The sequence below is a fragment of the Myroides sp. A21 genome (assembly GCF_000807225.1).
Taxonomy (GTDB): domain Bacteria; phylum Bacteroidota; class Bacteroidia; order Flavobacteriales; family Flavobacteriaceae; genus Flavobacterium; species Flavobacterium odoratimimum.
The window spans coordinates 593,186-649,481 of record NZ_CP010327.1; the positions used below are offsets into that span (position 1 = coordinate 593,186).

Annotated in this window: 68 protein-coding genes (1 of these 68 only partly in view); 10 read left to right on the plus strand and 58 right to left on the minus strand. The window is 35.2% G+C overall.

The window, feature by feature from the left end:
* The 38 genes from MYRA21_RS02765 to rpsL all read right to left on the minus strand — a co-directional run.
* Positions 1–1,293: the 5' portion of a TonB-dependent siderophore receptor gene (locus MYRA21_RS02765; protein ID WP_016650416.1), read on the minus strand. The gene continues 831 nt to the left of window position 1, outside the view; 1,293 of the gene's 2,124 nt are visible here — the first part of the coding sequence; its start codon is at positions 1,291–1,293; its stop codon lies beyond the left edge, outside the window.
* A gap of 144 nt (positions 1,294–1,437) precedes the next feature.
* A complete protein-coding gene (ctlX, locus tag MYRA21_RS02770; protein WP_006259465.1) occupies positions 1,438–2,376 on the minus strand; it encodes a citrulline utilization hydrolase CtlX in 939 nt (312 codons plus the stop codon).
* 10 nt (positions 2,377–2,386) lie between these two features.
* The gene (locus MYRA21_RS02775) at positions 2,387–3,301 is read right to left on the minus strand and encodes a dimethylarginine dimethylaminohydrolase family protein (RefSeq protein WP_006259466.1); all 915 of its coding nucleotides are present in this window, start codon (positions 3,299–3,301) and stop codon (positions 2,387–2,389) included.
* A 108-nt stretch (positions 3,302–3,409) separates the two neighbouring features.
* On the minus strand, positions 3,410–4,696 hold the full coding sequence (locus MYRA21_RS02780) for a citrate synthase (RefSeq protein ID WP_006259467.1): 1,287 nt from the start codon (positions 4,694–4,696) through the stop codon (positions 3,410–3,412).
* A gap of 339 nt (positions 4,697–5,035) precedes the next feature.
* On the minus strand, positions 5,036–6,328 hold the full coding sequence (eno, locus tag MYRA21_RS02785) for a phosphopyruvate hydratase (protein WP_039328484.1): 1,293 nt from the start codon (positions 6,326–6,328) through the stop codon (positions 5,036–5,038).
* A gap of 96 nt (positions 6,329–6,424) precedes the next feature.
* Positions 6,425–7,549, minus strand: coding sequence for a glutamine-hydrolyzing carbamoyl-phosphate synthase small subunit (carA, locus tag MYRA21_RS02790; protein ID WP_006259469.1), 1,125 nt, complete (start codon positions 7,547–7,549; stop codon positions 6,425–6,427).
* 105 nt (positions 7,550–7,654) lie between these two features.
* Positions 7,655–8,131, minus strand: a complete 477-nt coding sequence (rplQ, locus tag MYRA21_RS02795; protein WP_006259470.1) for a 50S ribosomal protein L17 — start codon at positions 8,129–8,131, stop codon at positions 7,655–7,657.
* A 32-nt stretch (positions 8,132–8,163) separates the two neighbouring features.
* The gene (locus MYRA21_RS02800; protein ID WP_006259471.1) at positions 8,164–9,156 is read right to left on the minus strand and encodes a DNA-directed RNA polymerase subunit alpha; all 993 of its coding nucleotides are present in this window, start codon (positions 9,154–9,156) and stop codon (positions 8,164–8,166) included.
* A 25-nt stretch (positions 9,157–9,181) separates the two neighbouring features.
* Positions 9,182–9,787, minus strand: a complete 606-nt coding sequence (rpsD, locus tag MYRA21_RS02805; protein ID WP_006259472.1) for a 30S ribosomal protein S4 — start codon at positions 9,785–9,787, stop codon at positions 9,182–9,184.
* Positions 9,788–9,876: 89 nt separating this feature from the next.
* On the minus strand, positions 9,877–10,260 hold the full coding sequence (gene rpsK / locus MYRA21_RS02810) for a 30S ribosomal protein S11 (protein ID WP_006259473.1): 384 nt from the start codon (positions 10,258–10,260) through the stop codon (positions 9,877–9,879).
* Between the two features lie 11 nt (positions 10,261–10,271).
* Positions 10,272–10,646: a 30S ribosomal protein S13 gene (rpsM, locus tag MYRA21_RS02815; protein WP_006259474.1), complete on the minus strand. Its 375-nt coding sequence runs from the start codon at positions 10,644–10,646 to the stop codon at positions 10,272–10,274.
* A gap of 2 nt (positions 10,647–10,648) precedes the next feature.
* Positions 10,649–10,765 (minus strand): type B 50S ribosomal protein L36, encoded by a 117-nt coding sequence (gene ykgO / locus MYRA21_RS18725; RefSeq protein ID WP_002987490.1) that lies wholly within the window; start codon positions 10,763–10,765, stop codon positions 10,649–10,651.
* Between the two features lie 13 nt (positions 10,766–10,778).
* Positions 10,779–10,994: a translation initiation factor IF-1 gene (gene infA, locus MYRA21_RS02820; RefSeq protein ID WP_002987492.1), complete on the minus strand. Its 216-nt coding sequence runs from the start codon at positions 10,992–10,994 to the stop codon at positions 10,779–10,781.
* Positions 10,995–10,999: 5 nt separating this feature from the next.
* Positions 11,000–12,346, minus strand: coding sequence for a preprotein translocase subunit SecY (secY, locus tag MYRA21_RS02825; RefSeq protein ID WP_006259476.1), 1,347 nt, complete (start codon positions 12,344–12,346; stop codon positions 11,000–11,002).
* Between the two features lie 16 nt (positions 12,347–12,362).
* Positions 12,363–12,815 carry a 50S ribosomal protein L15 gene (gene rplO / locus MYRA21_RS02830; protein WP_006259477.1) on the minus strand — a complete coding sequence of 151 codons (453 nt, stop codon included), beginning with the start codon at positions 12,813–12,815 and terminating at the stop codon, positions 12,363–12,365.
* An 11-nt stretch (positions 12,816–12,826) separates the two neighbouring features.
* Positions 12,827–13,009, minus strand: coding sequence for a 50S ribosomal protein L30 (rpmD, locus tag MYRA21_RS02835; protein WP_006259478.1), 183 nt, complete (start codon positions 13,007–13,009; stop codon positions 12,827–12,829).
* Positions 13,010–13,021: 12 nt separating this feature from the next.
* A complete protein-coding gene (gene rpsE, locus MYRA21_RS02840) occupies positions 13,022–13,546 on the minus strand; it encodes a 30S ribosomal protein S5 (RefSeq protein WP_006259479.1) in 525 nt (174 codons plus the stop codon).
* Between the two features lie 6 nt (positions 13,547–13,552).
* Positions 13,553–13,903 (minus strand): 50S ribosomal protein L18, encoded by a 351-nt coding sequence (gene rplR / locus MYRA21_RS02845; protein ID WP_006259480.1) that lies wholly within the window; start codon positions 13,901–13,903, stop codon positions 13,553–13,555.
* 11 nt (positions 13,904–13,914) lie between these two features.
* The gene (rplF, locus tag MYRA21_RS02850; protein ID WP_006259481.1) at positions 13,915–14,457 is read right to left on the minus strand and encodes a 50S ribosomal protein L6; all 543 of its coding nucleotides are present in this window, start codon (positions 14,455–14,457) and stop codon (positions 13,915–13,917) included.
* A gap of 17 nt (positions 14,458–14,474) precedes the next feature.
* The gene (rpsH, locus tag MYRA21_RS02855; protein WP_006259482.1) at positions 14,475–14,873 is read right to left on the minus strand and encodes a 30S ribosomal protein S8; all 399 of its coding nucleotides are present in this window, start codon (positions 14,871–14,873) and stop codon (positions 14,475–14,477) included.
* Between the two features lie 21 nt (positions 14,874–14,894).
* Positions 14,895–15,164, minus strand: coding sequence for a 30S ribosomal protein S14 (gene rpsN, locus MYRA21_RS02860; protein WP_006259483.1), 270 nt, complete (start codon positions 15,162–15,164; stop codon positions 14,895–14,897).
* 2 nt (positions 15,165–15,166) lie between these two features.
* Positions 15,167–15,718, minus strand: coding sequence for a 50S ribosomal protein L5 (gene rplE, locus MYRA21_RS02865; RefSeq protein WP_006259484.1), 552 nt, complete (start codon positions 15,716–15,718; stop codon positions 15,167–15,169).
* Between the two features lie 2 nt (positions 15,719–15,720).
* A complete protein-coding gene (rplX, locus tag MYRA21_RS02870; RefSeq protein WP_006259485.1) occupies positions 15,721–16,038 on the minus strand; it encodes a 50S ribosomal protein L24 in 318 nt (105 codons plus the stop codon).
* A 12-nt stretch (positions 16,039–16,050) separates the two neighbouring features.
* Positions 16,051–16,419: a 50S ribosomal protein L14 gene (rplN, locus tag MYRA21_RS02875; protein ID WP_006259486.1), complete on the minus strand. Its 369-nt coding sequence runs from the start codon at positions 16,417–16,419 to the stop codon at positions 16,051–16,053.
* A gap of 2 nt (positions 16,420–16,421) precedes the next feature.
* Positions 16,422–16,679, minus strand: coding sequence for a 30S ribosomal protein S17 (gene rpsQ / locus MYRA21_RS02880; protein ID WP_006259487.1), 258 nt, complete (start codon positions 16,677–16,679; stop codon positions 16,422–16,424).
* 17 nt (positions 16,680–16,696) lie between these two features.
* Positions 16,697–16,888 (minus strand): 50S ribosomal protein L29, encoded by a 192-nt coding sequence (gene rpmC, locus MYRA21_RS02885; protein ID WP_006259488.1) that lies wholly within the window; start codon positions 16,886–16,888, stop codon positions 16,697–16,699.
* Positions 16,889–16,901: 13 nt separating this feature from the next.
* A complete protein-coding gene (gene rplP / locus MYRA21_RS02890) occupies positions 16,902–17,321 on the minus strand; it encodes a 50S ribosomal protein L16 (protein WP_006259489.1) in 420 nt (139 codons plus the stop codon).
* A gap of 18 nt (positions 17,322–17,339) precedes the next feature.
* On the minus strand, positions 17,340–18,059 hold the full coding sequence (gene rpsC, locus MYRA21_RS02895; protein ID WP_006259490.1) for a 30S ribosomal protein S3: 720 nt from the start codon (positions 18,057–18,059) through the stop codon (positions 17,340–17,342).
* An 8-nt stretch (positions 18,060–18,067) separates the two neighbouring features.
* Positions 18,068–18,478, minus strand: coding sequence for a 50S ribosomal protein L22 (rplV, locus tag MYRA21_RS02900; RefSeq protein WP_006259491.1), 411 nt, complete (start codon positions 18,476–18,478; stop codon positions 18,068–18,070).
* A gap of 9 nt (positions 18,479–18,487) precedes the next feature.
* Positions 18,488–18,766, minus strand: a complete 279-nt coding sequence (gene rpsS, locus MYRA21_RS02905; protein WP_006259492.1) for a 30S ribosomal protein S19 — start codon at positions 18,764–18,766, stop codon at positions 18,488–18,490.
* Between the two features lie 11 nt (positions 18,767–18,777).
* On the minus strand, positions 18,778–19,602 hold the full coding sequence (rplB, locus tag MYRA21_RS02910) for a 50S ribosomal protein L2 (RefSeq protein WP_006259493.1): 825 nt from the start codon (positions 19,600–19,602) through the stop codon (positions 18,778–18,780).
* Between the two features lie 6 nt (positions 19,603–19,608).
* A complete protein-coding gene (gene rplW, locus MYRA21_RS02915) occupies positions 19,609–19,899 on the minus strand; it encodes a 50S ribosomal protein L23 (RefSeq protein ID WP_006259494.1) in 291 nt (96 codons plus the stop codon).
* Between the two features lie 7 nt (positions 19,900–19,906).
* Complete coding sequence (gene rplD, locus MYRA21_RS02920; RefSeq protein WP_006259495.1) at positions 19,907–20,536, minus strand: 50S ribosomal protein L4; 630 nt, start codon at positions 20,534–20,536, stop codon at positions 19,907–19,909.
* Complete coding sequence (gene rplC, locus MYRA21_RS02925; RefSeq protein WP_006259496.1) at positions 20,536–21,153, minus strand: 50S ribosomal protein L3; 618 nt, start codon at positions 21,151–21,153, stop codon at positions 20,536–20,538. Before rplC ends, rplD begins: the two co-directional genes overlap by 1 nt.
* Positions 21,154–21,265: 112 nt before the next feature.
* On the minus strand, positions 21,266–21,571 hold the full coding sequence (rpsJ, locus tag MYRA21_RS02930) for a 30S ribosomal protein S10 (protein ID WP_006259497.1): 306 nt from the start codon (positions 21,569–21,571) through the stop codon (positions 21,266–21,268).
* Positions 21,572–21,583: 12 nt separating this feature from the next.
* Entirely contained in the window at positions 21,584–23,719 is a 2,136-nt protein-coding gene (fusA, locus tag MYRA21_RS02935) for an elongation factor G (protein WP_006259498.1), read from the minus strand.
* Between the two features lie 21 nt (positions 23,720–23,740).
* On the minus strand, positions 23,741–24,217 hold the full coding sequence (rpsG, locus tag MYRA21_RS02940) for a 30S ribosomal protein S7 (protein WP_006259499.1): 477 nt from the start codon (positions 24,215–24,217) through the stop codon (positions 23,741–23,743).
* Between the two features lie 25 nt (positions 24,218–24,242).
* Positions 24,243–24,623 (minus strand): 30S ribosomal protein S12, encoded by a 381-nt coding sequence (gene rpsL / locus MYRA21_RS02945; RefSeq protein WP_002987523.1) that lies wholly within the window; start codon positions 24,621–24,623, stop codon positions 24,243–24,245.
* Positions 24,624–25,084: 461 nt separating this feature from the next.
* On the opposite strand from rpsL, the gene rlmB reads away from it, so the two are divergent.
* Complete coding sequence (rlmB, locus tag MYRA21_RS02950) at positions 25,085–25,819, plus strand: 23S rRNA (guanosine(2251)-2'-O)-methyltransferase RlmB (protein WP_006259500.1); 735 nt, start codon at positions 25,085–25,087, stop codon at positions 25,817–25,819.
* 3 nt (positions 25,820–25,822) lie between these two features.
* The gene (locus MYRA21_RS02955) at positions 25,823–26,869 is read left to right on the plus strand and encodes a hypothetical protein (RefSeq protein ID WP_006264736.1); all 1,047 of its coding nucleotides are present in this window, start codon (positions 25,823–25,825) and stop codon (positions 26,867–26,869) included.
* A 22-nt stretch (positions 26,870–26,891) separates the two neighbouring features.
* Here MYRA21_RS02955 and MYRA21_RS02960 read toward each other — a convergent pair whose 3' ends face one another.
* Positions 26,892–27,635, minus strand: a complete 744-nt coding sequence (locus tag MYRA21_RS02960; protein ID WP_006259502.1) for a rhomboid family intramembrane serine protease — start codon at positions 27,633–27,635, stop codon at positions 26,892–26,894.
* Positions 27,636–28,372: 737 nt separating this feature from the next.
* On the opposite strand from MYRA21_RS02960, the gene MYRA21_RS02965 reads away from it, so the two are divergent.
* Positions 28,373–29,650 (plus strand): replication-associated recombination protein A, encoded by a 1,278-nt coding sequence (locus MYRA21_RS02965; protein WP_006262072.1) that lies wholly within the window; start codon positions 28,373–28,375, stop codon positions 29,648–29,650.
* A 14-nt stretch (positions 29,651–29,664) separates the two neighbouring features.
* Here MYRA21_RS02965 and MYRA21_RS02970 read toward each other — a convergent pair whose 3' ends face one another.
* The 3 genes from MYRA21_RS02970 to murC form a co-directional block, all read right to left on the minus strand.
* On the minus strand, positions 29,665–30,363 hold the full coding sequence (locus MYRA21_RS02970) for a YjjG family noncanonical pyrimidine nucleotidase (RefSeq protein WP_006259505.1): 699 nt from the start codon (positions 30,361–30,363) through the stop codon (positions 29,665–29,667).
* Positions 30,364–30,418: 55 nt separating this feature from the next.
* Complete coding sequence (gene radC / locus MYRA21_RS02975) at positions 30,419–31,111, minus strand: DNA repair protein RadC (protein ID WP_006259506.1); 693 nt, start codon at positions 31,109–31,111, stop codon at positions 30,419–30,421.
* Between the two features lie 165 nt (positions 31,112–31,276).
* A complete protein-coding gene (gene murC, locus MYRA21_RS02980) occupies positions 31,277–32,638 on the minus strand; it encodes a UDP-N-acetylmuramate--L-alanine ligase (RefSeq protein WP_006259507.1) in 1,362 nt (453 codons plus the stop codon).
* 106 nt (positions 32,639–32,744) lie between these two features.
* On the opposite strand from murC, the gene MYRA21_RS19250 reads away from it, so the two are divergent.
* Positions 32,745–33,044 carry a hypothetical protein gene (locus MYRA21_RS19250; RefSeq protein ID WP_073145607.1) on the plus strand — a complete coding sequence of 100 codons (300 nt, stop codon included), beginning with the start codon at positions 32,745–32,747 and terminating at the stop codon, positions 33,042–33,044.
* Between the two features lie 49 nt (positions 33,045–33,093).
* Here MYRA21_RS19250 and MYRA21_RS02985 read toward each other — a convergent pair whose 3' ends face one another.
* The 13 genes from MYRA21_RS02985 to hpt form a co-directional block, all read right to left on the minus strand.
* On the minus strand, positions 33,094–35,415 hold the full coding sequence (locus tag MYRA21_RS02985; RefSeq protein WP_006259508.1) for a hypothetical protein: 2,322 nt from the start codon (positions 35,413–35,415) through the stop codon (positions 33,094–33,096).
* Positions 35,375–36,379 carry a hypothetical protein gene (locus MYRA21_RS02990; RefSeq protein ID WP_006259509.1) on the minus strand — a complete coding sequence of 335 codons (1,005 nt, stop codon included), beginning with the start codon at positions 36,377–36,379 and terminating at the stop codon, positions 35,375–35,377. The genes MYRA21_RS02985 and MYRA21_RS02990 overlap by 41 nt, the downstream gene beginning before the upstream one ends.
* A gap of 85 nt (positions 36,380–36,464) precedes the next feature.
* A complete protein-coding gene (locus MYRA21_RS02995) occupies positions 36,465–38,618 on the minus strand; it encodes a S46 family peptidase (RefSeq protein ID WP_006259510.1) in 2,154 nt (717 codons plus the stop codon).
* 65 nt (positions 38,619–38,683) lie between these two features.
* Entirely contained in the window at positions 38,684–39,085 is a 402-nt protein-coding gene (gene mnhG / locus MYRA21_RS03000; protein WP_006259511.1) for a monovalent cation/H(+) antiporter subunit G, read from the minus strand.
* On the minus strand, positions 39,078–39,353 hold the full coding sequence (locus MYRA21_RS03005) for a cation:proton antiporter (RefSeq protein WP_006259512.1): 276 nt from the start codon (positions 39,351–39,353) through the stop codon (positions 39,078–39,080). The genes mnhG and MYRA21_RS03005 overlap by 8 nt, the downstream gene beginning before the upstream one ends.
* Positions 39,350–39,832, minus strand: coding sequence for a Na+/H+ antiporter subunit E (locus MYRA21_RS03010; RefSeq protein WP_006259513.1), 483 nt, complete (start codon positions 39,830–39,832; stop codon positions 39,350–39,352). Before MYRA21_RS03010 ends, MYRA21_RS03005 begins: the two co-directional genes overlap by 4 nt.
* Before the next feature lie 7 nt (positions 39,833–39,839).
* Positions 39,840–41,351: a proton-conducting transporter membrane subunit gene (locus MYRA21_RS03015; protein WP_039328494.1), complete on the minus strand. Its 1,512-nt coding sequence runs from the start codon at positions 41,349–41,351 to the stop codon at positions 39,840–39,842.
* Entirely contained in the window at positions 41,348–41,701 is a 354-nt protein-coding gene (locus MYRA21_RS03020; protein WP_006259515.1) for a Na+/H+ antiporter subunit C, read from the minus strand. Before MYRA21_RS03020 ends, MYRA21_RS03015 begins: the two co-directional genes overlap by 4 nt.
* An 11-nt stretch (positions 41,702–41,712) precedes the next feature.
* A complete protein-coding gene (locus tag MYRA21_RS03025) occupies positions 41,713–42,156 on the minus strand; it encodes a Na+/H+ antiporter subunit B (RefSeq protein WP_006259516.1) in 444 nt (147 codons plus the stop codon).
* The gene (mbhE, locus tag MYRA21_RS03030) at positions 42,146–44,452 is read right to left on the minus strand and encodes a hydrogen gas-evolving membrane-bound hydrogenase subunit E (RefSeq protein WP_006259517.1); all 2,307 of its coding nucleotides are present in this window, start codon (positions 44,450–44,452) and stop codon (positions 42,146–42,148) included. The genes MYRA21_RS03025 and mbhE overlap by 11 nt, the downstream gene beginning before the upstream one ends.
* A 163-nt stretch (positions 44,453–44,615) precedes the next feature.
* Complete coding sequence (gene obgE / locus MYRA21_RS03035; RefSeq protein ID WP_006259518.1) at positions 44,616–45,617, minus strand: GTPase ObgE; 1,002 nt, start codon at positions 45,615–45,617, stop codon at positions 44,616–44,618.
* Positions 45,618–45,705: 88 nt separating this feature from the next.
* Positions 45,706–46,281 carry an adenylate kinase gene (locus MYRA21_RS19255; RefSeq protein WP_006259519.1) on the minus strand — a complete coding sequence of 192 codons (576 nt, stop codon included), beginning with the start codon at positions 46,279–46,281 and terminating at the stop codon, positions 45,706–45,708.
* Positions 46,282–46,311: 30 nt separating this feature from the next.
* Positions 46,312–46,845: a hypoxanthine phosphoribosyltransferase gene (gene hpt, locus MYRA21_RS19260; protein WP_006259520.1), complete on the minus strand. Its 534-nt coding sequence runs from the start codon at positions 46,843–46,845 to the stop codon at positions 46,312–46,314.
* Between the two features lie 1,022 nt (positions 46,846–47,867).
* Here hpt and MYRA21_RS03055 point away from each other — a divergent pair.
* The 3 genes from MYRA21_RS03055 (at position 47,868) to MYRA21_RS03065 (ending at position 50,050) form a co-directional block, all read left to right on the plus strand.
* Entirely contained in the window at positions 47,868–49,022 is a 1,155-nt protein-coding gene (locus MYRA21_RS03055) for a 5-(carboxyamino)imidazole ribonucleotide synthase (protein WP_039328496.1), read from the plus strand.
* A 5-nt stretch (positions 49,023–49,027) separates the two neighbouring features.
* Positions 49,028–49,513: a 5-(carboxyamino)imidazole ribonucleotide mutase gene (purE, locus tag MYRA21_RS03060; protein ID WP_006264727.1), complete on the plus strand. Its 486-nt coding sequence runs from the start codon at positions 49,028–49,030 to the stop codon at positions 49,511–49,513.
* Between the two features lie 162 nt (positions 49,514–49,675).
* On the plus strand, positions 49,676–50,050 hold the full coding sequence (locus MYRA21_RS03065; RefSeq protein ID WP_039328498.1) for a four helix bundle protein: 375 nt from the start codon (positions 49,676–49,678) through the stop codon (positions 50,048–50,050).
* A gap of 27 nt (positions 50,051–50,077) precedes the next feature.
* On the opposite strand, the gene MYRA21_RS03070 is transcribed toward MYRA21_RS03065, so the two are convergent.
* Positions 50,078–51,142: a hydroxylase gene (locus MYRA21_RS03070; RefSeq protein WP_039328500.1), complete on the minus strand. Its 1,065-nt coding sequence runs from the start codon at positions 51,140–51,142 to the stop codon at positions 50,078–50,080.
* A gap of 105 nt (positions 51,143–51,247) precedes the next feature.
* Positions 51,248–52,324: a hydroxylase gene (locus MYRA21_RS03075; RefSeq protein ID WP_039328502.1), complete on the minus strand. Its 1,077-nt coding sequence runs from the start codon at positions 52,322–52,324 to the stop codon at positions 51,248–51,250.
* Positions 52,325–52,481: 157 nt separating this feature from the next.
* Here MYRA21_RS03075 and MYRA21_RS03080 point away from each other — a divergent pair, with 157 nt between their 5' ends.
* From MYRA21_RS03080 to MYRA21_RS03090, 3 genes are all read left to right on the plus strand, one after another.
* Positions 52,482–54,509: a M3 family metallopeptidase gene (locus MYRA21_RS03080; protein ID WP_006266949.1), complete on the plus strand. Its 2,028-nt coding sequence runs from the start codon at positions 52,482–52,484 to the stop codon at positions 54,507–54,509.
* 67 nt (positions 54,510–54,576) lie between these two features.
* On the plus strand, positions 54,577–55,089 hold the full coding sequence (locus MYRA21_RS03085; RefSeq protein WP_051009450.1) for a Crp/Fnr family transcriptional regulator: 513 nt from the start codon (positions 54,577–54,579) through the stop codon (positions 55,087–55,089).
* 34 nt (positions 55,090–55,123) lie between these two features.
* On the plus strand, positions 55,124–55,660 hold the full coding sequence (locus MYRA21_RS03090) for a DinB family protein (RefSeq protein ID WP_006266947.1): 537 nt from the start codon (positions 55,124–55,126) through the stop codon (positions 55,658–55,660).
* A 59-nt stretch (positions 55,661–55,719) separates the two neighbouring features.
* On the opposite strand, the gene MYRA21_RS03095 is transcribed toward MYRA21_RS03090, so the two are convergent.
* The gene (locus tag MYRA21_RS03095; protein WP_006266946.1) at positions 55,720–56,265 is read right to left on the minus strand and encodes a hypothetical protein; all 546 of its coding nucleotides are present in this window, start codon (positions 56,263–56,265) and stop codon (positions 55,720–55,722) included.
* Positions 56,266–56,296: the final 31 nt, after the last annotated feature.

Here is a 56,296-nt window from a genome sequence, read left to right on the forward strand (position 1 = left end):
TGAAGTCATTAAACGGTATCCAGGACGAATCATGAAATTAGGCATAACGTCAATCTCTGATGAAGCATAAAAATCATAACTTCCTAAAGATCTGCTTTGAGGAGATTCTCCTAATGATTCGCTCATTAATGAATACCCTTTACTATTCGCTACTTCATATCCTACTTGGAATCTAGCTCTCTCCCATTTAATAAAATCACTAAAAGTTCCCCTCGAAAAGAACACTTCTCTACTTTCACTTTTATATGAGTTTTTATCAAATTTCTCGTCATACTTAATTCTATATCTATAAAAATCTATCTCCCTCTCTTGTTTCTGATAAGTAAAAGACAAATCAAAACGGAAAAGATCTTGAAATTTACCAGAAGTATTTAGAACGTTAGACCATCTCTTTGTATTCGTAATACGATCTTTAGCAATAGGATCAATCGTTTCAAACACAGGATCCTCGTTTACCTCGAAGGTCTTACTATAATCCTTCATTCTCTCATCAAAGTATTCGAACTTATAGAATACACGATAAGACTTATGGTGGTAATTCAGAAGAGCCTTTACATTATTTTGATTCTTTGGTAACCATTCGTGCCCCCTTTTATCCTCATCTCCATAATAAGTAAACCCTTTTCTATCATTAAACCATCCTTTAAAATCATTATGAGTATAACTAACACTTGCATATAAATTATCATTTATATTATGTCCTATCGTTAGCCCCTGAATATGCTTTCCTTTATTCTTCAAATTATATTCATCACCAACAGTCTCTTCTTGTGTAAAGAAATTTACGTTCCAATCATGAATATTATTTTTCTTAGTAATGATATTTATAATTCCTGTTACTGCATTGGCTCCATAGTCAACCCCCATGGCTCCTTCTACAATTTCTACTTGTTCAATATCATCTAAGTTAATCTGAGTAAGGTCTGTATTATTACCAAAGCCTTCATCAGAAATCATAGGTACATTATCCACTAGTATCGTAAAATACTGGGCGTCTAAACCAAACATCTTCACAGTAGATCTACCTGTACCAGCATTTGGTAGTATAGATATATTCATCACTTGATTTAATGCGTCAGCTAATGTTACTGCCCCTAAATTTTCTAAACGTTGCCTATTCAGAACTGTCACATTATTAACAGCCTTATTTATAGATTGTGGACTATACTGTCCAGAGATAACAATTTCTCCAAGATTAGCATTGGGTGGCGTTATAGTATCTTGTACTTGAGCAAAAGTAAATGCTGGAATTGCACAAAAAGCACTCAGTACAAATATGGTATTACGCTTCATTTATTCTTTTTGTTTTTTATTTAGATGATTTCTTGATTGCAAAGATAGAAAAATATCTTATTTAAAATGAATTTAAATAATTATTTTGTAAATAAAAAAACGAAGCTATTGCTTCGTTTTCAGTATATCAAAATAAATATCTATCTAATTCTTAGGTAAGAACACTTCTGCCATCATACAACGAGCACTTCCACCACCACAAGCTTCTATAGTATCTAAGCTACTATGTAAGATTGGACAATGCTTTTCTATTGCTTTTATTTGATTAGCGTCTAAACTATTATAAGCTTGCGTTGACATTACTAAATAACGTTGATCGTTTGCTCCTTTTACTTGTAACATATTACCAGCAAAATTATTAACTTGTTCTTCCGTAATAGTAATAACTTCTTTTCCTGTGCTCTTTAAACTATTTAAGACTGTTTTTCTCTCTTGTTTATCATCAATACAATCTGCGCAAATTACAGCAAATGTTTCGGCTAAACACATCATAACATTAGTGTGATAGATATGTTTTCTTTCTCCATCTACTGTTTGAAACGCTTCAAAAATTACCGGGTCTGTCTCAAAATCTTCACAAAACTCAATAACTAAACCTTCATCAGCACGTGGTGACAATGCACAATACGTCTTTTCATTAGCTCTATCTAACAATAAACTTCCTGTTCCTTCTAAGAATAAATCATCTTCTTCCGCCGACGTATAATCCCATATATCATCATCAATTACAAAGCCCTCTTTCTCCAAGATATCAAATATATCTTCTCTTCTCTCCAGCCTTCTATTCTCAGCAAACATTGGGTAAAGAACTACTTCTCCACTTTCGTGAAAAGAAATCCAGTTATTCGGGAAAATACTATCTGGTGTATCAGGATCTACAGTATCTTCTACTACAATAACATTAACTCCAACAGCTCTTAATTTTTCTACGAAAGCATCAAACTCTTGTTGAGCTTTTGCATTAACTGTAGCAGGAGTTGTATTATCAAGTACTTTTTGATAATAGTTATTTACTGCAGTTTGTTCGTTCATACGAAACGCCACAGGGCGAATCATTAATATTGTATTAGTAGTTTGATTCATAACATATATTTTAATCACGTATCAAAGGTAATGTAGAACATCTTAATAACCCCTCTTGTTTTGCAATTTCTGCATAAGGAATCTCTTCTACAACGAAATTATTATCTCTTAACCAATTATTCAGTCTTGTGAAATTACGTTCAGACACAATAACTTCTGGGCTAATAGAAAATACATTCGAAAACATATGATACATTTCTTCTCTTTCAATGTGGAATAAGTTGTCTTTACCGAAAATTTCAACTAATTGATAGTATTCTTTCTCATCATAAAAACCACCTTTATAGATTATTCCTTTATCATTTCCGATTGGTTGAAAACAACAATCTAAATGCAATGCATTATCACGAGGTTCTGTTCTAGACTTCACCAAGTCAAATGATAAAACTGTTTTATTAGGGAATAATTCTTTAATAAAATCAACACCTAGTTGATTTGTTCTTGCTGTAATATATTCTTTATAATCTGGACGCTTATAGCTTCCTATAAAAATATAATCATTCCATGGCATTACATCTCCTCCTTCAAAGTGTACTTCTTCTGGAGCAGAGATTATAGATGCAGGATTAATTTGATCTAACACATACTGTATTGCATGTAATTCACGATCTCTATCTGGTAGGATATTCGCTTTAATGAATTTATCTTCAATCACAAATCCAATATCACGAGTAAAAATTTGATTGTAGTCTTCAATGATTTCAGGTCTATACACCTTTACATCATATTTTTCGAATACTTTATTAAAAGCATCCATTTCTTGAATCATGTCAGATTCTACAGGATAAGTACCTGCTTTAATATGCTCTAACGACTTAGGGTCGTAAGCTTCTTCTACTGTAGGTGTGGGTCCGATACTATTAGCTGTACCTAGGACCACAGCCCGCAATCTCGAGGTTTCATTCTTAACGTTTAACTTAAGCATAAATATTGATTTTCCACAAATATAACAAAATACTCTCTACTTAATTCTTTACAAAATAAAAAAGGCACCCTTAATTAGGGTGCCTCCTCAACAAATATAAAATAAATATTATTTTCTATCTTTCATAGGAACAAATGTTCTTAATGCTTCACCAACATATAACTGTCTAGGTCTTCCAATTGGCTCTTTATTAATTCTCATTTCTTTCCACTGAGCGATCCATCCTGGTAAACGTCCAATAGCAAACATAACTGTGAACATTTCAGTAGGGATACCTAAAGCTCTATAAATAATTCCTGAGTAGAAGTCAACATTAGGATATAAGTGTCTTTCTACGAAATAAGGATCTTTAAGCGCTGCTTCTTCTAATTTTTTAGCAATATCTAAAACAGGGTCATCAACACCTAATTTTCCTAATACTTCATCAGCTGCTTTTTTGATGATTCTAGCTCTTGGGTCAAAGTTTTTATAAACTCTGTGTCCGAATCCCATTAAACGGAAAGAATCGTCTTTATCTTTAGCTTTGTTTAAATATTTCTCAACATCACCTCCATCATTCTGAATTGCTTCAAGCATTTCTAATACAGCTTGATTAGCTCCCCCGTGTAATGGACCCCATAAAGCAGAAACACCAGCAGATACAGATGCAAATAATCCTGCATGAGAAGAACCTACCATACGTACTGTAGATGTAGAACAGTTTTGTTCATGATCAGCATGTAAGATAAATAATTTATCAATTGCATTTTTTATAATTGGATCGATTTCATAAGGTTCTGTTGGCAAAGCAAACATCAATCTTAAGAAGTTATCCACATAGCTCTTAGTGTTATCATAATAGTTTAAAGGATATCCTTTAGCTTTTCTATAGGTCCAAGTTGCTATTACTAAGAATTTACTCATTGTCTTACATACAGCCTCATATAATGACTTAGAACAATCAGCATCCACTACTTTAGGATTAAATGCAGTTAAAGCACTAGTCAAAGAAGCTAACACTCCCATTGGGTGTGCCGTCTTAGGAAACCCATCAATGATATTCTTCATTTCTTCATTAACTAATGAATACTTTCTAATATCATTCTCGAATTTTTCTATTTGTTCTTGAGTTGGTAATTCACCGAAGATAATCAAATAAGAAACTTCTAAGAAGTTAGAATATTCTGCTAATTCTTCAATAGAATACCCTCTGTATCTCAAGATTCCTTCTTCTCCATCTAAGAATGTAATTGCACTCTTGCATGCACCAGAATTTTTATAACCTGGGTCATAAGTAATAGCTCCAGTTAAAGCACGTAATTTCAATACATCAATTGCTACTTCATTCTCAGTACCAACTAATACAGGAAACTCATGTCTTTTACCGTCAACCTCTATATAAGCTGTTTTAGACATATTGTTATTATTTTATTTTTTCTATAAGTTTTACTCACTACTAGCAAACATATTCTAGTAATTTTTCAGTAGGAAAGATAGGAATTATTATGCATACATACAAGTCATATTCGTAAAGTAATCATTAAAAATGAACAAAAAACCTCATTTTAGAGACTAACAAAACGAATGAAAAAATAAGGCATACTAAATAATCATAAACACATTGGATTAGTTAAAAAAAAACATTATTCACAATAATTTATTTTTACAAAATACCAGCATAACCGTGCCCATGTACTATAAAATAAAAAAGCGGTAGATATGATATCATATCTACCGCTTTTTATTTATAAAGGATTATCTTTTTACTTTAAAAGCATTCCCCTGAGGATAATAAGCGATATCACCTAATTCTTCCTCTATTCTTAATAATTGATTATACTTAGCCATACGATCAGATCTAGACGCAGAACCAGTTTTAATTTGTCCACAATTAAGAGCAACAGCTAAATCAGCAATAGTACTATCTTCTGTTTCACCTGAACGGTGAGACATAACAGAAGTAAATCCAGCATTCTTAGCCATGTTAACAGCAGCTATAGTCTCAGTAAGTGTTCCTATCTGATTTACTTTAATCAAAATAGAGTTACCAATACCTTCATTAACACCACGCTCAAGTCTAGCTACATTAGTAACGAATAAATCATCACCTACTAACTGAACTTTATCACCAATCTTATCCGTTAAATACTTCCAACCATCCCAATCATTTTCATACATACCATCTTCAATAGATACTATTGGATACTTCTCAACTAACTCAGCTAAGTAATCAGCTTGCTCTTGAGAAGTACGAACTTTACCTAATTCACCTTCGAATTTAGTATAATCATATTTACCATCTACATAGAACTCAGAAGCCGCACAATCCAAAGCGATCATAATCTCATCTCCAAATCTATAGCCTGCATTCTCAACTGCTAATTTAATAGAATCAAGAGCATCTTCAGTACCTTTTAATGTAGGAGCAAAACCTCCTTCGTCACCTACTGCTGTACTTAATCCTCTCTCGTGTAAAACGTTCTTCAAATGATGGAATATCTCAGTCCCCATTTGCATAGCATGTGTAAAAGTAATTGCTTTTACAGGCATGATCATAAACTCTTGAAATGCAATAGGAGCATCAGAGTGAGACCCACCATTAATAATATTCATCATTGGAACTGGTAGCGTGTTTGCAGAAACACCACCTACATAACGATATAATGGCATTCTTAACTCATTTGCTGCTGCTTTAGCTACTGCTAAAGAAACACCTAAAATAGCATTCGCTCCTAAATTTCCTTTATTACTAGTACCATCTAATTCAATCATCAATTGGTCAATAGTATTCTGTTCGAAAACACTAACACCTACGATGTGCTCAGCAATTACATTGTTAACGTTATCAACAGCTTTTAATACTCCTTTACCTAAGAAAGCTTTACCACCATCGCGTAACTCTACTGCTTCGTGCTCACCCGTAGAAGCTCCAGATGGAACAGCAGCACGACCTAACATACCACTTTCAGTAATAACATCTACTTCTACTGTAGGATTCCCTCTAGAATCTAATATTTGACGTGCATGCACACTAATAATTGTACTCATAAATTGTGTCTTAAAATTTAGTATAAACAAATTTACAACTTTAATTGAACTTACTTAATACAGATAAGAAATAAAGTTTATATATAACGAAAGGAACTACACTGTAGCTCCTTTATTATTTTTTATATTCTCGACAAACTCATCAAATAAATATCTTGAATCATGTGGTCCAGGACTTGATTCAGGATGATATTGTACAGAGAAAACATTCTTATTTTTCATCTTCATACCAGCAACAGTACCATCGTTTAAATGCACATGAGTTAGCTCAAGATTATCATGCTTACTTAGCTCCTCCTTATTAATTGCAAAACCATGATTCTGTGATGTGATTTCACCTTGAGTAGAACCTAAATTCATAACAGGATGGTTCACTCCGCGGTGTCCGCTAAACATCTTAAAAGTACTCACACCTTGAGACAAGCCGATTAATTGATGGCCTAAACAAATACCGAAAACAGGAAGCCCTGAATCTATAACTTTATTAACCGTGTCAAGAACTCCTAATTTTGCTAAAGCTTGTGGATCACCAGGTCCGTTAGATAGGAAATATCCATCAGCACCAAATGCTACTAATTCATCATAAGAAACATTGTAAGGAAACACCTTTACATAACAATCTCTCTCTTCGAAACAACGCAAAATATTTGTTTTAATACCAAAATCAACTGCCGCAATTTTATGAGACGCATCAGGATTACCAAAGTAGTAAGCTTCTTTAGTAGATACTTTAGAAGACAACTCTAAACCTTCCATTGAAGGAACGTTCTCTAACATCACTTTTAACTCCTCAATTGATTTACCATCTGTTGAGATGATAGCATTCATAGCACCGTTGTCTCTAATATGAGCGGTAAGAGCACGTGTATCAACATCAGAAATAGCTATAAGATTAGCCTTTTCCAAATAAGTCAATAAATCCGATTCTGAATTTGGACGTGAATGATAATAACTAAAGTTTTTACAAACTAAACCAGAAATCTTAATTCCATCAGAATCAACTTCGTCAACATTAACCCCATAGTTACCAATATGAGCAGTTGTTGATAACATGATTTGACCGAAGTAAGAAGGATCTGTAAAGATTTCTTGATAACCTGTCATTCCAGTGTTAAAACAAATCTCTCCGAATGCTGTACCTTCTACACCAACCGACTTACCAAAAAAAACAGTTCCATCTTTTAAAACTAAAACCGCCTTCTTTCTTTCTGAATATTCCATTGTATTGTTGTGTTGTATTAATTTTTAGCAAAAATAAAAAAAAAAGGACATCCTTATAAAGAATGTCCTTAATATTATAAATAACAAAAATAAATTTTGTTGATACTATTCATTAGTTTCAGCTTCATTAGAAGTTGCCTCAGTCGCAGGAGCTTCAGCAGCTTTCTTTTTACCTCTACGAGTAGATGATTTTTTAGCTTCTTTCTTAGCAACGTTGTATAATTCGTTGAAGTCAACGAATTCAATCATAGCCATATCAGCGTTATCTCCTAAACGATTACCTAACTTAATAATACGAGTATATCCACCTGGACGATCTCCTACTTTTTGAGCTACTTCTCTAAATAGTTCAGTAACTGCGTCTTTGTCTCTCAAATAAGAGAAAACAACACGACGGTTATGAGTATCGTCAGTTTTAGCTTTAGTTACTAATGGCTCAATAAACTGCTTTAAAGCTTTAGCTTTAGCTACAGTAGTATTGATACGCTTGTGCTCGATTAAAGAACAAGCCATATTAGCAAGCATAGAGTTTCTATGTCCTGCTTTTCTACCTAAGTGATTTATTTTCTTTCCGTGTCTCATTTCTTACTAGAATTTAGACTTTGCAGTCTAGTTTATTCTTTATCTAATTTGTATTTTGATAGATCCATCCCGAAATTAAGTCCCTTAACAGCTACTAACTCTTCTAATTCAGATAAAGACTTCTTACCGAAGTTTCTAAATTTCATCAAGTCGTTTTTGTTAAATGATACTAAGTCTCCTAATGTATCTACTTCAGCCGCTTTCAAACAATTCAATGCTCTAACTGAAAGATCTAAATCAACTAGTTTAGTTTTTAGAAGCTGTCTCATATGAAGAGATTCCTCATCATACGATTCAGTTTGTGCAATCTCATCTGCCTCTAAAGTAATTCTCTCATCTGAGAATAACATAAAGTGGTGTATTAATGTTTTTGCAGCTTCAGTTAACGCATCTTTTGGATGAATAGAACCATCGGTAATGATATCAAAAACTAACTTCTCATAGTCAGTTTTTTGCTCAACACGATAGTTTTCGATAGCATACTTAACGTTCTTAACTGGAGTATAAATTGAGTCAGTAAAGATAGTACCAATAGGAGCATTAGGTTTTCTATTCTCTTCAGCTGGTACGTAACCTCTTCCCTTCTCAATAGTAAGATCCATATTAATAGTTACATTACTATCCATATTACAGATAACTAATTCTGGATTCAGAATCTGGAAACTAGAAATGAATTTCTGGAAATCACCTGCAGTCAACTGTTCTTTACCAGAGAAAGAGATACTAACAGTTTCATTATCAACATCTTCAATTTGACGTTTAAAACGAACTTGTTTTAGGTTAAGAATGATTTCAGTAACATCCTCAACTACACCAGCGATAGTAGAAAACTCATGATCTACTCCTTCAATACGAACTGAAGTAATTGCATATCCTTCAAGAGAAGAAAGAAGAACTCTTCTTAATGCATTACCTATTGTCAATCCATATCCCGGTTCTAAAGGTCTAAATTCGAATTTGCCTTTAAAATCGGTCGAATCAATCATGATAACTTTATCGGGCTTTTGAAAATTAAATATTGCCATATTTGTTTCGACTGAATGTCAATTATTATTTGTTGTACAACTCTACGATTAACTGTTCTTTGATGTTTTCAGGAACTTGAAGTCTTTGAGGTACAGAAACAAATGTTCCTTCTAACGTTTCAGGATTCCAAGTAATCCACTCGTAAACAGCGCTAGAATTAGATAATGAACGTTCGATAGTCTCTAGAGATCTTGATTTTTCACGAACAGCAACTTTATCACCAGGTTTCAATTGGTATGAAGGAATATTTACTAATTCCCCATTTACAGTAATATGTCTATGAGAAACGATTTGACGTGCAGCTCTACGAGATGGAGCAATTCCCATTCTGAATACTACGTTGTCTAATCTTGACTCACATAATTGAATTAATACCTCACCAGTAACTCCACGAGCTGCAGCAGCTTTTTTGTATAAGTTTCTGAATTGTTTTTCTAAAATACCGTAAGTATATTTAGCTTTTTGTTTTTCCAATAACTGGATAGCATATTCTGATTTCTTACCTCTTTTTCTTGCTAAACCATGTTGTCCTGGAGGGTAATTTCTTTTTTCTAAAGACTTGTCATCTCCGAAAATTGCTTCACCGAACCTACGTGCGATTTTTGTTTGTGGACCAGTATATCTTGCCATTTCTTAATAAAATTGAAAAAAGGTAGGGATTATGAATTCAGGTCACTTTCCTCCGATAATCTATTCCTACCTTTGGTTATACTATAAAATTAAACTCTTCTTCTCTTTGGAGGACGACATCCATTGTGTGGCATTGGAGTAATATCGATAATCTCTGTTACTTCGATTCCACCGTTATGTAAAGATCTGATTGCAGATTCTCTTCCGTTTCCAGGTCCTTTTACATAAACTTTTACTTTTTTCAATCCTGCCTCAAGTGCAACTTTACCGCAATCTTCTGCAGCCATTTGAGCAGCGTAAGGAGTGTTCTTTTTAGAACCTCTGAATCCCATTTTACCTGCTGATGACCAAGAAATCACTTCACCTTTTTTGTTAGTTAATGAAATGATGATATTGTTAAACGTCGCATTAATATGAGCTTCACCTGTTGACTCAACAAGTACTTTACGTTTTTTTGTATTCGCTTTAGCCATATTACTACTTATTATTTAGTTGCTTTTTTCTTGTTAGCAACAGTTTTTCTTTTACCTTTTCTTGTTCTAGAGTTGTTCTTAGTTCTTTGTCCTCTTAATGGAAGACCAGCTCTATGACGGATACCTCTGTAGCATCCGATATCCATTAAACGTTTGATGTTTAATGAAATCTCTGAACGTAATTCTCCTTCAATTGTGAATTGACCTACAGCTTCACGGATAGCTCCGATCTCATCGTCATTCCAATCTTGAACTTTTTTATTTTCGTCAACTTTAGCTCTTTCTAGAATTTCTTTAGCTCTACTTGAACCAATTCCAAAAATATAAGTTAAAGCAATGATTCCTCTTTTGTGTTTAGGTATATCTACCCCTGCGATTCTTGCCATAATTATCCTTGTCTTTGTTTAAATCTAGGATTCTTTTTATTAATAACGTAAAGTCTACCTTTTCTACGTACTATAATGCACTCGGCACTTCTTTTTTTAACTGATGCTCTTACTTTCATTTTAATAGCCTCTTTAATATCTATAAGTAATTCTTGCTTTGGTCAAATCGTAAGGGCTCATCTCTAATTTTACTCTGTCACCAGGTAATAATTTGATATAATGCATACGCATCTTACCTGAGATATGGGCGATTACTACGTGTCCATTTTCTAATTCCACACGGAACATAGCATTTGATAATGCTTCAATAATTGCTCCGTCTTGTTCTATTGCTGATTGTTTTGCCATAAAAACTAAGCTGTTGCTCTTCTATTTTTACCACTTGTCATCATGCTATCATACTGTTTGTTCAGTAAATAAGCATTGACTTGTTGAATTGTATCGATTACAACACTTACCATAATCAATAACGATGTTCCTCCATAAAACATTGCCCAACCTTGTTGAACTCCTAATAAACTTACCACGATTGCAGGGAAAACTGCGATTAGTGCTAAGTAAAGAGAACCTGGGAATGTTATTAAAGACATGATTCTATCTAAGAAATCACCTGTCTCACTACCTGGTTTAACACCTGGTATAAAACCGCCACTTCTCTTTAGATCATCAGCCATCTTATTAGTAGGTACTGTAATTGCGGTGTAAAAGTACGTAAAAATTATGATTAATAAAGCAAAAAGTGCATTATACTCCCAACCAAACACATTATGAAATGTTGTACTGATTGATTTAGCAGTATCCGAAGTTGACAAACCTGCTACTGCAGCTGGCACAAACATGATCGCCTGAGCGAAGATGATTGGCATAACTCCTGATGCATTTAACTTTAATGGAATCCACTGACGGTTACCGCCTAACATAGATTGATCATAAGTTCCTGAAGCACTTCTTCTTGCATACTGAACCGGTATACGTCTCACAGCAAGAGTTAAATAGATACAAGCAACGATGATTAACAACCATAAAATTACTTCTATAACCACCAACATAGGTCCTCCATTATTTTCTGTAATTCTTGATTGGAATTCTTGGATGAAAGACATTGGAAGTCTTGCAATAATACCAACCATAATTAATAATGAAATTCCATTTCCAATACCTTTATCAGTAATTTTTTCACCTAACCACATTGCAAAAACAGTTCCGGTCACTAGTATAATTACTGAAGAAAACAAGAATGAGAAAGAATTGAAACCTAACAAAAATGCATCCGGTGGTAATTGCACATACAAGTTATAGATGTAACTAGGTCCTTGTAATAAAGTAATACCGATTGTCAACCATCTTGTTATTTGGTTCATCTTCTTTCTACCGCTTTCTCCATCATTTTGTAGCTTTTGTAGATAAGGAACCGCGATTCCCATCAACTGAACTACTATGGAAGCAGAAATATAAGGCATAATACCTAATGCAAATACAGATGCTTGCGCAAATGCACCACCTGTAAAAACATTTATTAACCAACCGATACCTTGATCAGTTTGATCAGTTAAAGCTTGCAATTTCGTTGCGTCAATACCTGGAAGGGTAACTTGTGTACCAAAACGGTACACAAGCAATAACCCTAAAGTTATCAAGATTTTGTTCTTTAACTCTTCAATTTTCCAAATACTGGCTAATGTTTCAAAAAACTTCTTCATCTTGTTTATTAAGATTTTATAACGTTACAATTTCTCCACCAGCTGCCTCGATTGCCTCTTTAGCAGATGCTGAAAACTTGTGTGCAGAAACTTTTAATTTTGCTTTTATCTCTCCACGCCCTAAAACCTTAACTAAACTATTTTTAGAAGTTAATCCTAACTCAACTAAAAGAGCAAAATCAACAGTGTCTTTTACTACTCCGCTATCAACTAAAGATTGTAATCTTTCTAAGTTGATAACATCATATTCTACTCTATTGATGTTTTTAAAACCAAATTTAGGAACACGTCTTTGAAGTGGCATTTGTCCTCCTTCAAATCCGATTTTTCTTGAATATCCTGAACGTGATTTAGCACCTTTGTGTCCTTTTGTAGAAGTTCCTCCTTTACCAGACCCTTCACCACGACCAACACGTTTGTTTTGGTTGTGTACTGAACCTTTTGCTGGTTGTAAATTACTTAAATTCATACTCTACAATATTATTTAGCCTCCTCTACAGAAACTAAGTGTTGAACTTTACTTACCATTCCTAAGATTGCAGATGTAGCATCATGCTCCACCACTTGACCAATCTTACGAAGTCCTAAAGCCTCTAATGTTCTCTTTTGTACAAGAGGACAATTAATTTGGCTTCTTACTTGTTTTACTTTAATTTTTGACATAACTCTCTCAAATTAACCTTTAAATACTTTTTCTAAAGAAATTCCTCTTTGTTTTGCAACTGTAGAAGCACTTCTTAAACGTAATAAAGCGTCAAAAGTAGCCTTCACCACGTTGTGAGGATTTGAAGATCCTTGAGATTTAGATAATAAATCTTTAATCCCAACAGATTCTACAACCGATCTCACAGAACCTCCAGCGATTACTCCAGTACCCAAAGATGCAGGCATCAATAATACTCTTGCTCCACTGAATTTTCCTTTTTGTTCGTGAGGAATAGTATGACCATTTAAAGGAACTCTAACTAAGTTTTTCTTTGCATCCTCTACTGCTTTAGCGATTGCTTCAGAAACGTCTTTTGATTTACCCAAACCATGACCCACTACACCGTTTTCGTCACCTACTACTACTACAGCAGAGAATCCAAAAGCTCTTCCCCCTTTAGTAACTTTAGTAACACGGTTTACACTAACCAAACGATCTTTAAGATCAAGACCAGTTGGTTTTACAAATTCTACGTTTTTATAATTTTGATACATAACTAATTAGAATTTTAATCCAGCTTCTCTAGCGCCTTCAGCTAATGATTTAACACGACCGTGGTATAAATAACCTCCTCTATCGAAAGATACAGTTTCTACACCAGCTTTCAAAGCTTTCTCTGCAATTAGTTTCCCAACCGATGCAGCAGTTTCAATATTGGTTCCTCTTGTTATCCCAGCTTCTCTTGAAGATGCTGCAGCTAGAGTTACTCCATTCACGTCATCTATGATTTGCGCATAGATTTCTTTATTACTTCTGAATACAGAAAGTCTTGGCTTAGCAGCAGTACCGCTAACGATCTTTCTAATTCTGAATTTAATACGTTGTCTTCTTTCAGATTTTGTTAATGACATAGTCTTAATTTTTAAGCTGATTTACCTGCTTTTCTTCTTAACTCTTCACCCACAAACTTGATACCTTTTCCTTTGTAAGGTTCTGGTTTACGGAATGAACGGATTTTTGCTGCTACTTGACCAACTAATTGTTTGTCAAATGAAGTTAATTTAACGATTGGATTTTTACCTTTTTCAGATATAGTTTCCACTGTAACTTCTTTTGCAATATCCATCACGATATTATGAGAGAAACCTAAAGCTAAATCTAACTTTTGTCCTTGATTAGCAGCACGGTATCCTACCCCAACCAATTCCAAACTGATAGTAAATCCTTCTGAAACTCCTTTAACCATATTGTTGATTAAACTACGGTATAATCCGTGTTTAGCTCTTTCAATCTTATCATCAGAAGAACGCTCAACGATTACTTGGTCTTCTTCAACTTTAATACTAACTGTATCAAACTTTTGAGAAAGCTCTCCTAATTTACCTTTTACAACAATCTCTCCTTCTTTAACGTCAACCGTTACTCCAGCAGGTATTGCTATTGGACTTTTACCTATTCTTGACATCTCTTAGTCTTTTTAAATTAGTATACGTAACAAACTACTTCTCCACCAACATTCAATTGTTTCGCTTGCTTTCCAGTCATCAATCCTTTTGATGTTGAAACGATAGCGATTCCTAATCCGTTAAGGATTCTAGGAAGATCTGCTGCAGAAGCGTATTTACGCAAACCTGGTTTACTAATTCTTTGGATATCTCTAATTACAGACTCTTTTGTGTCTTTATCATATTTCAAAGCTATTTTGATTGTCCCTTGAACTGAACTATCATCAAATTTATAGCTTAAGATATATCCTTGATCGAATAATATTTTCGTGATTTCTTTTTTGAAGTTTGAAGCTGGAATTTCAACCACTTTGTGGTTAGCTCTCACAGCGTTTCTAACTCTTGTAAGGAAATCTGCTATTGGATCTGTATACATGTTTTTACCTTTAAATCTTAATTACCAACTTGCCTTTTTTACTCCAGGTATCAATCCATTATTTGCCATTTCACGGAATGTAACACGAGAAATACCGAATTGACGCATATACCCTCTTGGTCTTCCTGTTAACTTACATCTGTTGTGTAAACGAACTGGAGAAGCATTTTTAGGTAACTTTTGTAATCCTTCATAGTCACCAGCTTCTAAAAGAGCTGTTCTCTTAGCAGCATATTTATCTACTAATGCTTGTCTTTTAACCTCACGGGCTTTCATTGATTCTTTAGCCATACTTAATTCTTTTTAAAAGGTAATCCTAATTCAGCAAGTAAAGATTTCGCTTCTTTATCTGTTTGAGCAGATGTTACGAAAGTGATATCAAAACCAGCGATTTTGTTAACTTTATCGATATTGATTTCAGGGAAAATGATTTGCTCAGTAACACCTAAGTTATAATTTCCTCTTCCGTCAAAACCATCAGATTTAATACCTGAAAAGTCTCTTACACGTGGTAAAGCTGAAGTTACTAAACGATCTAAAAATTCATACATTCTCTCTCCACGTAACGTTACTTTTGCCCCGATTGGCATTCCTTTTCTTAATTTAAAAGTAGCAACGTCTTTCTTAGAGATAGTAGCTACTGCTTTTTGTCCTGTAATTTTAGTTAACTCCTCAACAGCGTAATCAACTAATTTTTTATCAGAAACAGCAGCACCAACTCCACGGCTAACAACGATTTTCTCAAGTTTTGGAACTTGCATTACGTTTTTATAACCGAATTCCTCAGTAAGAGCAGAGATAACTCTGCTTTTATATTCTTCTTTAAGTCTTGGTATATAAGCCATAACTATAATACTTGATTTGATTTTTTAGAAACTCTAACATTTTTTCCGTTCTCGTTTTTCACGATAGCTACTCTTGTAACTTCGTTAGTCTTAGGATCTACGATCGCTAAGTTAGAGATTTGGATTGGAGCCTCTTTTTTAACAATTCCACCTTGAGGGTTAGAAGCACTTGGCTTCACGTGTTTAGAAATGATATTCACCCCTTCAACAATAGCTTTGTTCTTTTCACGTAATACACGTACAACTTTACCTTCAGTACCTTTATGGTCACCAGCGATAACGCGTACAGTATCTCCTGTTTTTATCTTTAGCTTAATCATGTTTAGAACGAATTATAACACCTCTGGTGCTAATGATACAATTTTCATGAATTGTTTTTCACGAAGTTCTCTCGCAACCGGACCAAAAACACGAGTTCCTTTCATCTCCCCAGCAGCATTTAACAATACACATGCGTTATCGTCAAATCTGATGTAAGATCCGTCAGCTCTTCTCACTTCTTTTTTAGTACGAACTACAACTGCAGTTGAAACGCTACCTTTTTTCACGCTTCCGTTTGGAGTTGCTTCTTTAATTGAAACTACAATTTTATCACCTACAGAGGCATAACGACGTTTCGTTCCTCCTAAAACACGGATAGTCAAAACTTCTTTTGCACCCGTATTATCTGCTACTTTAAGTCTAGATTCTTGTTGTACCATAATTATTTCGCTCTTTCAATGATTTCAACTAATCTCCAACATTTTGATTTAGATAATGGACGTGTCTCCATGATCTTTACTGTATCACCAATGTTGCAATCATTTGTTTCGTCGTGTGCAACGTATTTTTTCGTTTTCAACACGAACTTACCATATAATGGGTGTTTTACTCTCTTTACTTCAGACACAACAATAGATTTCTCCATTTTATTGCTAGTAACAACACCTATTCTCTCTTTTCTTAATTTTCTATTTTCCATCTTTCGGCAGAATACAATTATTGTAACTCTCTTTTACTTAACTCTGTATTCACTCTTGCAATACTTCTTCTTACGTTTCTCAACTGTAATGGATTCTCGATTGGAGAGATTGCGTGAGCAGATCTTAAGTTATTATATGTGCTAGTCAACTGTACCAGTTGCTCTTGTAATTCAGCTACAGATAGATTTACTATTTCTGATTGTTTCATGATAAAAATTTTATTATGCTTCGAAATCTCTAGCAATTACAAATTTAGTTTTTACAGGAAGTTTTTGAGCAGCTAAGCGTAACGCTTCTTTTGCTACTGAAATTGGCACTCCACCAACTTCGAACATAATTTTTCCTGGTTTTACCACAGCAACCCAGTATTCTACTGCACCTTTTCCTTTACCCATACGTACCTCTAGAGGCTTTTTAGTAATAGGTTTGTCTGGGAAAATTTTAATCCATAACTGCCCTTCACGTTTCATGAAACGAGTAGCAGCGATACGCGCTGCCTCGATTTGACGTGAAGTGATAAATGCAGAGTCCATAGATTTGATTCCAAACATACCATTTGAAAGTTCATGCCCTCTTTGAGAAATCCCTTTCATTTTACCTTTCTGTACCTTACGGTATTTTGTTCTTTTAGGCTGTAACATTTTTCTTCAGTTTAAAAATTACTTTCTTTTGCGTGGGTTAGATTTACCTTTTGGAGATCCTGCTGATTTAGATTGTTTTTTATCCATTCCAGCTAACGGAGAAAGATCTCTCTTACCGTAAACCTCACCTTTCATGATCCACACTTTAATTCCCATTCTACCATAAGTAGTGTGAGCTTCAGCAAGTGCATAATCGATGTCTGCTCTGAAAGTTGACAACGGAATTCTTCCTTCTTTGAAAGTCTCAGAACGAGCCATTTCAGCACCGTTTAAACGACCAGAAATCATAACTTTGATTCCTTCAGCGTTCATTCTCATCGCTGCAGCCATTGCCATACGGATAGCTCTACGGTAAGAAATTCTGCTTTCGATTTGACGAGCGATACTAGCAGCCACTAAGTATCCGTCTAATTCAGGACGTTTGATTTCAAAGATATTGATTTGAACTTCCTTATCAGTAATCTTTTTCAATTCCTCTTTTAACTTGTCTACCTCTTGTCCACCTTTTCCGATAATGATACCAGGTCTAGCAGTAGTGATAGTAACGGTTACAAGTTTTAAAGTTCTCTCGATGATTACTTTAGATACACTAGCTTTTGATAAACGAGCATGGATATACTTTCTGATCTTGTGATCTTCAGCGATTTTGTCACCGTAGTCATTTCCACCATACCAGTTTGAGTCCCATCCTCTGATAATACCAAGGCGATTCCCGATTGGATTAGTCTTTTGTCCCATACTGCTTATTAATTGCTTTGTGTGTTATTATTAGATCCTAATACGATTGTTACGTGATTAGAACGTTTTCTGATTCTGTGTGCTCTACCTTGAGGTGCAGGACGAAGTCTTTTTAACATCATTCCTCCATCTACTCTGATTTCTTTAACGATCAATCCAGCTTCTTCAATGTTAGCGTCGCTGTTTTTCGCTTGCCAGTTAGCAATTGCAGACAAAAGTAATTTCTCTAAATTACGAGAAGCATCTTTTGAACTGAATTTTAATATATTTAGAGCTTTTTCTACTTTCTGTCCTCTTACTAAATCCGCTACTAAACGCATTTTTCTAGGAGAAGTAGGGCAATTGTTTAGCTTTGCAAAAGCAACTTGCTTGTTAGCTTCTTTAATTTGCTCAGCTCTTTCTCTTTTACGAACTCCCATAGCTTCTTATTATTTTTTACCTTTATTCTTTGCACCAGCGTGACCTCTGAACGATCTTGTTGGTGAAAATTCCCCTAATTTATGTCCTACCATGTTCTCTGTTACATAAACAGGAACAAACTGACGACCATTATGTACTGCGATAGTTTGTCCAACGAAATCAGGTGTAATCATTGAAGCTCTTGACCAAGTCTTGATAACTCCATTTTTTCCACTTTCTACGTTTACTTGAACTTTCTTCTCTAATTTATAGTGAACATAAGGTCCTTTTTTTAACGAACGTGCCATGTCTTAATCTTTTATTTCTTTCTACGTTCAACGATATACTTATTACTCGACTTAACTTTAGAACGAGTTCTGTACCCTTTAGCAGGCATCCCGTTTCTAGAACGTGGGTGTCCTCCTGACGAACGACCTTCTCCACCTCCCATTGGGTGATCTACTGGGTTCATTGCTACTGGTCTAGTTCTAGGTCTTCTACCTAACCATCTTGATCTACCTGCTTTACCAGAAACGATTAATTGGTGATCGTGGTTAGACACTGCTCCGATAGTAGCCATACATTCTAATAAAATCAAACGGATCTCTCCAGAAGGCATTTTAATAGTAGCATATTTACCATCTCTAGCAACTAACTGAGCGAAAGTACCTGCTGAACGAGCGATAACTGCTCCTTGTCCAGGACGTAATTCGATACAAGATATAACAGTTCCTAAAGGAATTTTGCTTAAAGGCATTGCATTACCAACTTCTGGTGACGCATCTACTCCTGAAACTACAGTTTGTCCAACTTTCATACCGCTTTGTGCAATAACGTATGATTTAGCTCCATCTACATAAGCAATCAAAGCGATGAATGCTGTACGGTTTGGATCATACTCAATTGACTTAACAGTAGCTGGGATACCAACTTTAGTTCTTTTAAAATCAACTATACGGTATCTTTGTTTATGACCACCACCCATGTAGCGCATGGTCATTTTTCCTTGACTATTTCTACCTCCAGATTTTTTTTTCGGTGCTAGTAAACTACGCTCCGGCTTATCAGTTGTTATAGCGTCAAAACTATTCACAACTCTAAAACGCTGACCTGGGGTAATAGGTTTTAATTTTCTAACTGACATTATTTATTAGATATTTGAATAAAAGTCTATACTATCTCCTTCTTTCAATTCAACTATTGCTTTCTTGTAAGCATTAGTTTTAGCGTTGATCATTCCACTTTTCGTGTACTTAACAGAACGCTTTGCAGCATAGTTCATAGTATTCACGTTAACAACAGAAACTCCATAAGCAGCCTCAACTGCTTTTTTAATTTCAATTTTGTTCGCTTTTCTATCAACAACAAACCCAAAACGGCCAAAAGTTTCGCCGTCTTTAGTTATTTTTTCTGTAATTATAGGCTTAATTAAAACACTCATGTTCCTATTATTTACTTAAATTTTCTACAATTCCTGCTACAGAACCCTCAGTTAACACTAAACTTCCAGCATTCAAAATACTGTAAGTGCTTAATTCAGAGTTAGTTACAACAGCAGCCTTCCCTAAATTGCGTGATGACAAATATACATTTTTATTTGATTCACCAAACACAAATAGAGATTTTTTATTTTCCAATCCTAAACCTTTCAATACGTTGATGAAATTCTTAGTGCTTGGAGCCTCGAAATTAAAGTTCTCAACTACGATTAAATTTGATTCTTTCACTTTGATAGAGAAAGCAGATTTTCTCGCTAAACGTTTTAAACTTTTGTTTAATTTGAAAGAGTAGCTTCTTGGTCTTGGCCCGAAGATTCTTCCTCCTCCACGGAAAACTGGCGATTTAATACTTCCTGCTCTTGCAGTACCAGTTCCTTTTTGTTTTTTAATCTTACGCGTACTTCCAGAGATCTCAGCTCTTTCTTTAGCTTTGTGAGTTCCTTGTCTTTGATTTGCTAAATATTGTTTAACATCAAGATATACTGCGTGATTATTTGGTTCTATACCGAATACTGAATCTAAAAGCTCAACTTTTCTACCAGTATCTTTTCCTGTGATATCTAAAACTTTTACTTCCATTACTTCTGAACGATTACATAAGAGTTTTTGTGTCCTGGAATTGCTCCCTTAACCACAAGTAGATTTTTATCAGCTACTACTTTTAAAACTCTAAGGTTTTGTACTGTTACATTTACTCCTCCAGTTCTTCCTGCCATGCGCATTCCTTTGAATACTCTTGATGGGTAAGAAGAAGCTCCAATAGATCCTGGCGCTCTTAAACGGTTCTTTTGACCGTGAGTTACCTGACCAACTCCACCAAAACCATGACGTTTTACAACCCCTTGGAATCCTTTTCCTTTAGATACACCTTGTACATCTACATATTCACCTTCTATGAATAAATCTGCAGTGATCACATCACCTAATTTATACTCTCCAGCAAAATCTTTGATTTCAACAACTTTTCTCTTAGCAGATGTTCCAGCTTTTTTAAAGTGACCTAACTCAGCTTTAGTAGCATGTTTATCTGTCTTGTCATCGAAACCAAGTTGTAACGCTTCATACCCGTCAACCTCAATGGTTCTGACTTGGGTAACGACATTAGGACCCATTTCGATTACTGTACATGGAATGTTTTTTCCATTCTCATCGAAAATACTAGTCATGCCGATTTTTTTACCAATTAACCCAGACATAAATATTAATTATTAATTATAAAATTTTATTTTATTTTCTAAAAGAACTAAGTATTGGTGACTATAACACCAATACTTAGCCTTTGATATTCTTATTGAATCTTGTTATTTATCACACTTTGATTTCAACTTCAACTCCACTTGGTAACTCTAATTTCATTAAAGCATCAATAGTTTTAGAAGATGAAGAATAGATATCTAACAATCTTTTGTATGAACTTAACTCAAACTGCTCTCTTGCTTTTTTGTTCACGTGAGGAGAACGAAGAACAGTAAAGATTTTTTTATGAGTAGGTAATGGAATAGGTCCAGTTACTACTGCTCCTGTACTTTTTACAGTTTTTACGATTTTCTCTGCTGATTTATCAACCAACATATGATCGTAAGATTTTAATTTTATTCTGATTTTTTGACTCATTTTACTCTAAAATTAAGCGTTACCTTTTGCTTTAGTGATTACTGCCTCTGAAATGTTTGATGGTGTTTCAGAGTAGTGAGAGAACTCCATTGTAGAAGTTGCTCTACCAGATGATAATGTTCTTAATGTAGTTACATATCCGAACATTTCTGATAATGGAACAGAAGCTTTAACAACTTTTGATCCAGCTCTATCATCCATGCTGTTGATTTGTCCACGACGACGGTTCAAATCTCCAACGATATCACCCATGTTTTCTTCAGGAGTCAATACTTCTAACTTCATGATAGGCTCTAAGATGATCGCACCTGCAGCTTTAGCAGCAGCTTTGTATCCCATTTTAGCAGCTAATTCGAACGATAATGCATCCGAGTCAACCGCGTGGTAAGAACCGTCAGTTAAAGTTACTTTCATAGAATCCATTTCGAATCCAGCTAAAGGTCCTTGTTTCATCGCCTCTCTAAATCCTTTCTCTACAGAAGGGATATATTCTTTAGGAACGTTACCACCTTTAACTTCATTCACGAACTGTAATCCAACGAATGGTTTTCCATCAACGTCATCAGCAGGTCCCATTTTGAATACGATATCAGCAAACTTACCACGTCCACCAGATTGCTTTTTATAAGCTTCTCTATGTTGTGCTTCACGTGTAAGAGCTTCCTTATACTCAACTTGTGGCTCTCCTTGATTAACTTCAACTTTGAACTCACGTTTCATACGGTCGATCAATACGTCTAAGTGTAACTCACCCATACCAGAGATTACAGTTTGTCCAGACGCTTGGTCAGTTTTAACTGTAAAAGTTGGATCTTCCTCAGCTAATTTAGCTAAAGCAGTACCCATTTTATCCATATCCGCTTTTGTTTTTGGCTCAATAGCGATACCGATTACTGGGTCTGGGAATATCATACTTTCTAATACGATAGGTTTTTTCTCATCACATAAAGTATCTCCAGTTTTAATATCTTTAAATCCTACTGCAGCTCCAATATCTCCAGCCTCAATATATTCAACCGGGTTTTGTTTGTTAGCGTGCATTTGGTAGATACGAGAAATACGCTCTTTGTTTCCAGAACGAGTATTCAATACATAAGATCCAGCGTCTAAGTGTCCTGAATAAGCTCTAAAGAATGCTAAACGACCTACGAATGGGTCAGTAGCAATTTTAAATGCTAATGCAGCGAACGGCTCAGTAACCGATGGCTTACGTACGATTGGCTCTTCAGTATCAGGATCTGTACCTTCGATAGCTTCCTTATCCATTGGAGAAGGTAAGTAACGACATACAGCGTCTAACATGAACTGAACACCTTTATTTTTGAATGAAGATCCACAAGTCATAGGGATGATGCTCATATCAAGAGTAGCAGCACGTAAAGCTACGTGGATTTCGTCCTCTGTGATTGAGTCCTCATCTTCCATAAATTTCTCAAGAAGATTTTCATCATAAGCAGCAATCTCTTCGATTAATTGACCTCTGTATTGTTTTACATCGTCAACCATCTCTGCAGGGATCTCAACAACGTCAAAAGTAGAACCATGATTCTCATCATGCCATACGATTGCACGGTTTTTCACTAAGTCAACGATACCTTTGAAATCAGCCTCATCACCAATAGGTAAAACGATTGGCACAGCGTTAGATTTCAACATATCTTTAACTTGTTGACATACTGCTAAGAAGTTAGCTCCTTGACGGTCCATTTTATTAACGAACCCCATACGTGGAACTTTATAATTATCAGCTAATCTCCAGTTAGTTTCAGACTGAGGCTCAACACCATCAACTGCACTAAACAAGAATACTAATCCATCTAATACACGTAAAGAACGGTTTACCTCTACAGTAAAGTCAACGTGTCCAGGAGTATCAATAATATTGAAGTGGTACTCCATAGATTCAGGTATTTTAGCACCTTGAACTGTTGGGAAATTCCAAGTACATGTAGTAGCTGCTGATGTAATAGTAATACCTCTTTCAGCCTCTTGCTCCATCCAGTCCATTGTAGAAGATCCTTCGTGAGTCTCTCCCATTTTGTGGTTTTTACCTGTATAGAACAAAATACGCTCTGTAGTTGTTGTCTTACCAGCATCGATGTGTGCAGCGATACCAATGTTTCTTGTATATTTTAAATCTCTTGCCATTGTATATAGTTTCTGTATGGATTAAAATCTAAAGTGAGAGAATGCTTTATTAGCTTCAGCCATTTTATGAGTATCCATTCTCTTTTTAACAGCAGCTCCTTCTTCTTTAGCAGCAGCTAAGATTTCAGACGCTAATTTTCCAGCCATAGATTTCTCATTTCTTTTTCTCGCATACAAAATCATCCATTTCATCGCCATAGAAATTTTTCTATCTGGACGAATTTGCATTGGAATTTGGAATGTAGCTCCACCTACACGACGAGAACGAACTTCTACGTGTGGCATAACATTAGTTAATGCATCTTTCCAAATTTCTAATGAAGATTTTTCTTCATCTTGTTTTTTCTCCTCAACGATCTCTAAAGCATCATAGAATACTTTAAAAGCTGTTGATTTCTTACCGTCCCACATTAAGTTGTTTACAAAACGCGTAACTAATTGATCATTAAATTTTGGATCTGGTAAAAGAGGTCTCTTTTTCGCCTGTCTTTTTCTCATGTCTTCTTCTTAAACGTTTAAACGATTATTTTTTGTCTTTAGGACGTTTTGCTCCGTATTTAGATCTTCTTTGTGTTCTACCGTTTACTCCAGCAGTATCCAAAGCTCCACGTACGATGTGGTATCTAACACCTGGCAAATCTTTTACCCTTCCACCTCTAACTAATACTATCGAGTGCTCTTGTAAATTGTGTCCTTCTCCTGGGATGTATGCGTTTACTTCATTACCATTTGTTAAACGTACCCTTGCAACTTTACGCATTGCAGAGTTTGGTTTTTTAGGTGTAGTAGTATAAACACGCGTACAAACTCCTCTTCTTTGAGGACAAGAATCCAAAGCAACCGATTTACTCTTCTTAGTCAATTGGGTTCTCCCTGTTCTTACTAATTGTTGAATTGTTGGCATAATGTTTATTAATAATTTCTACAATATATTATTCCGCACTATATACGGGGTTGCAAATGTATAACTATTTTTTATTTATTCAAACCTCAAAGCATTAATTTTCAACATAATTAATTTTTTTTATCAACAATTCTCCTTTTACCTCTTTTTTTCTCTTTATACGATAGTTATTCAAAAGTTATCAACATTATTTCTCTCCCTTTTTAGTAATCCAGCATTTGTTCTAAATCTTCTCTTTCACTATTCAATAACACCAAAAAAAATAAACCTTAGCACTCTTCTCCCTTTTATACATCACCACAAAAAACATTCCTCTTTACAGCTTTATAACACAACAGCACACCTCTTATTATACATTATAGTATATACTATCTAATATTTTTATAAATACCATTAAATCCAAATACTTAAAATCTATCTTTGCACGTTTTTTAAATTATATTATTAAGTAACTTTGCCCCATGGAACAGGACAATCAGATATTTGGTATTCGTGCAATCATCGAAGCCATAGAAGCAGGAAAAGATATAGATAAGGTATTCATACAGAAAGAAGCTTCTGGAGAGTTAATGAGTTCTCTTCTTAAGACACTAAAGAAGAACAACGTAAACTTCTCTTATGTACCAATCGAGAAACTAAATAAACTAACTAATAAAAACCATCAAGGAGCTGTAGCGAATATCTCCCCTATCTCTTTTACTTCATTAGAAGTACTAGTAGAAGGTGTATTAGAGAAAAAAGAGAAACCTCTTTTCGTCATCCTTGACCAGATATCAGATGCTCGTAACTTCGGTGCTATTATACGTACAGCTGTATGCTGTGGTGCAGATGGTATCATTATATCTAAGAATGGAGCTGCTCCGGTAAACGGAGATACAGTAAAAACATCTGCGGGTGCTGTATTTAATATTCCTATCTGTAAAGTAGACCATATTAAGGACGCTGTATTCTATCTACAAGGGTCTGGTGTAATAACACTAGGTGCAACAGAGAAAGCAGAAAAAGAAATCTATGATGTAGACCTAAATGTGCCTGTAGCCATCATTATGGGAAGTGAAGATAAAGGTATCAACCCATCTGTACTTAAAATCATAGACGAGAAAGCAAAGTTACCGATGTTTAGCACAATAGATTCACTAAACGTATCTGTAGCGTGTGGAGCATTTTTATACGAAACAATCAGACAAAGAAGATAAGATTTGAAAGACGTAAAGGTATTATTAAAGAAGCCTAACTACCCTGTTAGCGATGAGTTCATGGCATACTTAACCAAGTATAAGCGCACTACTAAAACTAGTGTGATCTATGATGACTTATTGCGATTCAGTGGTTATATCAATATCGAGGACAGCAACGGTAATGATACACTGTGGTTACGTGTATATTATCCAGAGTTCGAGTATAAAGAGATAGAAGCTAGCCTTACTAAGATATATACCTTACTTCACTCTGATGGTGACATCGAGACACTACAGTATCTAACTATTGATCATATTGACTTTTGTTCGTTTGGTAATTCTAAACCATTCCGAGTGAAAGTTCGAAATATACTCAATGACAATATCACCAACTTCTATGTAAAGAGAGCCGATGCCTCACGCATATACGGATTAGAACTAGAAGAGATGCTGTCTCCGAATACGATGAATTATCTCGTACACAATGACACCTTAATAGAAGAACACATATTAGGTATACCTGCTGATGTATTTATCACAAATCACCTACCTAAATGTACTGAAAGTGAAAAATCACAGATCGCTAAAGAGTTTGTCAAGTTTAATGAACGCTGTATGATCGGTCTACTGGGTGATATGAGATCTTATAATTTCGTCATTATACCTACTCATGACTTCGATCAGGTAGTCTATAGAATCAGAGCTATCGACTTCGATCAGCAGAACTATGAAGGCAACCTCAAGTTCTACCTTCCTCAGTTCTTTAAAGAGAACTATACTATCGTGAAGATGGTATTAGAGAAACTAAAACATACTTCGATAGAACAGTATCGACGAGAAGTGAGATCTGTGATCGTAAGAAGAGTACTGAGTAATAAAGAGAGACTAGACGAACTAATCCACGTGATGATACAGGATACAGTCTCTACTCCAGAACATGTAGAAGAGTTAAAAATGTCCTTACACAAATTAACTCACGAGAAGTCTTTCAAATATTGTAAAAATATGGGAGAGATACTCGAAACAGCAATAGACTTCGTAGTCAAAAACTATAAAAGCACCTTCTAAGGTGCTTTTATAGTTTATATCGTTATCTAATTTGATACTGAGAGATCAGTACTGGTAATGTCTTTCTATAAGGATCTTTACTCTTCTTTTGTTTCGGTATGATAATAAAGTTGCCATGCTCATCGAAGCACCTCATAAAGGGGTCTGACTGAGGATCAAAGTTAGGGTCTTGCCACTCATACTTATACCCCTGCTCTATATGCTCAGGAGATGAAACTACAAAACTAAGAATCAATCCTGTCAAAAAACCACTCAAATGTCCTTCCCACGAAATACCGCTCTCTACATGGGGAAACATATACCACACCGTACCCCCATATAGCACTACGATAACCAGCGATAATGCCATCAGTCTATAATATCGCGTCTGTACTCCCTTAAAGAACATAAAGCTCACTAGCACATAGACTAATCCACTAGCACCGATATGATAACTATCTCTACCCATCAACCATGTACCGAAACCTGATAGCAGAATCCCTAAGATCAGTACCACCAACGCTTGTTTCTTATAAAAATACTGCAACATTAATAGCAGTGCAAAGAGGGCTATAGAGTTATTATACAAATGCTTTATCCCACCATGTATAAAAGGACTAAACACAATTCCCCTTAACCCCACTACCGTTCTCGGCAATACGCCATACTCGTGTAACTCATAAAAATTATTCCAATCCATCCAATACACTCCCCATATCAGTACAACGACGAATAAGGGTAGTAAAATTAGATTAATAGATAATGGAGGTAATTTCTCTTTACTCATATATTCATTCCTTTCTCCTTAAGTACATCTTACTATATAAGGTGCATATTTACTCCCTATACCAAACCTATCCATAAACACCCCTTGTAATGAAAGGCTATTATACATAGTACTCAAATTTTATATAGGTTAAATATAACTCATTTTATAACGAATTGTTTTTTCATTCACACCATTTTAGCATTGAAAAGAATATCACCCTCCTTACAAACAACTCTATACAGTAACTAACCTCTAAAAAAAGCAATTCACTTTTTTATTTATAATCACATATTCAGGTCTAAAAAAGGATAATAAACAATATCATTACCTCTTTTTTTTTGAAAAAGGGTCTAAAACAAGTCCATAATCCCTAAATCAGTAAAAAAACAAATCATTTTTTTTATTCAACAAAACAAACAAAAGACTAAATATCAACCAATTACACAACACCCCTTAAAAAACAAAATATTGAAAACATACCGCCAGCCTAGTAAAATAGGTTCTTAATTTGAATTCCTTGGACAATAATAGGACAATAAGCAATGAATACTGGACTAGAGAAGCCCTTTGTCCAAGAATACTTCTTCTATACTCCCCGCATTCTCCTTCAAGTAAGAATAAACATCAACATTAGCTTATGCACAGATATTCATGCTCTAATCAATAACTACTGCGCCTTAAACATTCCATTACTGAAAAACATCGTTATCTAAAAAAGAGATTGTATTTTTGTGAGAAGAGATTTAATTACGATAATGGAAGCACCTTTAGCAGAACGAGTACGCCCACATACACTGAGTGACTATGTCAGTCAAGAACACCTCGTGGGAGAGAATGGTATCTTAACGAATCAGTTAAAAGTTGGGTTTATCCCATCCTTAATCTTTTGGGGACCTCCAGGTACAGGTAAGACTACTCTGGCAGAGATTATCGCAAAAGAAAGCGAGAGACCCTTCTATGTATTGAGCGCAATTAACTCAGGGGTTAAAGATATCAGAGAAGTAATCGAGAAGGCAAAGTCTAACAGTGGTCTATTCACTGCTAGGAACCCTATCCTATTCATCGATGAGATACACCGCTTTAGTAAATCTCAACAAGACTCTCTACTAGCTGCAGTAGAGCGTGGCTGGGTCACGCTAATCGGTGCTACAACAGAGAATCCGAGCTTCGAAGTTATCCCTGCTCTTCTCTCTAGATGTCAGGTCTACACACTTAATGCGTTTACAAAAGAAGACCTACAGCACCTCCTAGAGCGCGCTATGAATAAAGATCTATTCTTAAAAAAGAAAAAGATAACCCTGACAGAGACAGAAGCTCTATTTAGAATATCAGGTGGAGATGGTCGTAAGCTACTAAACACCTTCGAGCTTATCATCAATGCTACTCATGATGACGAGATAGAAATCACCAATGAACGCGTAATGCAAGTAGTACAAAAGAATACTGTACTATATGATAAGACTGGTGAGCAGCACTATGATATCGTATCTGCTTTTATCAAATCTATCAGAGGTAGTGATCCTAATGGAGCTGTATATTGGCTGGCAAGAATGATAGAGGGTGGTGAAGATGTGAAGTTCATCGCACGAAGATTACTTATAGCTGCATCAGAAGATATCGGTAATGCTAATCCGACTGCACTCATTATGGCAAATAATACCTTCCAGGCCGTATCTGTCATAGGATACCCTGAGAGTAGAATATTATTAAGCCAATGTGCTATCTATCTAGCTACATCCCCTAAGAGTAACTCTACCTATCTAGCGATAGGCAAAGCACAGCAACTCGTCAAACAAACAGGTGACTTATCTGTACCTATACACTTAAGGAATGCACCTACTAAACTAATGAAAGAACTAGGGTATGGCAAAGAGTACTTATACTCACATGACTATACAAATAACTTCGTAGAACAAGAGTTTCTACCAGATGAGCTAGAAGGCACTGTACTCTATGAACCAGGTGTGAACAATAGAGAGAACAGCACTCGAGAGTTCTTGCGCAACAGATGGCAATTTAAATACAACTATTAAATAGAAAGACCTGCTTATAGCAGGTCTTTTAGTTCTATTAATTTCTGTACGTGATAGATCTGAGGGGTTACTTTTTCTTTAGATTGACTGTAGTAGATTGCATCCATTCCTACGCCTAGCGCTCCTTCTATATCCGCTAAGAAGTTATCACCTATCATCACGGAGTCTTTCACTCCTGCCTTTGCTTTATCTAAAGCATAGTTAAATATCTCAGGATTTGGCTTACTCACTCCAGCCATTTCAGAATTAGTCACTGTCTGAAAATAACCTGATATCCCTGATCGATCTAACTTTTTGCCTTGCACTTCATTAAAACCGTTGGTAATAATATGAAGTTTATATTTGTCTTGTAAGTAGTCTAATACTTCTATCGCACCATCAAATAAATAATTATGATTAGGCATAGCCTTTAGATAATTATCCCCTAGTAGCAACATCTCTTCTGTAGTAGACTGATACCCTAACTTAGCAAAGGTATCTCTGATTCTCCCGATTCTAAGCTCTTCTTTACTTACCTGATTTAGACTATACTTGTCCCAATACTCATTGTTGATTGCAACATAGTGGCTTAGAAAAGCCTCTGTGCTAAAAGGTAATTTTAATTCTTCAATAACATCATTAAAAGCTAAAGCAGAGTTCTTCTCAAAATCCCATAAGGTATGGTCTAAATCAAAAAAGATATCTGTCTTACTCGTTAAGCTTTTTACTCCCATTTTTTATAATCTTTTGTTTGAATTACAAAAGTAGGTATTTTAGAACTAAATCTACTTATAAAATACTCTCATCTGCAAAGCTATAATAACTGTATTCCGTAATAATCAAATGATCTAGTAACTGTATGTCCATAATACGCCCTGCTTCTTTAATCTTCTTAGTGATCTGTATATCTGCATCACTAGGCTTGACCTTACCACTAGGGTGATTATGCGTTAAGATTATCCCGACAGCCTTCTGCTCTAATGCTGTCTGAAATAACAGTCTTATGTCTACTACAGTACCGGTGATTCCTCCCTTACTCAATGGAGCTTTATACTTCACCTTATTAGAGTTATTCAGATATAACACCCAAAACTCCTCATGTTCTAAATCCCCTATGATAGGATTAATCAGTTCAAACACATCACTGCTAGTAGTGATGATAGGTTCTTCTATACGCTCACTTAATCTCCTTCTCTGCCCTATCTCTAAAGCCGCAATAATCGCAATAGCCTTCGCTTCTCCTATTCCTTTAAACGCAGTGAGCTTCGAGATACTCTGTTTCGCTAATACACTTAGATTATTATTATACATCGCTAATATACGCTTACACAGCTCTACAGCAGACTCCTCTCTATGCCCTGATCCTATGAGTATCGCTAATAGTTCGGCGTCACTTAAGGAAGTCTTTCCCTTCAGCATTAGCTTTTCTCTAGGTCTATCATCTTCTGCCCATTGTTTGATCGTAATCTTTTGGTGTTCCATAGTCATTGTTTTATACTATTCTATCGTACAAAAACTAAACCTAATGAAGCTATTCTATATAAAGCTTCTATTAAAAAGCAGTCAGTATTCAAACAAAAAAAGGTTATCAAATACAGCTGTACTTGATAACCTCTTTAATAGTATTATAATAATGACGTATGCCGTCTATTTATTCTTTACTTTCTCACTAAAAGCTTGCATATCTAATCCACCATAGTTACCTGAACTCATGAATAACAATACAGCATTGTTTAAGTCTAATTGCTCTAAATATTGTTTGAAATCAGCAGCGTTAGTATACGTAGCTAACCCTGGTCTATTAAATGCCGTCTGCATCTGCTCTTGAGAGATCTCTGGCATATTCTTAATCTTAAGCGCATCTAAAGAATAGAATACCACTGCTTCGTCTGCCTTAGCTAACGCACCTTCGTACTGTGATAAGAAGGCCGAGTTAAGACTACTGTATGTATGTAGTTCTAGACATGCGATTACTTTCTTATTAGGGTACTGTGCTTTCACAGCTTCTGTTGTAGCGATCACTTTACTCGGTGAATGTGCAAAGTCTTTATAGATCACTGTTTGGTCTGTCTCTACTAACTTCTCTAGTCTCTTAGATGCCCCTTTAAACGATGCGATAGCTTCGTAGAAATCTTCTTCATCTATCCCCATATTCTGACAGATCCACTTCGCTCCACTTATATTACTAAGGTTGTGCTTACCAAAAACCTCTAACGGCATAGGCCCGTCATTCGTATCTAAGTAAGTCTGCTCATTCTCGATAGTATAAGAAGGTGTAGTATAAGGTATCTTTCTAATCGGATTAGTAGCTTCTTCTACCAGTTGGTTTACCACAGCGTCTTCTTCGTTATAGACTAAGATTCCACCATTCACTAACTTTCCAATAAAAATCTTAAACTGCTCTACATAGTTTTCAAAAGTTGGGAATACATTGATATGATCCCATGCGATACCACTTAACAAGGCGATATTCGGCTGGTAGATATGAAACTTAGGACGAAGATCTAATGCTGATGATAGGTATTCATCACCTTCTATCAACATAAATTCATTATCTGAAGTAAGGTTTACCATTCTATCGAAGCCTTCTAACTGTGCCCCTACTAGATAATCTACTTCTACATTATGATAATGCATCACATGTAATATCATAGAAGTAATGGTAGTCTTACCATGAGACCCACCTATCACTACACGTGTTTTATTTTTAGAATGTTCGTAGATAAACTCAGGGTAAGAATAAATAGTCAGTCCTAATTCTTTTGCTTTTAGCAATTCTGGGTTATCCCCCTTAGCATGCATCCCTAGAATAATAACGTCTATCTCTTCTGTTATCTTCTCTGGGAACCACCCTTCTTCTTTTGGTAATAATCCCTTAGCCTCTAATCTAGACTTAGAAGGTTCAAATATAGTGTCATCACTACCTGTTACAATATCTCCTTTTGCATGTAAGGCTAATGCCAAATTGTGCATTGCACTTCCTCCGATTGCGATAAAATGTATACGCATTATATAAGTTTTTTACTGTCAATTCTACTAGTTGTAAAATTACAATTTAAATAACAATATGAAATTCTTTTTCTTTATATTACATTCAATTTTTAGCTAATATACCATGCAACATGATAAATCCTATTACGAAATAAACAACAACAGAGATACGAGTCTTGTTTACTACATTATCTCCTTTGTATGTTCGGTTATTGCATTCTTTATCTGTTGGATTCCTTTTGTCAATTTTATCTCTATATTTTTTAGCCTTATAGGTCTTGCCTTCGGCATCGCAGCCTATCGAAGAGCTAAAAAAGCTCTTGTCAGTACTACTATGCCCTTAGTTGCTATTATTATTTCACTGTTTCCACTAGTAATCTCTATAGGCACTACATCGGTACTACTCATCTATATCAATAAATAGATACTTTATAAATATAAAAAGCTCAAGTGACCTTGAGCTTTTTTCATTCTTAATAATTCAGTCCTAAATACTTTCTAAAGTAACCACATTCTTTAATTACTTCTTGGTAATATTTTGTATCACTATACTTAGCAGCTAATTCTGAGAAGCCATTCCACTTCTTAAACATGACATCATCACCCCATGCTCCCATATAATAATCCTTGTTATGATAAGTCTGTACATAGAATTCATTTCGCTCTAGCTTAGCATCGAAGTAAGCTAGCTTTGCTTTTTCTTCTTTTGTAGTCGCATGTTGCTTAGCTATCGCATAGTACTTTCTAGCATTATTCATATTCAAGATGCTAGACTTATTCTCCATACCGATACTATTACTGCCATACTCATCCCAAATACTGTTGTAATACAACACGCGTGCATTACCAAAATATGTAGCATTATAATAAGCATTACCTACTAAAAGTGCATTGCTAAATACATCTGTACCATTAGCAATATTCGCCTTCATATCTCTTAGTTTCTCTAAGAATGATAACTTCGTATATACCGTAGTCTGCTTAGCTGCATGATCACAATCGTTACAATCCTTGATCTTTCCATTAAATGGATTACCTAAAAGTGTAGCTGTGTTATACATAAACACTGTGTACTCATCATCATAGGTATTCTTTCTCTTGATAGGTTCTGCCTTCTTCATCTCTACAATAGCTTCATCTATCTTATCTTCATAGAATAAGTGAATCGCTCTACTCTCATAGATATCACTAAGATTATATTGATATAAAGATGTGAACAACTTTTCTATCTCTGAATGATTCGTTTTTAATAAGAAACTCTCCATAGCACTAGACTGTTTCTTATCCTTATAAAAAGCTACACCTTGAGAGTTTAATATCTCTGCCATGATAGCATTGCCTTGCTCTTTATAAGTAGCTGATAAAAATTGTCTAATCCAACCTGCTGCATACTCATATCTAAAAGGATCACTATAGTCATTCTTCACTAGGTCTGTATAGACCCATTTCAGTTCTGGCAATAGTTTTTCTTCTGTACTCTTATCTAGTTTTTTGACTTGAGATACAGTATTAATCAAGGCAAATAATCGGATTTGCTCTGCTAATAATTTATCTCCTTTTTTAGAATAATCACTTGCTTCCTCTATTTGCTTAGTGGCACTCTTGTACTCTCCTTGAAAGATATCCATATACCCTGCCGCTAACTTCCACAACACTGGATTGGCTACTTCTTGTGGTTTATCCGCGACAGACTTTATCCACTTCAGTGTATTCTGATCTATCTTCTTCTTAATCGCCTTGAAATACTCATCACGAGATTTAAAACTACTTTCTGCAAATACATTCACTTCCTGCTCTTGCATGTTCACCCATCTCGTCAAGATGTAATCTATATGCGGGCTCTTCGGGTTAACCTCATAGGCACGCTTCATAGATTCACCTAGGTCATCATAGTATCCCATTATAGACCATATCGCTGCTTTCACATCTCTATCTTCTGTATTCTCCACTATTTTAGTAATAGCCGCTTTATCAAGAGGCTTAAAGTTATACAAAGCAACTTGACGCATAGAAGGTTCTCTATCAAAAACAGTAGCGTATAGTAGGTTTGACTTCGCAAAATTAGCTAGCTCATAATACGCCCCTGCGACATAAGACATCGCTCTATAATACAGTGTATTTTGAGGTTGACTACTCGCTGTAGATTCAAAATAAGCAATCACACTACTCTTATCTGCTGAGTAGAACTTAGCTTTCATTACCTGAAACCACATTCTATTAGCAAAAAAAGTATCCTTCTTATCCATCTTCTCATAGAAGCTCTGTACTTTATTGGCATAGTCTGTTGGCAATTGCTCTTTGACTTGTTGCTCATAGTTCCAATACTCGAACTCTTGAGCTGAATACTGTTCTACTGTTTTGGCAAAGTTTAGAAAGTTAATAAAGTTCTCTACTTTCTTATTCTTTAAGTCTAAGTCATAGATACTACTTCGTTTCTTTCCTTTTCGCAGTTCACTATATATAGTATACATCGTGTCTATCTCAAACTCATTAGACACTAAACATTCCTTCACTACATCCGCTGGTACAGTATTCCCTAAATATTGTGTCCACTCCTTAACAATATCCTCATTATACATACCTGCGTTATACATGTATGCACCATCATAGAACTTCTCATAAGGTGCAAAAAACAAAGGCTTATATGAGTTATCTACAAATGCTTCTGGTGTAAAACTTGAAACAGAGGAATAACTCCACCACCCATCAGCACATCCGTATGAATACACACCTGCTCCTAACAGCAGTGATAAGCTACTCGCATACAACAATCTTTTTCCAAACTTCTTTTTCATAATAAGGGATATTTCTTGAATTTAAATCATATAGTATAATTTCAGAGGGGCACTTCCCACTTGCCTTCTCTAAGTCTTTTTTCATCTCTAACAACTGCTCACTAGTAGTCGTTTCTACTTTTATCTGGTCGCCAACTAAAAACAATTGTCCAAAGTACATTCCTTCTTTTGTCACACTATATCTAGTCTCATCTATTCTTTTAAAAGCACTTATTTTATCCACTTCATCTGTACGAACTCTACTGATCAAGCGAACTACTTTATTAGCTCTAGTATGTACTACCCATGAATAAATAGGAAAAGCATACTTCAGTTCTAAAGGATAATCGGCCAATGCACCTATATATTTGCTCCCTATATTACGGTCATAAATAGAGTTCAACGAATCTGCTGAGATAGTCCCCATATTATAGTACATCAGTACACCATAGTCTACTTTTGGTATTCCTGTCTTAGCAGCGTACTTCACTTGGTGTAGTCTAATCGTAGATGACACCTTCCACTGACTTTCTTTCTTAATTGACTCTATCAATTCAAAAAAAGAATCCTTACTCTTTAAGCTCCAATCACAGTCTAATTGTATCTCACTTATCTGTATATGGTTGTGTTTATTAATCTGATTGATATAGTCTATTATCTTTTTTGACAATTCTCTATCTACCTTACTATTCACTAAGACTTCATTCTTGATATACACAACAGGAACAATCTCTACATCAAGAATAGAGTCTTTAAACAGTATAGGTCGTATAGGTATAGGAGAATCACCTTGTAGTCCAATATCAAAATAGCGAATATAAAGCTTGTCCACTTCTAACTCTTTAAGCGTAGTTCTTTCTAGTGAGTCTAACTGAAAGTTAGTTCTCCAATAGTAAAAAGACAACTTCGTCTGCAAGTCCTTATCTCCCTTAGAGACACAACTAACCAAGAATATTAAACAGATAAATAACACATACTTTTTCATGATGTAAACTTAATTCAGGAAACATTTATGCACAAAAAAAAACGCCTAAATAATTTAGGCGTTTTGTGAATTTTAACTAAACGAACTATTTTACAATAGTCATCTCGTCTACAATATGTTTAGCGTCAGCGAACTTATCTATAATGAATAGTACGTAACGAATATCTACGTTAATTGTACGTTGTAATTTAGGGTCATAAATAACGTCTCCTGCCATAGCTTCGATATTACCATCAAACGCAAGTCCGATTAATTCTCCTTTTCCATTTAATACTGGAGAACCTGAGTTACCTCCCGTGATATCATGGTTAGTCAAGAAGTTTACAGGCATATGTCCTGCTTTATCAGCATACACACCATAATCTTTCTTATTATATAAGTCGATTAGTTTTTGTGGTGCTTCGAACTCTTCATCACCTACTTTATGTTTAGCAACTGTACCTTTTAAAGTAGTAAACCAGTTCTCTGCAGCATCATTTACTTTATTTCCTCTTGGTAGGTCTTTTACAGTACCATAAGTTAAACGTAAAGTAGAGTTTGCATCTGGATAGTACTTACCTGTAGGGTTACTTTTTTGTACTCCATCTACAAACAATCTATATGCTTTTTGGAACTTATCTTCTAATGCAGTTACATTATCAGGCATAGCTCTATAATGATCCATAATAGCTACAGATAACTTAAACATTGGGTCACGAGAAATAGTCACTCCTTTAGGATCTGCTAAGAAAGCATCAATAGCCTCTTGGTTAGCAAATACACTCTTTTCAAAAATCTCATCTACATACTTTTCAAAATCACCATTGTATTCTTTGTTGATTTCAGCTACATAAGGAGCGATGTCATATCCTGTAGATTTAGTTGCATAAAGAGCTAATTGTTTAGCTAACATTTCTCTTTCTAATGGCTCATAAGTACTACCATAGATACTCTTGATATACTCTTTAAACTCAGGTAACATCTCAGCACGTTTCTTATCATCACCAGCAGCATACGCTTCCATACCTCCAGCTAAACGATATGGCGCAGCTACTAAATTAGAAGTACGCAACATTGTCATTAAGTAATTATCATGACGAGACTTCTCATTAGTCGCTTTATACCATGCATTAATGTCTGCTATTACATTTCCGTATTTAGCAACGTTCTCTTTTTTAGAAGCCCATTTATGGAAATCTTTTTCAGCTTTTGTTTTAGTCGCCACAGTCTGGTGTTGAGTCAATGCATCAATCATACCTTGACGGTTCTTCCAGTAGTTAGCTACACCAGCATATTTAGATGCATAGTTAAGGCGTACTGCGTCATTTGCAGCCATATACTTTTTCATTACATCCATTCCTAACTTAGATCCTTCAACCCAAGCTGGATAAGCGAACTTAATGTTTTGCTCTACTCCTTGTGCAGGCATCCATCTATTTGTTCTACCTGGATATCCTAATATCATAGAGAAGTCACCTTCTTTTATACCTGTGATAGATACAGGTAAGTGGTGTTTAGGAACCATTGGTACATTATCTGCAGAGTACTCTGCAGGATTACCATCTTTATCCGTATAAACACGGAACAAAGAGAAGTCACCTGTATGACGTGGCCATTCCCAGTTATCAGTATCACCTCCGAACTTACCGATGCTGTTAGGAGGAGTTCCTACTAAACGTACATCATTATAATCTTGGTATACGAAATAGTAGAATTCATTACCTTGGAAGAATGATTTTACAGAAACAGTATATTTTCCATCTCCATCATTTTCTTTTTGAATCTTAGCGATTTCTTGGTTGATTGCTTTCTCTCTTTCGATTTCAGACATCTTATCATTAACAACGCTTAAGATACGCTTTGTTACATTGTCCATTCTCACAAAGAAACGAACAGAAAGACCTTTAGCAGCTCTCTCACTTGCTTTATCTTTTGCCCAGAATCCATTCGTTAAGATATCGTCTTCTGGTGTAGATAATTTAGCTATTTTATCATATCCACAGTGGTGGTTAGTCAATACCAAACCTTGATTAGATACAATCTCTGCTGTACATCCACCATCAAATTGTATAATAGCATCTTTCAACGAATGATTATTGATACTATATATTTCTTCAGATGTCAACTGTAGTCCCATCTTCTCCATATCGCGTTGGTTTAAACGCTCTATGAACATTAAGAACCACATCCCTTCATCAGCTTTTACCGTAGTAGGTATCGCTAATATGAATGCAGTTAAAAATAAAACGATTTTTTTCATATTAATTAGTATGTTAGAAATGCGAAGATAAATTTAATTCTATAAATCTTCCTCAATTGTTGTAATTATTCTTTGTCTGGTGATTGTTTATCAGCTGTTAACTTTTCCTCTCTACAAGCGTCTAAAGGGATATTATTATGGTTATCATATCGATTCTGTAATTCATCTACTACAGACTTATCCCATAGCTTTATCCCTGTAATATAAGCCGTTCTTGCAATCAAGAATGCTGCAACAGGAGAAGTGATAAACAAGAAAAATATAATAGCTAACACTTTAGTCGTTGTTGAAAATTCTGCAAAATGTATAGCTGCCGCTGTAAGAATACACCCGATACCTAAAGTCGCTGCCTTAATCGTAATAGACAGTCTAGTATAGAAATCAGGCATACGTACTATTCCTATGGAAGCTATTAACACAAATACTGCTCCTACAGTACTTAATATCATTATTAAAATATCAATCATCTCTATTTCTCTTTAATAAATAATAGGCAAAAGCCACTGTACTCAAGAATGCTATTAATGCCAATATCATTGCTACATCTAAGAATATTGGGTCATTAGCAATCAAGCTAAACACTCCAATAACCCCTACCCCTACTGTAATCAGTAAGTCTAGAGCGACTACTCTATCTGATACACTTGGTCCTTTTAGAAATCTTATAAATATGAAGATTAAAGACAAACTGATGATAGGCATAATTACATATATTAAATAATCTTCTACTGTCATCGCAATATCTCTAATAGTTTAGTTTCTGTTCTCTCTTTCATATTCTTAATAAACTTGTGTTTATCTCTTAAATACATAGTATGTATATAAACATAACTTTTATCTTCCGCAATATCGATCACCATAGTACCCGGAGTTAAGGCAATGATATTGGTCAACATCGTAATCTCAAAATCTGTCTTAGCATCTAGATTATACTTAATGATACCAGGTGTCGTGTGATAATTAGGAGTCATTACATCTATAGCTACACGTAGGTTAGCCTCCATCATATCATAAAGAAAATAAAGAATGAAAATCATAATCTTCGGTACGCGATAGAAATATTCTTTATCTGCTTGCTTAGATCGTCTTGTTAACATCCATAAAATAAAGAATCCTGCCGCACCTCCAAAGATGAAGTTAGAATAATTCAACTGTCCTGTTAAAGCAACCCAGACAAATGTCAATAATAAATTAAGTAAAAAATACTTCAACATAATCTGCTTATTTTAAATGATGCATTACTGATTCTATATATATTGACGGATTCATTAGTTCGTATGCTACACGCTCTGCTACTTTAAATACAAAAGAGGCATTAAACCCGATCAACAAGGATACTACAGCTAATCCAATAACTGGTAATACTAAAGCTATTTTACCTCTAGTATGGAACGGTGCGAAATAGTCTACCTCTTCCGCATTCGGCTTTGGCAAATCTTTCCAAAACACTTCTGACCAAATACGAGCTACAATAAATAAAGTAATAAAACTCGCAAATATCAATGTCCCTAATAACACATAACTCTCCTGCTTAAAGGCTTCTTGGAACAAAAGAATCTTTGGCCAGAACCCAGACAACGGTGGTATACCTGCTAGAGAGAATAGGATAATCGCAAAGACGATAGACAACTTAGGGTAATCCTTATAGAACCCTCCTAATCGATAAATATCTTGTGTTACACGTATTTTCTGTATCAGACCACTCATCATAAAGAAGTTACTCTTCACAATAACATCGTGGATTAGATAGAACACTACTCCTACAAAAGCTAGCTCTGTATAAATACCAATACCTGCTATCAGATACCCTATATGACAAACAATAAAGTAAGATAGTATTCTTCTAATATTACGCTTATTGATCACTCCTAGTGCTCCACTTATCATGGTAAGAATAGCAATAACTATAAATACTTGTAATACAAAGTCATCAGGTTCGAATACTACTGTGAATACTCTTATCATAGAATACACTCCCATCTTAGTCAACAATCCTCCAAACACAGCACCGATAGCTGATGGTGGTGTATGATAAGATGATGGCAACCAGAAGTACATTGGGAACACTGCTGACTTAATACCAAAACCAACAAAGAACAACAATGCGGTTACTGTTACTAATCCTCTATTCTCCACTGCTGCTACATGTTCAGGTAGGTCTGCAATATTCAGACTACCTGTTATCCCATATAGAATCCCGATGGCTGTTAAGAAGATTACCGAAGCTAACATATTCATGGTTACGTACTTCACAGCACCTTCCATCTGTCTCTTTTTTCCTCCTAATGTCAATAAAACGAAAGAAGAAATAATCACTACTTCAAACCACACATAAAGATTAAATATATCTCCTGTCAAAAAGGCTCCCATCAATCCCATAATTAAGAAGTGATAGATAAAGAAGTGTCCATATCGTATACGACTAATATTAGTCGCAGCCGTTGAGTATATACCTACAGCTAATGACACTATAGCAGTAAGCATCACCATCGTAGCGCTCAACATATCACCTACGAAGGTAATTCCAAATGGTGCTTCCCAGCCTCCCATTTGTAAAGTCATATTTCCATTTTCCCATATTAGGGTAAACAACCTCAAACTCACAAAGAAGCCGATGATGTTACCTATTACACTCGCGGTCTTCTGTGCCTGTACATTCTTCCAGAAGAACAACAGTACTATAGCCGTCAGCATATGTGCTAATATAGGAGCTAATATAAAGTTCGAAATCATATATCTAAATCTTGGATATTAAGTGAATCTAAATCATCAGTTCCTGTTGTCTCATGTACTTTCTTCAATAGAATAATAGCAAAAGCTGTCAACCCAAAACTGATAACTATGGCTGTCAAGATTAGTGCTTGGGGCACTGGGTCTGCATATACATCTGTAAAATGTTTACTCTCCCCGTTAATGATAGGCGCTTTCCCTTTGGTTAACTCCCCCATTAAGAAGATCAATATATTGGCGCCATTACCTAGCATCATAAACCCTAAAAGTAACTTAACCATACTTCTACGCAAGATCAAGTATATACCTGCAGAATATAAGATTCCAACTAATAATACTAATAGTAATTCCATACTTATCTCTTTTATTCACTTTCTGAAATAGTTAATAATATAGTTAGCACAACGCCAACTACCACTAAATAGACTCCAATATCAAAAAACAAGGCAGTCCCCACTGAGCCTATAACTGCTACATTATCTGCGAACCAAACTCCTGTCATAAAAGGTCTTCCCAATATTACAGGCAAAAAACCACTTATAAAAGAAATTGTCAAGCCTATAGGTATCAACATACGCGGCGGAATCTGAAACAGTCTCAATGTTCTTCTAGTCGTATAAGCAAAAGCGTGTAACACAAATGCTATAGACGCTATCAGTCCTCCAACAAAACCTCCTCCTGATAAATAATGCCCTCTTAACAATACGAAAAGAGAAAATAATAATAACAGAGGTAATAAGTAATTAGTCGCTGTCCTCAATATCGTTGAGTCCATCTTCTTTATATCGTACTTAGTCTTATTCTTCATCTTCTCTATATTTTAACATACTGAATACTCCTAATGCAGCAATAGATAATACTATCGTCTCTATCATGGTATCGAACCCTCTAAAGTCTACTAAGATAACATTCACCACGTTCTTACCTTTAGCAAGTACATATACATTCTCTGCATAATATCTACTGATATCCTTATCTGCTGGAGATACTAAAGCTTGTAAAGTAATAATAGAAATCAAAACACCGAATGCAATAGAAATAACTGCATCTCTAAACTGTATCTTCCTATTACCTAGTTTTAAGAATGGAGGTAACTTAAACAGTACCAAAATAAATAGTACTGTAGTCAATGTATCAATAGCGAACTGCGTCATTCCTAAATCAGGCGCGCCGTAGAATACGAATATTAAACAGATACAATACCCTACTACTCCAGTAGCTGCAATTGCTGTCAATCTTGATGATGTATTTATTGCAAAGACAATTGCTACTACCGCAATTAAGAATACGACTAACTCATAAGCTCTAAACTCAGACAGCCCTGTCGTGTTCACACGTAGTGGTACATCTGCAAATAACGTATATCCTACTAATCCCACAAAGAAAACAATGATTACTGCTAGATAAGATCTTAGATATCCGTTGTGGAAGATCCAAGTATAACGATAAGCTAATACTCTGAAGAACTCTACGATGATAGAGAATATATTCTTAGGAGATACTTTTTCGAAGTTCTCTACTACACATAGCGGGTTCTTCCATCTCTTAAAGATGATATACACTATCGTACCCAGCACGATCGTACATCCACTTAATAATAAGCTAGTATTTACACCATGCCATATCGCTAGTGGCATCTCTACTACAGAACCGTACATAGCACTAAAGGTCGCTATGATGATTTCGTGATACGCTATAGCTGGTAATACTCCTAATAGTAAGGTAAAGAATCCTAATACTACAGGAGGAGCTATAAGTGCCCAATCAGGTTGATGAGAGATACAGACATTCTTAGTCGCTTTACCGAAGAAAGGTTTTATACCAATTAAGAAACCTGAGCCCGTCAAAAACACATTTGTGAAGAATAAGGCACCTACTAATATTATCGCTAAAGTCTCATCCATATAATGAAGTCCACTCTCATAGATCAACTCTTTCCCAATAAACCCAAAAGTCAGAGGAATACCTGCACATGATAATGCGGCAACAACAGCTGCAACACTTAACAGAGGGAAATACTTACGCAGTCCTCCCAACTCGTTAATATCACGGGTATGTAAAGCGTGATCTATAATACCTGTAATCAAGAAAAAAGCTGCTTTATACAATGCGTGTGCTAATACGAATACCGCCATAGCATATAGCGCTATCTGAGTACCTATCCCTAACAAGAACATTAATAGTCCTAAGGCAGATATAGTAGAGTAAGCTAATATTCCTTTCATATCTTTTCTAAAGACACTGTGAAAAGCGCCGAATAGCATCGTCACACCACCTACTACTAGTAAGATTGTGTTCCACTCCATCTTACCTCCTAGTATAGGAGTGAATCTAGCTACTAAATATACACCCGCCTTCACCATCGTAGCAGAGTGTAGATACGCTGATACTGGTGTAGGAGCCTTCATCGCTCCTGGTAACCAGAAGTGAAAAGGGAACTGTGCAGACTTAGTAAAAGCTGCTATAAATAAGAAAATGATAATTAATAAGTAGAAAGGACTCTCTCTTAACACATCACTCTGTCCTAATAACTCGTGTATAGAATATGTTCCGGATATAGTTCCTACTATGACACCAAAGGACAGTAAGAAGAATCCTCCTAACCCTGTAATGGCTAAAGCCCATAATGCACTCGTTCTAGATTCTTCTTCTTCATTATTAAAACCAATCAAGAAGAATGAGCTTATACTCGTAAGCTCCCAAAAAATAAACAAGGTGATTAGATTGTCAGAAGTAACGACTCCTAACATTGCTCCCATAAAAACAGTGAGGTAGCAAATAAAACGGTGTAACAGAGGATGCCCTCTTAAATAAGAAGAAGCATATAAATATACCAATGTTCCAATTCCAGAAATCAATAATCCAAACAAAAGTGATAGACCGTCTATTTTAAAGTCTAAATTGATTCCTAATGAAGGAATCCATTCAGTGCTAAATAGGACACTATTAAATCCGTCTTTTACAGAACGTAAAAAAGATAATAGATATAAAAAAATTGAAAATGGAAGTAGGGATATTAATGCTACAAATTTAGTTTGTACAAACTTCTTTAGAAATAACACTCCGAAAGCAAGTACAAAAGTGAGAAAAATTAATGTTAGCATATTTTGTTTATTTCTCTAAATATATATTTTCAGTTTGATGTAAATATATACAAAAAAAATAAATTTTAACTTATAACTTGCCGTATAACAACAAATAACATCCACATTTTTCTCACCTTCACCCTGCCAATAGGGAATTAAAGGCAATTCCCTTAATTTAATCTTATTTATTCAACATTTCCCATAATTTATCCTTTAACTCCATTAGCCCTTGTTGAGCCACAGAAGAGATAAACATATATGGTACTCCATCTAATTCAGCATCTAGCTGTTCTTTTAATTCAGATTTTAACTCATCATCTAGCATATCACACTTAGTAACTACTAAAAGACGATCTTTATCCAGCATTTCTGGATTATATCTTCTTAGCTCATCTATTAAGATGTCATACTCTTTTTTAATATCATCAGCATCCGCAGGTACCATGAATAATAAAGTAGAGTTTCTTTCGATATGTCTTAAGAAGTAATGACCTAAACCTTTCCCTTCTGCAGCTCCTTCGATAATACCAGGAATATCTGCAATCACAAAAGATTTAAAATCTCTATACGACACGATACCTAAGTTAGGCTTCAGTGTTGTAAACGGATAATCCGCTATCTTTGGTTTAGCTGAAGTAAGTACAGATAGTAATGTAGATTTACCTGCATTAGGGAATCCTACTAATCCGACATCAGCTAATACTTTTAATTCTAATATAACATCTAGCTCTTCACTAGGCATTCCAGGTTGTGCATATCTAGGAGTCTGGTTAGTAGATGATCTAAAATGCCAGTTACCTAATCCTCCTTTACCTCCTTCGGCTACAATTCTCTTTTCGCCGTGTTCAGTAATTTCGAATAATACTTCACCTGTCTCTTTGTCCTTCACTACAGTTCCTAATGGCACCTCGATAATTCTATCGTCACCATCTGACCCTGTACTTCTAGAACTTCCTCCATCACCACCGTGACCTGCTTTAATATGACGTGCAAATTTAAGGTGAAATAAAGTCCATAAGCCTTCGTTTCCGACTATGTATACGTGACCTCCGCGACCTCCGTCACCACCATCAGGCCCACCTTTTTCAATAAATTTTTCTCTGTGTAAGTGTGTAGATCCTCTACCTCCCTTACCAGAAGCTACATATATCTTTACGTAATCGACAAAATTCCCTTCAGTCATTTCCTTTAATTTTTTTCGTCCTTATTGCACCATACAATAGGAATTGGGCGGCAAATGTAATATTTTTTAGCGAATGTTATAAAGTACCTTATATTAAAGTATCTATAACTTTGCTTAAACGTCCTGTAATTTCTTCGATAGAACCTATTCCATCTACAGCGTAGAATTTATTTTTTGCTTCGTAGAACGCGATAAGAGGAGCTGTCTTCTCATTATACTCTGTATAACGTGTACGAATCTTAGCCTCATCTTGATCATCAGCTCTACCACTAGTCTTACCTCTCTCTAGGATACGTGCTACTAATACATCATCATCAGCCTCTAAACCTACAGTTCCTGCAAAAGTGATTCCTTTCTCATTCAATAGTTTTTCTAGTGCTTCAGCTTGAGCGATTGTACGAGGAAAACCATCAAATAAGAATCCTGATTTATCCATATTCTTGCTCACCTCTTCTGCCAACATATTAATTGTAACACTGTCCGGAACTAGTTCTCCTTGATCCATATATACTTTAGCTTGTTTACCTAGCTCAGTATCGTTTTTTAAGTTAAAACGGAATACATCTCCTGTAGAGATATGTGTTAAATTATACTTTTCTTTTAAAAACTCAGCCTGTGTACCTTTCCCAGCACCTGGTTTTCCAAATAAAACTATTGCAATCATTATTTATTGTTTATTCTGTTAGTCTAATCTTTATTCTTTAATTTGGTATATCTCTGGTATATTTCTACCGTACTTATCATAGTCCATTCCATATCCTACGATAAACTTATTCTCAATCTCAAAAGCTACATAATCTAAATGAATATCTTTCGTATAAGCCTCTGGTTTTAAACATAACGTACATATACGTACTTCACTAGGTTTATGTTGATCAAATAATTTCTTTAACGCTACTAGTGTATTCCCAGTATCTACGATATCTTCTATAATAACTACTCTTCTATCAGTAACATCTATATCAAGTCCTAATAACTGATTAACTTGATTAGTTGATTGAGTTCCTATATATGAAGCCATTTTAACGAAACTCATTTCACATGAGCCTTTATAATGCTTCACCAAATCAGAAATAACCATAAACGAACCGTTTAGAACCCCTATAAATACAGGAACATCTCCGTTCATATCCATTTCTATTTGTTCTGCGATTTCACGCAATCTAGTATCAATCTGTTCCCTAGAAATAAAAGGAACAAACACTTTATCCAATACTTGTATTTCCATTGTGTCGAAGTTGTTCGTAATTTGCAAATATACAAAAAGAATACAGGTTTATTCGTTTCTATGCAAAGGATTTAACCTAAATAACCAAAAAATAAACCTCAATAATTTACTTTTTGGCCATTTGTTTTTAAAAACAAAAAACGTAGCGCTATTACACGCTACGTCTAAAACAAACTAATTCAATCTAACTCTAAAACCAAAGTTTATAGTTCTATCGTTGAGATTATTTTCACTACTTAAAACGTAATTTCAATTTTAATGAGCCAATTCACAACTCATAACCTACCAAATATAAGTTAATTTTTTTAACTAAAAAATATTTATTTAATATTTTATTACCATACTGAAATCAAAAATAACCAATCAATACCCCATAAAACTACAACTATCATCAAACAAACAACATATTAACTAAAAATTAATCACAAAAACCTCCTTTATTAACTATACAAATAACACTTCTTTAAAAAACTTTTCACACTATTTCTTACGAGAATATAATTCTATTCTTATCAAACTCTCATTATCTCTTCTACGATAGCTTGTCATACTTAGATATAGCGGATAAAACTCTTACTTCCACATAAAAAATATCTCAATCCATCATTAATACATTCATACCCTTTGAACTATTCCTCTATTCTCCATTCATATATACCTTGATCAGTAAGTGATATCAATCTGCTCGGGTAGTGATAGGCTATTTTTGGTACTTTTAAGCCGACCAAATGCCTATCACTAGCCGACCACATGCCGACCACCTCTCCCAAAAAGGTAAAAAAGACACATCTTCTCCTATAATCTTTACACCTATATTATATATCACCTCCATCCAATAACATACTCTAGATAACCAGACTAAGCTCTTCAAAATCATTTTTAAATAGAATAAGCACTTTCCAAAATCAATGTTCATTACATCTTACCCTTAAATATAAAACCAAACTAGGCATGAGGTGAATTTTAGACTTACTCTTTTATATTTTTAAATTATCTTTGCTCAATAACAATACAACTACACAATGAATTACTTTTCTACTGATTTCCGTTTGGGAATATTAGGAGGAGGTCAATTAGGTAAAATGCTCCTATATGACACTCGTAAATTTGACATCGCTACCAATGTACTAGACCCTAGTAAAGATGCCCCTTCTCAGTATGGAGCACATCAGTTCTTCCAAGGGGATTTAATGGATTTTGAAACTGTTTATCGCTTTGGTAAAACAGTAGATGTCTTAACAATCGAAATAGAAAATGTCAACTTAGACGCACTAGATAAGTTAGAAGAAGAAGGGCTTAAAGTATTCCCTTCTCCTAAGACACTTCGATTAATCCAAAACAAAGGAAATCAAAAAGATTTCTATACTACTCATAATATCCCAACTGCTACTTATAAGAGATTCTCTGATATAGAAGCTCTAAAAACAGCAGCTACAGCTAATGAAGTAACGATGCCATTCGTATGGAAGTCAGCTCAGTTTGGGTATGATGGTAATGGAGTAAAAGTAGTTCGCACGATTACTGACTTAGATGCACTACCTAATGTAGAGTGTATCGCAGAAGTGATGGTTCCTTTTAAAAATGAATTAGCTGTTATTGTAGCTCGTTCTGCTTCTGGAGAGATCAAGACGTATCCTGTAGTAGAAATGGAATTCCACCCAGAGGCTAACCAAGTAGAATATGTGATTTGTCCTGCGCGTATCGATAGCGCTGTAGCAGATAAGGCAAGAGCTATCGCTCTTCAAGTTTCTGAAAAATTTAATCATGTAGGTTTATTGGCTGTAGAGATGTTCCAAACGCAAGATGACGATGTAATAGTGAATGAAGTGGCTCCTCGTCCTCATAACTCTGGACACTACTCTATAGAGGCAAGCTATACTTCTCAGTTCGAACAACACATCCGTGCTATTCTAGATTTGCCTTTAGGGAATACAGATAGCAAAGTGGCTGGTATCATGGTAAACTTAGTAGGTGCTGAAGGCTATACGGGTCAAGTGTACTATGAAGGAATGGAAGATATCTTAGCGATAGAAGGTGTGACTCCTCATATCTATGGCAAACGCGAGACTCGTCCTTTTAGAAAAATGGGACATGTAACGATCGTGAATAGCGATATGGTTAAAGCTAGAGAAATAGCTCAGCAAGTAAAAGAAACTATTAAAGTAATCAGCAAATAAATCTTATGAAAATAGCAGTAGTAATGGGCAGCACATCTGATATGCCTGTAATGCAAGATGCAATCAATATTATTAAAGAATTCGGTGTAGAGGTAGAAGTGGATATCGTATCTGCTCACAGAACACCTGAGAAACTAGTAGACTTCTCTTCTAATGCTCATAAGCGTGGTATCAATGTGATCATCGCAGGAGCAGGAGGAGCAGCACACTTACCTGGTATGGTAGCTTCTATGTCTCCACTTCCTGTAATCGGAGTGCCTGTTAAATCTAGTAACTCTATCGACGGATGGGATAGTGTACTATCTATCTTACAGATGCCTGGTGGTGTACCTGTAGCTACAGTAGCCCTTAATGGTGCTAAAAATGCTGGTCTTCTAGCGATACAGATATTAGGTAGTCAAAACGAGGACCTTCGCAATAAGATGGTAGACTATAAAAATGGATTAAGAGAAGCAGTGCTTAAAGCAGCAACTGAAATAAAAGGTCTTTAGACCTTTTATTTAAATTAAGAATTATAAATTAAAAATTAAGAATCATCACCCTACGGGTGAGGGATGACTCAGCAACTTAAATATAACCGAAATATAGAGTAAGTATATTACTTCATATTTCGGTTATTATTACTTTAAAACCTATAACTACCTTGTTACTTTATGAAGCAAGAAAATATAATACAGACTAAAACTTATGATTTTGCTGTAAGAACCATCCGCCTATATAAACATCTATCTGTGACTAAAAAAGAATATGTACTAAGCAAACAACTTCTTCGTTCTGGTACTTCTATAGGTGCTAATGTTGAAGAAGCCCTTGGTGCACAGACAGAAAAAGACTTCTACACTAAATTATCTATTGCTTATAAAGAAGCTCGTGAAACTCATTATTGGATTAGATTATTAGCAGACACAGACTTTTTGACTATTCGTGAGAAAAACAGCTTACTTCAGGATTTAGATGAGATTCTAAAAATCATTGGTAGTATCAGAATTACTATACAAAATAAAGAAAGAGTTACACAGAATAAATAGGTATTTAAGCACTTTCTTAATTCTTAATTAAAGAAACAGGCTGTGTTGGCATGCTGTTAATATATCTCTGACGATTCTACTTATAGGAGAGCTATTATTCACTCCGTACATCCCAAGATAAGGTAAATGCTGTATCACCTCATCTCTCCCTTGATACACCACTTCTTTACACAGTTTATCTATAGTATTACACTCTTCTTCTGTCAGTTCAATACCTTCTTGTACTTTCTGCCATGTAGTAGATGCTAAATCATAAAAAGCTTCTCTACGCGTGTGATATGCTGTCTGTAGCTTCACTAACAATTCTGTTTGGAACTGTTCATAAACACCTCCTTTGAGTTTATTAAAATATACCTCTACTTCTTGTAGAAAGTGGTATTGCATTCCCAACTGATTCACAGCTAATGTAAACTTCGCAAACGGATAAAAAGGAAACTTATAAAGTGGGGTGTCGATAGTACATGCCTCACTCGTGATACTAAAGCTACGTGATTTAGGTACGCATAATCCTTCTGCCACGATAGAATGACTCCCTGTAGCTATTAGTCCTAAGGTATCCCAACTGTTCTTAGTTGTTACTTCAGAAGGCAAAAAGAAAAATGACTTATACACAGGTCTTCCTTCTGCATCATACTGCAATTCCCCATTGACTTCAAGATGACAATTCGCTGTAAAAACTGTACAATGCTGTAGTCCCGTTACGATATCCCAAGTCCCATTGATAAGGTAATATTCTCCTTCTTCTCTTGCTACTCCACTTACCTTACCACTACCTCCAAAACACACCTTAGCGTCTTGAAAGACTTTATTACTTTCATTAGGATCTAAAAAGCCTACAAACATATTAGCTCCTGCACATAGCGTCACTGTCCATCCTAAACTACCATCTATAGTAGCTAATTGCTCTTCTACTCTTAGTGCATCTATAAAGTCTAGTTCTAATCCATTATATTGTTTAGGTACAAATAGGTTGAATAAATTGTTTCTATACAGCACTTCTAATTGTTCTGTTGTTAGATGACCTAGTTGTTCTGCTGTAGTTATATTGTCTTTAAGTATTTGCACATCGGCATCACTTAGATACTGTCTCATAATATGTTGTTTTGTCAACAACAAAGCTACCGCATTAAAACACTTTAAACAAAAAAGACCTCATCAGTAATACTGATAAGATCTCTTCTATTGCTCTATTTTTCTCTATTCTAAATTTTCTGGTAATAATAAACTAAACTGACTCGCTGTGAGAATATCTCCTATGATACGGTTCATCTCTGTAGTATAATTCATCGCTCCCATACCTAAATAAGGTATGACTTTCAGAACAGCATTACGTCCTTTATAGACTAGGCCTTTGCACATCTTCTCAATATCAGCAGTAGTCTGCTCTGTTAACTTCCCATTTAATGCTATCTCATCACTAGAGGACTGAGCTAATCGATAGAAGGCTGCTCTTCTCTCAAGGAATTTCTCTTCATATTGATAGAACAATTCATCTTTAAACTCAAAGTATTTATTATACAACTCTCCTGTAAAGTACTTTCTTAGTTCATCCATAAAATGCTCTTGCATTCCCAAATGATTTGCAGTCAAGGTTAACAATGCAAACGACATAAAGGGATAGTGATAGGTCTGTTCGTTGATAACAGGATGATTACTATCTATCTCAAAAGCACGATTACTACTTACCCTAAAGTCTCTGATATTGACGCTGTGACTCGCAGTAGCTTTTAACCCGACAGACTGCCAATCTTCAATAACATTAATCTCCTTAGGGAAGAAGAAAAACGTTTTAAAATAAGGCGAACCATCTTCCTTATAAAGCAATTCTCCTTTTTCTTCAATATGACAGTTCAAGGTCAATACGGTACAATGTGGTAATCCGACGATATAATCCCAAGTACCATTCACTATATACCCATCTCTGGATACCTTAGCGATACCATCTATCTGTCCACTTCCTCCAAAACATACTTTAGGGTCTTGGAAAATCATTTTGGCAAGAAAGCTTTCTAAATATCCTACGAACATATTAGCACCAGCACACATGGTCACTGTCCACCCTAGACTACCATCTATTCTAGCCAACTGTTCTTCCACCTGTAAAGCTTCAATCAAACTAACTCCTAGGCCTCCTAAATATTCAGGCACAAACATATTAAACAACTTATTATCATAGATAACTTGTAGTTGCTTATCCGTTAATGTACCTAATCTAATAGCTTCATTTACTTCACTTCTCAGAATGTCTACATCCTTTGATGATATTTCCATCATAACATATTGATTAATTATCTATTATAACAAACATATTAATTTAAAAATTGATTAATATGTGATTATTCACACCTAGTGCAAAAAACATTCCAATATTATTAACTAACCATTATTTAAAAAAAACTTACTTTTATAGTATAAAAATAAATTAGAAAATATGTCGGCATTGAACAATCCATTTAACACCGTTCATGGTACAGCACCATTTACTCAAATTAAAACGGAAGACTATATACCTGCTTTCAAAAAAGCAATACAAGATACAAAAGCAGAGATAGACACTATTACGGCTAACGTTGCAACACCTACCTTTGAGAATACACTAGAGGCATTAGCCTACTCAGGGATGGAATTAGATGTATTGTCTAATATCTTCTTTAACCTGAACTCTGCAGAGACCAACGATGAGATGCAGAAAATAGCACAAGAGGTAGCTCCTATGTTATCTGCATTAGGCAATGATATCTCTTTAAACGAAGAGTTATTTAAACGTGTAAAAGCAGTTTATGAGCAAAAGGAGACACTGAACCTTACTATAGAACAAGAAACCTTATTGACAAAGAATTATAAAAGCTTTGTCCGCAATGGTGCATTGTTATCAGAAGATAAAAAAGAAAGATTAAGAGCAATAGATGCAGAACTGTCTACTACAGCCCTAAAGTTTGGAGAAAACGTATTAGCAGAAACACATAAATACCAACTGCACATCACTGAGGAGAAAGACTTAGCTGGTCTTCCTGAAGGCGCTATAGAAGAGGCAAGAGCTTTAGCAGAACAAGAAGGTAAAGAGGGATGGATATTCACATTAGACTATCCTAGTTATATCCCTTTTATGACCTATGCTGATAATCGTGAGTTGCGTAAAGAGATGGCTATCGCTTCAGGTAAAAAAGCCTTTCAAAATAATGAGCACAACAATGAAGCGAATGTCTTAAAGATCGTAAACCTACGTCATGAGAGAGCTAATCTATTGGGATATGCTACACATGCTCACTTCGTATTAGAAGAGCGTATGGCACAGAGCCCTGATAAGGTAAATGCTTTCTTAGAAGAGCTATTAGCAAAGGCTAAGCCTGCTGCAGATAAAGAGTTTGCCGAATTAACTGCTTTTGCTCAAAAAACAGACAAAGTAGATGTGTTAGAGAAATGGGATGGTTCATACTACTCTGAGAAGTTAAAACAAGAGCGCTTTAGCTTAGATGATGAATTACTTAAACCATACTTCCAGTTAGAGAATGTATTAGACGGTGCTTACCAAGTAGCAAATAAGCTATACGGATTAGTTTTTACAGAAGTACAGACTATAGAGAAGTATCATGCAGATGTACGTACATTTGAGGTAACGAACGAACAAGGGGACTTCATAGCGGTATTCTATACTGACTTCTTCCCACGTAAAGGAAAGAGAAACGGTGCATGGATGACTTCATTCAAAAACCAATATATCAAAGATGGTATCAATGAAAGACCACATATCTCTATCGTATGTAACTTCACTAAGCCAACTGCGACTAAGCCATCGCTACTTACCTTTAACGAAGTGACTACTCTATTCCACGAGTTTGGGCATGCACTACACGGCATGTTAGCAAATACAACTTATCCATCATTATCAGGAACTAATGTGTATTGGGACTTCGTAGAATTGCCAAGCCAAGTGATGGAGAACTGGTGTTATGAGAAAGAAGCTTTAGAGCTATTCGCTAAACACTATCAGACAGGAGAGACTATCCCTATGGAATTAGTAGAAAAGATCAAAGAGAGCGCGAGCTTCTTAGAAGGAATAGCTACAGTACGTCAGTTGAGCTTCGGTCTATTAGATATGGGATGGCATGGGCAAGACCCTACTGCTATCACGAGTCTAAAAGACTTCGAAACAAAACAATTTGCCTCTACTCAACAATATCCTGATGTAAAAGAGAATGCAATGAGTACTTCATTCTCTCATATCTTCCAAGGTGGTTACTCATCTGGATACTACAGTTATAAATGGGCAGAGGTACTGGATGCTGATGCATTCGCATACTTCAAAGACAATGGTATCTTCAATAAAGAAGTAGCTACTAAGTTTAAAGAATATGTATTATCTCAGGGAGGAACTGACCACCCAATGACATTATACAAAAAATTCAGAGGTCAAGAACCTACTCCAGATGCTTTATTAAAAAGAGCGGGATTGTTATAGGTTAACGGTGGACGGTTTACAGTTAATAGCTGTAGACCGTTTAGCTGTTAGCTACATTATATTATCTATGAACAAAATTCCTTTCACTAATAACAAGACAAAAAATATCACACTTAAAAAAGGAGATTACCTCTTTCAAGCAGGTGATGTAAATACATTGTTGTATTATGTCGTTAGTGGATGTATACAACTCTATATCTTAGACCAAAGTGAGGAACGCATTATTCGCTTCGGATATAAAGGAAGTACAATCTGTGCTTTAGACAGTTTAATTACTCAACAGCCTACTATCTATTACTTACAAGCCATCAGACAGACAGAAGTTATTGTCCTATCTTCTGAAGAAACAACTAGATTACTAAACGATATGGAAGGAATAAAGAAACTTATTATTCAGTTTCAAGAAAGAGAAATTGACCTACTAACAGATTCTCCTATTCTTCGATATCAAAGAGTCTTAAAACGATCTCCTCTACTATTTCAAGAAGTTCCACAAAAGTATATTGCTCGTTACTTACGAATGACAGCTGAAACTCTATCTCGACTTAAAAAACTTGATTTGAATCAAGATTTAGATTAATCCTTTACTAGACCTTTGTAGTATAAAATTATTAATGATGACTAATCAACAAGTATTAGATGGATTATGCTTGCTTACAGATAAGCATTTAGAGCAGCTGCAATACATAAAGAGACTTAGTACAGAACAGCTTAACTATAAACCAACAGTAGAATCATGGAATATATTACAGTGTATTGCACATCTTAACTATTACTTTGATTTTTACTTACCTCAATTTAAAAGTGCAATGAATGGTAAAAAGAGAGAACAGCTACTATTTAAATCAGGAGTGATAGGTAAGTACTTTGCCAATATGTTAGTATACAAAGAGAATCAAAAACCTATTAAAAGTCCTAAACACACTAATCCAATAGATAAAACCATATCTACAGGTGTAATTAACATTTTTGAAGCTAACTTAATTACTCTCAAAGATATTATAGAACAAATGCCAAAAGAAGTACTAATCAATAGAGAGATTGTAACTATGTTTTCTAATTGGTACAAGCTCAATGTAGGAGATAGCTTGCGCATTGTAGTGTATCACAACGATAGACACTTTCATCAAATACAGAAGTTACTGCCATAAAAACAAAAACTCCCATTGTATTGTTACAATAGGAGTTTTCTTTTAAAGTACATTATTCATTATAAAAAACACTCTTCACTATAAGTATAAGCATCTAGTGTAACAGGTATTTTATTCGCTTCTTTAAGGTCATGTTGTGCCTCATTATAACGCTCGACATCAGCATCCGCTTTAGGGTCCTTTATACTTCCTAATATTGCATTGATACGGTCAAACTCGCGTTGCTGATCAGCTTTAAGATATCCTTCTGCTACTTTACATACTTCTTTAAAAGTTTTACCTCCTACTTCTTTTAAGAAAGCTGCATCTGTCTTATCATGGTCTATTCCCTCATCATCAGTATAGATGACATTCATATTTCCGATGATTTGTATTGCCTTTTGAAGACGCAATTGATCTACATCTCCTAAAGTTACCATCATCTTATCTTCAGAATCCATATAGGCATCCATATTATCTACAGCCAACCTTAATTCTTTTGTCTCTGTCTGTACTTGTGTAGTCTCCACCTTCGTTTCTTCCATCACTACTGTCTCCACTTCTTTCTCTTTACAACTAACTACTAAAAGAGCTAATGCAAATAATGTCAACCCTATTTTTCTCATACTTCTGTTTTAAAAAACAAATGTAAAACCT

Excerpts from the sequence above, each read along its gene's own strand:
- ctlX (WP_006259465.1), bottom strand. The coding sequence starts at position 2,376 with ATGAATCAAACTACTAATACAATATTAATGATTCGCCCTGTGGCGTTT.
- MYRA21_RS02775 (WP_006259466.1), bottom strand. The coding sequence starts at position 3,301 with ATGCTTAAGTTAAACGTTAAGAATGAAACCTCGAGATTGCGGGCTGTG.
- MYRA21_RS02780 (WP_006259467.1), bottom strand. The coding sequence starts at position 4,696 with ATGTCTAAAACAGCTTATATAGAGGTTGACGGTAAAAGACATGAGTTT.
- eno (WP_039328484.1), bottom strand. The coding sequence starts at position 6,328 with ATGAGTACAATTATTAGTGTGCATGCACGTCAAATATTAGATTCTAGA.
- carA (WP_006259469.1), bottom strand. The coding sequence starts at position 7,549 with ATGGAATATTCAGAAAGAAAGAAGGCGGTTTTAGTTTTAAAAGATGGA.
- rplQ (WP_006259470.1), bottom strand. The coding sequence starts at position 8,131 with ATGAGACACGGAAAGAAAATAAATCACTTAGGTAGAAAAGCAGGACAT.
- MYRA21_RS02800 (WP_006259471.1), bottom strand. The coding sequence starts at position 9,156 with ATGGCAATATTTAATTTTCAAAAGCCCGATAAAGTTATCATGATTGAT.
- rpsD (WP_006259472.1), bottom strand. The coding sequence starts at position 9,787 with ATGGCAAGATATACTGGTCCACAAACAAAAATCGCACGTAGGTTCGGT.
- rpsK (WP_006259473.1), bottom strand. The coding sequence starts at position 10,260 with ATGGCTAAAGCGAATACAAAAAAACGTAAAGTACTTGTTGAGTCAACA.
- rpsM (WP_006259474.1), bottom strand. The coding sequence starts at position 10,646 with ATGGCAAGAATCGCAGGGGTAGATATACCTAAACACAAAAGAGGAATC.
- ykgO (WP_002987490.1), bottom strand. The coding sequence starts at position 10,765 with ATGAAAGTAAGAGCATCAGTTAAAAAAAGAAGTGCCGAGTGCATTATA.
- infA (WP_002987492.1), bottom strand. The coding sequence starts at position 10,994 with ATGGCAAAACAATCAGCAATAGAACAAGACGGAGCAATTATTGAAGCA.
- secY (WP_006259476.1), bottom strand. The coding sequence starts at position 12,346 with ATGAAGAAGTTTTTTGAAACATTAGCCAGTATTTGGAAAATTGAAGAG.
- rplO (WP_006259477.1), bottom strand. The coding sequence starts at position 12,815 with ATGAATTTAAGTAATTTACAACCAGCAAAAGGTTCAGTACACAACCAA.
- rpmD (WP_006259478.1), bottom strand. The coding sequence starts at position 13,009 with ATGTCAAAAATTAAAGTAAAACAAGTAAGAAGCCAAATTAATTGTCCT.
- rpsE (WP_006259479.1), bottom strand. The coding sequence starts at position 13,546 with ATGTATCAAAATTATAAAAACGTAGAATTTGTAAAACCAACTGGTCTT.
- rplR (WP_006259480.1), bottom strand. The coding sequence starts at position 13,903 with ATGTCATTAACAAAATCTGAAAGAAGACAACGTATTAAATTCAGAATT.
- rplF (WP_006259481.1), bottom strand. The coding sequence starts at position 14,457 with ATGTCAAGAATAGGTAAAAGTCCAATAGCAATACCTGCTGGAGTAACG.
- rpsH (WP_006259482.1), bottom strand. The coding sequence starts at position 14,873 with ATGTATACAGATCCAATAGCAGATTTCCTTACAAGAGTTAGAAACGCT.
- rpsN (WP_006259483.1), bottom strand. The coding sequence starts at position 15,164 with ATGGCTAAAGAATCAATGAAAGCCCGTGAGGTTAAAAGACAAGCATTA.
- rplE (WP_006259484.1), bottom strand. The coding sequence starts at position 15,718 with ATGGCTTATATACCAAGACTTAAAGAAGAATATAAAAGCAGAGTTATC.
- rplX (WP_006259485.1), bottom strand. The coding sequence starts at position 16,038 with ATGATTAAGCTAAAGATAAAAACAGGAGATACTGTACGCGTTATCGCT.
- rplN (WP_006259486.1), bottom strand. The coding sequence starts at position 16,419 with ATGGTACAACAAGAATCTAGACTTAAAGTAGCAGATAATACGGGTGCA.
- rpsQ (WP_006259487.1), bottom strand. The coding sequence starts at position 16,679 with ATGGAAAATAGAAAATTAAGAAAAGAGAGAATAGGTGTTGTTACTAGC.
- rpmC (WP_006259488.1), bottom strand. The coding sequence starts at position 16,888 with ATGAAACAATCAGAAATAGTAAATCTATCTGTAGCTGAATTACAAGAG.
- rplP (WP_006259489.1), bottom strand. The coding sequence starts at position 17,321 with ATGTTACAGCCTAAAAGAACAAAATACCGTAAGGTACAGAAAGGTAAA.
- rpsC (WP_006259490.1), bottom strand. The coding sequence starts at position 18,059 with ATGGGACAAAAGACTAATCCAATCGGGAATCGCCTTGGTATTATCAGA.
- rplV (WP_006259491.1), bottom strand. The coding sequence starts at position 18,478 with ATGGGAGTTCGTAAAAGAGAAAGAGCTGAGCAAATTAAAGAAGCTAAC.
- rpsS (WP_006259492.1), bottom strand. The coding sequence starts at position 18,766 with ATGGCACGTTCGTTAAAAAAAGGACCTTATGTTCACTATAAATTAGAG.
- rplB (WP_006259493.1), bottom strand. The coding sequence starts at position 19,602 with ATGTCAGTTAGAAAATTAAAACCTATTACCCCAGGTCAGCGTTTTAGA.
- rplW (WP_006259494.1), bottom strand. The coding sequence starts at position 19,899 with ATGAGTGTTTTAATTAAGCCTATAATTACAGAAAAAATAACTAAAGAC.
- rplD (WP_006259495.1), bottom strand. The coding sequence starts at position 20,536 with ATGGAAGTAAAAGTTTTAGATATCACAGGAAAAGATACTGGTAGAAAA.
- rplC (WP_006259496.1), bottom strand. The coding sequence starts at position 21,153 with ATGTCTGGGTTAATTGGTAAAAAAATCGGCATGACTAGTATTTTCGAT.
- rpsJ (WP_006259497.1), bottom strand. The coding sequence starts at position 21,571 with ATGAGTCAAAAAATCAGAATAAAATTAAAATCTTACGATCATATGTTG.
- fusA (WP_006259498.1), bottom strand. The coding sequence starts at position 23,719 with ATGGCAAGAGATTTAAAATATACAAGAAACATTGGTATCGCTGCACAC.
- rpsG (WP_006259499.1), bottom strand. The coding sequence starts at position 24,217 with ATGAGAAAAAGACAGGCGAAAAAGAGACCTCTTTTACCAGATCCAAAA.
- rpsL (WP_002987523.1), bottom strand. The coding sequence starts at position 24,623 with ATGCCAACAATTCAACAATTAGTAAGAACAGGGAGAACCCAATTGACT.
- rlmB (WP_006259500.1), top strand. The coding sequence starts at position 25,085 with ATGGAACAGGACAATCAGATATTTGGTATTCGTGCAATCATCGAAGCC.
- MYRA21_RS02960 (WP_006259502.1), bottom strand. The coding sequence starts at position 27,635 with ATGAGTAAAGAGAAATTACCTCCATTATCTATTAATCTAATTTTACTA.
- MYRA21_RS02965 (WP_006262072.1), top strand. The coding sequence starts at position 28,373 with ATGGAAGCACCTTTAGCAGAACGAGTACGCCCACATACACTGAGTGAC.
- MYRA21_RS02970 (WP_006259505.1), bottom strand. The coding sequence starts at position 30,363 with ATGGGAGTAAAAAGCTTAACGAGTAAGACAGATATCTTTTTTGATTTA.
- radC (WP_006259506.1), bottom strand. The coding sequence starts at position 31,111 with ATGGAACACCAAAAGATTACGATCAAACAATGGGCAGAAGATGATAGA.
- murC (WP_006259507.1), bottom strand. The coding sequence starts at position 32,638 with ATGCGTATACATTTTATCGCAATCGGAGGAAGTGCAATGCACAATTTG.
- MYRA21_RS19250 (WP_073145607.1), top strand. The coding sequence starts at position 32,745 with ATGCAACATGATAAATCCTATTACGAAATAAACAACAACAGAGATACG.
- MYRA21_RS02985 (WP_006259508.1), bottom strand. The coding sequence starts at position 35,415 with ATGAAAAAGAAGTTTGGAAAAAGATTGTTGTATGCGAGTAGCTTATCA.
- MYRA21_RS02990 (WP_006259509.1), bottom strand. The coding sequence starts at position 36,379 with ATGAAAAAGTATGTGTTATTTATCTGTTTAATATTCTTGGTTAGTTGT.
- MYRA21_RS02995 (WP_006259510.1), bottom strand. The coding sequence starts at position 38,618 with ATGAAAAAAATCGTTTTATTTTTAACTGCATTCATATTAGCGATACCT.
- mnhG (WP_006259511.1), bottom strand. The coding sequence starts at position 39,085 with ATGATTGATATTTTAATAATGATATTAAGTACTGTAGGAGCAGTATTT.
- MYRA21_RS03005 (WP_006259512.1), bottom strand. The coding sequence starts at position 39,353 with ATGACAGTAGAAGATTATTTAATATATGTAATTATGCCTATCATCAGT.
- MYRA21_RS03010 (WP_006259513.1), bottom strand. The coding sequence starts at position 39,832 with ATGTTGAAGTATTTTTTACTTAATTTATTATTGACATTTGTCTGGGTT.
- MYRA21_RS03015 (WP_039328494.1), bottom strand. The coding sequence starts at position 41,351 with ATGATTTCGAACTTTATATTAGCTCCTATATTAGCACATATGCTGACG.
- MYRA21_RS03020 (WP_006259515.1), bottom strand. The coding sequence starts at position 41,701 with ATGGAATTACTATTAGTATTATTAGTTGGAATCTTATATTCTGCAGGT.
- MYRA21_RS03025 (WP_006259516.1), bottom strand. The coding sequence starts at position 42,156 with ATGAAGAATAAGACTAAGTACGATATAAAGAAGATGGACTCAACGATA.
- mbhE (WP_006259517.1), bottom strand. The coding sequence starts at position 44,452 with ATGCTAACATTAATTTTTCTCACTTTTGTACTTGCTTTCGGAGTGTTA.
- obgE (WP_006259518.1), bottom strand. The coding sequence starts at position 45,617 with ATGACTGAAGGGAATTTTGTCGATTACGTAAAGATATATGTAGCTTCT.
- MYRA21_RS19255 (WP_006259519.1), bottom strand. The coding sequence starts at position 46,281 with ATGATTGCAATAGTTTTATTTGGAAAACCAGGTGCTGGGAAAGGTACA.
- hpt (WP_006259520.1), bottom strand. The coding sequence starts at position 46,845 with ATGGAAATACAAGTATTGGATAAAGTGTTTGTTCCTTTTATTTCTAGG.
- MYRA21_RS03055 (WP_039328496.1), top strand. The coding sequence starts at position 47,868 with ATGAATTACTTTTCTACTGATTTCCGTTTGGGAATATTAGGAGGAGGT.
- purE (WP_006264727.1), top strand. The coding sequence starts at position 49,028 with ATGAAAATAGCAGTAGTAATGGGCAGCACATCTGATATGCCTGTAATG.
- MYRA21_RS03065 (WP_039328498.1), top strand. The coding sequence starts at position 49,676 with ATGAAGCAAGAAAATATAATACAGACTAAAACTTATGATTTTGCTGTA.
- MYRA21_RS03070 (WP_039328500.1), bottom strand. The coding sequence starts at position 51,142 with ATGAGACAGTATCTAAGTGATGCCGATGTGCAAATACTTAAAGACAAT.
- MYRA21_RS03075 (WP_039328502.1), bottom strand. The coding sequence starts at position 52,324 with ATGATGGAAATATCATCAAAGGATGTAGACATTCTGAGAAGTGAAGTA.
- MYRA21_RS03080 (WP_006266949.1), top strand. The coding sequence starts at position 52,482 with ATGTCGGCATTGAACAATCCATTTAACACCGTTCATGGTACAGCACCA.
- MYRA21_RS03085 (WP_051009450.1), top strand. The coding sequence starts at position 54,577 with ATGAACAAAATTCCTTTCACTAATAACAAGACAAAAAATATCACACTT.
- MYRA21_RS03090 (WP_006266947.1), top strand. The coding sequence starts at position 55,124 with ATGATGACTAATCAACAAGTATTAGATGGATTATGCTTGCTTACAGAT.
- MYRA21_RS03095 (WP_006266946.1), bottom strand. The coding sequence starts at position 56,265 with ATGAGAAAAATAGGGTTGACATTATTTGCATTAGCTCTTTTAGTAGTT.